The 46996-nt window shown below is 63.3% G+C and carries 24 protein-coding genes; 17 read left to right on the plus strand and 7 right to left on the minus strand.

Translation table 11 applies throughout. The annotated features are described in order from the left end of the window. The 6 genes from RKP46_RS01820 to RKP46_RS01845 all read right to left on the minus strand — a co-directional run. The coding region (locus RKP46_RS01820; protein ID WP_311105049.1) for a CARDB domain-containing protein at nucleotides 1–17840 on the minus strand (17840 nt) is incomplete at its 3' end. A gap of 195 nt (nucleotides 17841–18035) precedes the next feature. Next, on the minus strand, nucleotides 18036–18803 hold the full coding sequence (locus RKP46_RS01825) for a hypothetical protein (protein ID WP_311105050.1): 768 nt from the start codon (nucleotides 18801–18803) through the stop codon (nucleotides 18036–18038). A 249-nt stretch (nucleotides 18804–19052) separates the two neighbouring features. Further along, nucleotides 19053–19322 carry an oxidative damage protection protein gene (locus RKP46_RS01830; RefSeq protein WP_311099012.1) on the minus strand — a complete coding sequence of 90 codons (270 nt, stop codon included), beginning with the start codon at nucleotides 19320–19322 and terminating at the stop codon, nucleotides 19053–19055. 66 nt (nucleotides 19323–19388) lie between these two features. Continuing rightward, nucleotides 19389–20708, minus strand: coding sequence for an amino-acid N-acetyltransferase (argA, locus tag RKP46_RS01835; RefSeq protein WP_311105051.1), 1320 nt, complete (start codon nucleotides 20706–20708; stop codon nucleotides 19389–19391). Nucleotides 20709–20732: 24 nt separating this feature from the next. Continuing rightward, nucleotides 20733–22433 (minus strand): polyphosphate:AMP phosphotransferase, encoded by a 1701-nt coding sequence (pap, locus tag RKP46_RS01840; protein WP_311099009.1) that lies wholly within the window; start codon nucleotides 22431–22433, stop codon nucleotides 20733–20735. Next, the gene (locus tag RKP46_RS01845) at nucleotides 22426–23226 is read right to left on the minus strand and encodes a 16S rRNA (uracil(1498)-N(3))-methyltransferase (protein ID WP_409194089.1); all 801 of its coding nucleotides are present in this window, start codon (nucleotides 23224–23226) and stop codon (nucleotides 22426–22428) included. Before RKP46_RS01845 ends, pap begins: the two co-directional genes overlap by 8 nt. 56 nt (nucleotides 23227–23282) lie before the next feature. Between RKP46_RS01845 and RKP46_RS01850 the strand changes: the two genes are divergently transcribed. The 17 genes from RKP46_RS01850 to RKP46_RS01930 all read left to right on the plus strand — a co-directional run bounded on the left by RKP46_RS01850 (nucleotide 23283) and on the right by RKP46_RS01930 (nucleotide 44320). Continuing rightward, a complete protein-coding gene (locus tag RKP46_RS01850; RefSeq protein ID WP_311099006.1) occupies nucleotides 23283–23849 on the plus strand; it encodes a thioredoxin family protein in 567 nt (188 codons plus the stop codon). Further along, nucleotides 23846–24703: an inositol monophosphatase family protein gene (locus RKP46_RS01855; RefSeq protein ID WP_311099005.1), complete on the plus strand. Its 858-nt coding sequence runs from the start codon at nucleotides 23846–23848 to the stop codon at nucleotides 24701–24703. Before RKP46_RS01850 ends, RKP46_RS01855 begins: the two co-directional genes overlap by 4 nt. 128 nt (nucleotides 24704–24831) lie before the next feature. Further along, on the plus strand, nucleotides 24832–25002 hold the full coding sequence (locus tag RKP46_RS01860) for a hypothetical protein (protein WP_311099003.1): 171 nt from the start codon (nucleotides 24832–24834) through the stop codon (nucleotides 25000–25002). 603 nt (nucleotides 25003–25605) lie between these two features. After that, nucleotides 25606–26988 (plus strand): TIGR03013 family XrtA/PEP-CTERM system glycosyltransferase, encoded by a 1383-nt coding sequence (locus RKP46_RS01865; RefSeq protein WP_311099001.1) that lies wholly within the window; start codon nucleotides 25606–25608, stop codon nucleotides 26986–26988. 63 nt (nucleotides 26989–27051) lie between these two features. Further along, nucleotides 27052–29166 (plus strand): XrtA/PEP-CTERM system histidine kinase PrsK, encoded by a 2115-nt coding sequence (gene prsK / locus RKP46_RS01870; RefSeq protein ID WP_311105065.1) that lies wholly within the window; start codon nucleotides 27052–27054, stop codon nucleotides 29164–29166. Then, nucleotides 29163–30521, plus strand: coding sequence for a PEP-CTERM-box response regulator transcription factor (gene prsR, locus RKP46_RS01875; protein ID WP_311105052.1), 1359 nt, complete (start codon nucleotides 29163–29165; stop codon nucleotides 30519–30521). Before prsK ends, prsR begins: the two co-directional genes overlap by 4 nt. Before the next feature lie 34 nt (nucleotides 30522–30555). Then, on the plus strand, nucleotides 30556–33342 hold the full coding sequence (gene prsT, locus RKP46_RS01880) for an XrtA/PEP-CTERM system TPR-repeat protein PrsT (protein ID WP_311105053.1): 2787 nt from the start codon (nucleotides 30556–30558) through the stop codon (nucleotides 33340–33342). A gap of 69 nt (nucleotides 33343–33411) precedes the next feature. Next, a complete protein-coding gene (locus RKP46_RS01885) occupies nucleotides 33412–34692 on the plus strand; it encodes a nucleotide sugar dehydrogenase (protein ID WP_311105054.1) in 1281 nt (426 codons plus the stop codon). Between the two features lie 62 nt (nucleotides 34693–34754). Beyond that, nucleotides 34755–35669 carry a transglycosylase SLT domain-containing protein gene (locus RKP46_RS01890; RefSeq protein WP_311105055.1) on the plus strand — a complete coding sequence of 305 codons (915 nt, stop codon included), beginning with the start codon at nucleotides 34755–34757 and terminating at the stop codon, nucleotides 35667–35669. A 100-nt stretch (nucleotides 35670–35769) separates the two neighbouring features. Beyond that, nucleotides 35770–36669 carry a serine protease gene (locus RKP46_RS01895; protein WP_311105056.1) on the plus strand — a complete coding sequence of 300 codons (900 nt, stop codon included), beginning with the start codon at nucleotides 35770–35772 and terminating at the stop codon, nucleotides 36667–36669. Nucleotides 36670–36787: 118 nt separating this feature from the next. Then, on the plus strand, nucleotides 36788–38752 hold the full coding sequence (locus RKP46_RS01900; RefSeq protein ID WP_311105057.1) for an ATP-dependent DNA helicase: 1965 nt from the start codon (nucleotides 36788–36790) through the stop codon (nucleotides 38750–38752). Beyond that, the gene (locus tag RKP46_RS01905; protein ID WP_311105058.1) at nucleotides 38749–40095 is read left to right on the plus strand and encodes a hypothetical protein; all 1347 of its coding nucleotides are present in this window, start codon (nucleotides 38749–38751) and stop codon (nucleotides 40093–40095) included. The genes RKP46_RS01900 and RKP46_RS01905 overlap by 4 nt, the downstream gene beginning before the upstream one ends. Next, nucleotides 40092–40619, plus strand: a complete 528-nt coding sequence (gene mobB, locus RKP46_RS01910) for a molybdopterin-guanine dinucleotide biosynthesis protein B (RefSeq protein ID WP_311105059.1) — start codon at nucleotides 40092–40094, stop codon at nucleotides 40617–40619. Before RKP46_RS01905 ends, mobB begins: the two co-directional genes overlap by 4 nt. Before the next feature lie 37 nt (nucleotides 40620–40656). Further along, nucleotides 40657–40908 (plus strand): molybdopterin converting factor subunit 1, encoded by a 252-nt coding sequence (gene moaD, locus RKP46_RS01915; RefSeq protein WP_311105060.1) that lies wholly within the window; start codon nucleotides 40657–40659, stop codon nucleotides 40906–40908. Between the two features lies 1 nt (nucleotide 40909). After that, nucleotides 40910–41362 carry a molybdopterin synthase catalytic subunit MoaE gene (moaE, locus tag RKP46_RS01920; RefSeq protein ID WP_311105061.1) on the plus strand — a complete coding sequence of 151 codons (453 nt, stop codon included), beginning with the start codon at nucleotides 40910–40912 and terminating at the stop codon, nucleotides 41360–41362. 83 nt (nucleotides 41363–41445) lie between these two features. Then, nucleotides 41446–44025 carry an ATP-dependent chaperone ClpB gene (gene clpB / locus RKP46_RS01925; RefSeq protein WP_311105062.1) on the plus strand — a complete coding sequence of 860 codons (2580 nt, stop codon included), beginning with the start codon at nucleotides 41446–41448 and terminating at the stop codon, nucleotides 44023–44025. Nucleotides 44026–44119: 94 nt separating this feature from the next. Beyond that, on the plus strand, nucleotides 44120–44320 hold the full coding sequence (locus tag RKP46_RS01930) for a DUF3460 family protein (protein ID WP_311105063.1): 201 nt from the start codon (nucleotides 44120–44122) through the stop codon (nucleotides 44318–44320). Between the two features lie 9 nt (nucleotides 44321–44329). Here the strand turns inward: RKP46_RS01930 and RKP46_RS01935 are convergent. Then, nucleotides 44330–46996: bifunctional acetate--CoA ligase family protein/GNAT family N-acetyltransferase (locus tag RKP46_RS01935; protein WP_311105064.1), on the minus strand; the 2667-nt coding region annotated here is incomplete at its 5' end.

Raw genomic sequence — 46996 nt, forward strand, 5'->3', positions numbered from 1 at the left:
CGACCGCTGTACTGCAAGCGATTGACCGTCAGCTCCTGGCGGAAATCGCCCCAGCCGAAATCATCCGGCCGGAAGGTGCGCGGATCGAGGTCGGGATCGAGTATCTGCGTGATGACGACCTGTTGCGCCGGTGCGCTGGCATCGGCTGCGTTCTCGAAACGAATCGTGTACGCCTCGGTCGCACTGGCGGTAATCCAGTTCTCATCACCAAAGCCCTGCGGCCCGAGGATGTCGTTCGGGTCCCGCGGACGCACCGCGCAGGGCTGATAGATGATCGTGCGCTCGATGCACTCTTCCGGATCGTACTGCACGTCGGTACCGCCGCCAGGCCGGCAATTCGGTGCGTTCTCGGTCACTTTCTTGATGTCTTCCGGCTTGCACTTGAAGCACTCGTCGGGCGGCGGCCCGAACAGCACGCCAGCCAGCGTCTGCGCCTGCAGCGGGACATCGCTGCCGTTCAGGCTCAAGCCGGTCGTCGCGCTCACTTCGCTGGCACCCAGCGTTGCCGAGAGGAGCACCGGCGAAAAGGCGCTGGCGCTCGACCAGACACCGCCCAGGTAGCGCGCGCTGCGCATGCTGGTCTCGCTCGAATCGCCGGCAGCGCTGACGTCTTCGGTCCAGAACGCGGTCAAGGTGCTGCCGACCAGGCCGAGTTCGAGCTGTCCCAGCGTCGCCGCTGCGGCAATCTCCTGCGCCGCGCTCCAGGTGCTGCCGTTCCAGCTTGCGCTGAGCAGGTGCTGTATGCCTGCGCTGTCGGTACTGATCCAGCCGGCCGTCACCTTGCCCGCGGCATCCTTGCTCAAGGTGATGCCCCCATCCTGACCAGCGGTGGCGGCAAGCACCGCCGGAGCCGACCAACTGCTGCCGTCGAATACCGAATACATCACTTCGTTGGCGGCACGCGCGGCCTGCAGGGTATCGAGGTCGGAGTTGTGGTTCAAACTGCTCGTGTCGGCGCGCGTCCAGATGACCATCCGGCGGCCGCTCGCATCGGTCATCGTGTTGACACTGCCATTCCAGCCGAGGCTGCCGGCGATTGCCTGCGGTGCGCTCCAGGCGCTACCGTCATAGGTTGCGACGCGCACTTCGCTGCCGATGTCGCCCAGATTATGCGTCCACGCCGCGTAAGTGCCGGCCGCATCGTGCGCCAGCGCCGGGCTACCGTCGTCGTACAGGTCGCTGCCGACATCGGCGAGCACGGCGTTGCCATAGTCGGCACCGGTACCGATGAGCAAGGCCGAATTCCACGACTGCCGGTACAAGGGGCGCTGCTGCCCAGTCGCGTCGAGCGGCACGAGATCGGACTTTTCGTAACCGAGGAAGTAGGGCTCGGGACTGAAGTCGATACCCCACAGCGTCAGGGTAATGCCGATCTCGCCGCCAAGCTTGGTCAACTGAACCGACGGATAGACGTCGACCTCGGCCACGATGCCGCCTTCGACCTCGAGCTTCCAGTCGTCATCGTCCTTGATCTGAATCCCGGCGTAGGCCTTGACGCTCGCCTCGACGGCAGCCTCCGCGATGACATTCGGCCAGATCCACTCCGGGAAAGGCTCCGCGATGGTCCACCGCAAACCACTGAAATCAAGGCCAATGCTGCCTTTGATGCCGTTGCTTGCTTCGACCACACCGGTCTTGTTGATCGCTGCCGTCGCCCACTCGATGAAGGTCGCAGCGGCCTTGGTCGCCGGCGTCGGAATCGCGCCCAGCATCTTGAGCAGGCCGTTCTTCCAGTCGAGTTCGCCGCTGATACCGATCTTCGCCGTCGCCTGATGGAAATCCCAGTCGTGCGCCGCCAGATCGACCCCCCATTCAGCCTCCAGGTCGCCATGGCCCTCGAGCGTGATGCCCAGATTGTCGCTTTCCAGGCTAAGCTCAGCACCACCGCCAACCGTCAGGCTGGCTTCACACTCATTCTGCGTCGCTTCCCCGTGCAGGCCGATCGTTGCCTTGACATCCATGCCGAGCGCATTCCACGGGCCGTACTCCTTGTCGTAACTGTAGGCAACGCTGGCCTGCGGACGCAGGACGGTCGGCGTCGCCGTCCACAGCAGGGCGCCCGTCGCGACATCGACGACATAGTAATAGACGTCGGCATCGTCCTGAATCGCGACATTTTCCTTCTTGTCGACGATCAGCACCTGACCGCTGCCGATGACGACGACTTCCAGGCCGCGATCGGCGACCACGTCATTCGTCAGGCGGATCGGCGCCGACCACTGGTAGCCGCCACCGGCGCGCGGACGCGCTACGGCGTAGAAGATCTCGCTGTCGTTGCCACCGAGAGCGTCGTTGCCGCCATTCTGCTGCCAGACGGCGATCAGGCCAGGATCCGATCCGTCGAGCACGTTGCCTGCCGCCACCAGGTTGAGGTCGGAAGCACCATCGGCCGACACGGCGCGCGCGTCACGCCAGTTGCTGCCGTCGAACCAGGCGTGCCACGCCTTGCCGTCGCGCAACCAGAGGATGTTGGGCGTGCCGTCGGGCGCGTTCGCCAGCACCGGAGCCGAATCGTCGGTGTGTACGACGCGCGTCGTGTCAAGCACGTAGACGTCGCCCGCCGCAGTATCGGCGCTGAAGCTGACCGCAAAACTCGGCAAGGCAAGAGGCGCACCGCCAAGGACTTCGCCGCTGTCGTCCAGCCCGTTGCGGTTCATGTCGAATACGCCACTCGCCAGACCCAGGCTGTAGTTGCCGGGCAGCAGGCCGCTCAGCGTGAAACGACCGTTGATATCGGTCGTCGCGTAGCCGCCAAGGGCAAGCCCCTGGCTCGTCGTCCGATACGCGGCAAGCTGCACATTGGCCAGTGCTGCGCCGGTTTCGGCGTCACGCAGCCTACCGCTCAGATTCGAAGCCGGACGCCAGTCGGGGTGTTGCTGGTAGACGGTCGCCATCAGCGTGCGCACGTCGCGTACCGGGCTGCCCTGCTCGGAGACGAGCAGCATCGCCTGGTTGAGCATGCGCACGTAGTCGCCCCAGGTGTTGCCCATGGTCACGCGAATACGTCCCCAGAAGACTTCCCAGGCGGCGTTCCACTCGTTGCTGCTCATTCCTTCCGGTGCCAATGGCTTGATCGACTGCTCGATTTCGGTCCACTTGGCGCTGTCGATGAGCCGGCTGTCGGTCGATTGCAGCGTGGCGACGCGGATATCGAACTGCCCCTCGCTCATCGGCGAACGATAAAGCAACTGCTGCGTGTAGCCAGTGTCCGGACGCAGGATGTCCATCGGTCCATCGATGCTGGCGCCCAGGTAATAGATCGGCTGATCGCGCAGATCGCTGCCGGTGTAGCCGATCGGAACGTGACTGCGGCTTGAAATGATCAGCAGCGGCGCCATCGAGTCGCCATCGCCCTGGTTGGTGTATTGCAGGTTGAAACTGTTGACGCGGCCGATCGTCACCTGTCTTGGACCTTCGATGATGCTGAACAGGTTGGCTCCGCGCGCGTCGTCGATAACCGTCACCGCGTCGTTCAGCACTTCGGTCTGCCCGGTCGCCTGCACGGCGACCACGTCGTAACGCCCTTCGGCGGCGAGCAGCAGATTGAAAGTCGCGTACACGCGGCTGGAGTCTTCGACAAACAGGCGCGTTGCGTCGTACAGTCGACCGTCCGGCGCACGCAGCGCGAAACGGGTCGCCTCGGAGAAGCGGGCACCATCGATGCGCAGCGTCGCTTCGCCGGAGTTGCCGACGGTGTCGGTGCGTACTTCGCTGAGCGAGAAGGGGATGACCGCCGAGTTCAGCGTGTAGGCGGGGGCACCGCTGACGTCGGCGCCGTAGGCGAGAATGTAGTAGGTGCCCGCCTGAGTTTCGGGAATCAGGACGACCGGATCGGCATCGTAGGCTTCGCGCGAAGCGTAATCGAAGCGACCCAGGCTGGGCATCGAACCAAAGCGTACGTAAAGCTCATTGGCGACATTGCTGCCCGCACTGTCAAGCCTGATCTGCACCGTTTCGCCGGCGCCGACTTCGAGCTTGTAGTACGCGGCCTGGCGATAGGCCAGTTCACCGCTCACCGATCCACCCAAAGGCAGAACGACGGCGTCCAGCGCCACCGCTTCGAGGCTGGCCGAAAGGTTGTCGGCGTCGCTCGTTTCATTGACGTAATTCAGGATGTCCGAGCGCACGATGACGTGATACTCGCCCGGGTCGACACCGGGCAGCGCAGCGTGCAAGGTCTGCGTGTATTCTTCGCCGCCGGAGAACGGATCGGCCGCAGCGTAGGTGTTCCACACCGAGCCAATGACGGCGTCACCGATGTCCCAGAGCGTGTCGGTGGACAGATAAAGCGTGTCCTTCCACGATCCGACGACGGCGTTCGCCCCAGCGGCGTTGCTCACCCGATAGGTGATGTCGGCAGCCTGACCCGGCACACCATTGGTCGGCACCGTGATCAGTCCGGCCACCAGGTTGGCCGGCGGCGCCAGGCTGACGTTCACCACGCCGGGTGAGCGCGTTGCATTGTTCGTCTCCACCGACTCGGTCACGCTGCCCGTGACATCGGTAACGACAAAGGCATAGAGCTGACCGGTATAGCCGGCCGGCACAGTGAACGCCTGCGTGACATCGTAGTGCTCGCCGACCGCGAGGTCACGGTACTGCAGCACATGGCCGAGATACAGGTCGCTGCTGCGCTCGAGGAAGAGATCGCGCGACAGGTAGACCGAGTCATACCAGTAGCGGGCACCGGTGTTGTCGGTGGTCGACTGATTGGTCACCGTCCACTGCAGCGTAAACGGCTGACCACTGTAGGCGTCGGCGGGCAGGCTGACCGAGGTCACTGCCAGATCGGGACGCAACTCGGACAACGGCCGTTCGCCGCCTGCCCACGCGGCAATCGCCACGCGAGCCGGCGAACTGGCGATGTTATTCGCCTCGCTCGGCGACTCGACAACCGTATTGTGCTGGTCGGTGCGCACGACGACGTAGTAGCTGCCGGCGGTGATCGTCGTCGACAACGTGAAGCTCGCCTCCGCGTCGTACCACTCGCCGGGCGCGAGCACGTTGCTGTGCCGTACCGAGCCAAGACTGATGTCGCCGGCGCCCAGCTCGGGATCGGCCGAGAGAAAGACATCGTCATACCAGTAATTGACGTTGGTCGGCTGCAGGCCAAGGTTCTGCACACGCCAGCTCAGAGAGAGGCTGCTACCCGCGGTCGCCTCGGCGGGCAAATCGCTCACCGTCACCACCTGCAGGTCGGCCGTCTGGCGCAGTACGCTCAATGAATTCAGGGCACTATTGTTTTCGTTGTCGGACTCGAAGACCTGGTTGCCCGCATCGGTGCGGACGAACAAGCGGTACTCGCCGGTGGCCAGAGTGATTGGCAGCGCTACCGAAACGTTGTTGACGCTGTACCCGGCGCCGGCCGCCAGGACGCCGGAGTGCTGGTGACTGTAGAGCGGCACGTCGTCGCCGTTACCGAGCACGTCGTCGAGCGAGGCGACGAGCTGGTCGATCCAGCCGTTCTCGACCGAGTCGCCGCTGCCGTCGTTGCGCACCGTCCACGACGCGCTGATCGTCCGGCCCGCCTCGGCGCTGGCGCTGCTGACAAAACTGCCGGGGACGATGACGAGATCGGCCGGCCGCGAAACAATCGCCATCACGTCACTGACGATCTGATTGTTGCCTTCCGGATAGTAGTTGTTTGCCGGATTGTCCAGGCCCTCGAAGACATGATTCTGCACGTCGGTTCGCATGATTACGCGATACTCGCCGGCGATACCGTTGGGCAGCGTGTAGGTGAAGCTCGCGCTGTAGGATTGATCGGTATCCAGCGCTCCCCAGTGTCCGCGGTCGCCGAGGTGGAGATCCGAGGCATCGAGCACGTTGTCGGTCGACAACCAGAAGCGATCGTTCCAGTAGGCGTTCGGCGTCAGCGTGCCGAAGTTGGTCACCGCATAGGTGAAGGCGAAGCTGTGCCCGGCCTGTGCCGTTGCTGGCAGGTCGATCGCATCCGGTTCGAGGTCAGGCGGTGGCGTCAGCGACACGATCTCGCTGGCGTAGGAGTTGTCGTTGTTGCCTTCGCTGACATACTCATACACCTGGTTGCCAACATCGGTCACGACGAAGAAATGGTAGGTCGTCGGCACGCCGTCAGCCGGCAACCCGATCGGCAGTACGATCGACTCGCTGCGCGAATACGCTGCGCCAGCCTCCAAGGCTCCGTTGTGCCACCACGTGCCGAGCACGATGTCGTCAGTGCTGAAGCTGTCGTCAACCGACATGTAGACGCAGTCGTACCACAGCGCCGCCGGCGCCGTTGTTCCATCGCCGCGGTTGGTCACCGTCCAGGAAACCGTCGCCGCCTGACCCGACCACAGACCGCCGGGTGCGTTCACGCGTACCGAAGACTCCCACTCGTTGTTGTTCGGGTTTCGCGCCACCACCTGCAGGTCCGGCGGCGGCGTCAGCTCGATGACGACCGCGGCGCTGCCGACGTTGTCGCCCTCGTTCTGGTTCTCGAACATGTGGTTGTAGTAGTCAGTCTTGACCAGGTAGTAGTAGGGCCCGGACCAGCCCTGCGGCACCAGGAAGTGCAGACTGCTGGTATAGCTGTTGCCGACGTTGCCGCTTCCCGCCAGATAGCTCGGGTTGCCGACGACGCCAAGCGACAGGTCGCTGCCGTCGAGAACGTTGTCGGTCGACAGGAAAACCGCGTCATACCAGGTGGGGACGCTGCTCGCGCCGACGCCGGTATTGGTCACCGTCCAGCTGATGACCGTGTCGCCCCCCGAGAACGAGTGGTCAGGCGGCGTAACCGCGGTCACCTGCAGGTTGGGCAGCGCCGGATAACGGACGGTCATCGGCTGTTCGCTGACGCGCGCGTTGTTCGCCTCGCCGGCCGGGTGGCTGGACGGCGTTCCAGGCCGCACCTCATAGTGCTGATTGGCGCCGTCCGTCGTCACGACCACCCAGCGGGCGACGTCGCTGACGTTGCCGACATAGTTGTATGGCAGCGAGATGTATTGCGTGCGGGTCGCCGACTCGCCCGGATTCAGCGTGCCCTCGAAGAGGAAACTACCGTAGTGAACGTCGCTACCGGCGACGTTGTCGCTCGACAGTTGAACCAAGTCGTACCAGCCGGAAGCAGCGGCTGTTCCCTGGTTGGTCACCGTCCACGTGATCGGTACCAGCGTGTTGCCACTCGGGTTGAGCACCAGATCGGCGGGCATGCTTACGTTGCTCACGACCAGATCGGGTCTGGCCGGCAAGCGCAGCGTGATCGCCTGGCCGGCGACCGTGTTGTTGTTCTCGTTCGACTCGGGCTGATGGCCAAACGCGTCGGTGCGCAAGATCAGGTAATAGGTGCCCTCGATGGGATCCCAATCAAGCGGCAAGGCCAGATTGATCGTGCTGGAGTAGTCGTCAACCTCGCCGTCGTCCGCCGGCAACGGATTGCGGCTGGCCCATGCGGCGTACAGACGCCGGTCGTTGCCGTCGAGAAGCGCATCCGACGATAGGTAGATCGCGTCGTACCAGTTGTTGCGCGCCGGATCGCTGCCGACGTTTTCGACGCGCCAGATCAGCTCGATGGTGTCGCCCCACAGTGCCGCGGCCGGGTTGCTCAGCGAGATCGCCTGCAGATCAGGCGACTGCAACTGCACGACAGCCGTGTAGCGGTCGTCCGTCTGGCCGTTGGCACCGTCCTGGTTCTGGTCCATGGCGTTGCCCACCCGATCGCCAATGTGCGGGCCAAGCACCATCGTGTACTGGCCCTGCTGCGTCTGTGCGGCAAAATTGACGGTGAGCACGTTGCCCGCCACGCTGACGCTGTTGACGGTGATCGTATTGCCGCTCGGCCCGGTGAAGCTGGCGATGTCCGCCACACTGACGCTGGCTGGATCGAGGTCTTCGCTGAAGGTGAAACTCATCTGGCCGAACGGCGCCGAAGCCTGAGCTTCCGGGTTCTGGCTGACGACATGCGCGCCCGTGTGGTCGACCGTGAAGTGCCCGGTGTACGCGACGTTGCCCAGCCCCTGCAGATCCTGCACAGCACCGGCGGCCAGCGTGTAGGCAAAACTGCCCGCCACGTTGGGCGCGGAAACGGAGAAGCGCAGCGTGCGTCCATCGACCAACGTGACCCCGGTGACTTGGGCGCCGTTGCTCAGCGTCAGGTCGGTCGCCTCGACCGAAGTCGCGAGCAGTCCCTCGGATAGCGTCAAGGTCAGCGTCGTCGGTGGGTTCAGGAAGTTGGCGCCTTCCACCGGGTTGCTGGCGACAACCGTCGGCACCTGCCCCGAGCTGGGCACGCTGCCATTCACTTTGAGGATGTACTCACCCCGATTGGCTTGCGCGGAACTGGCGGCAATCACCCGCACTTCGTAGCGGCCACTGCTCGCTGCCGTGTATAGAATGTTCGCGTTGCGTTCGTCGCCGTCAGCACCGTTGTCGTCACTCGCAACCAGATTGCCGCTCGGATCATAAAGTTCCAGCCGCGCGTCGAGCGTGTTCACCGGCTCGCCCGGCGCGTCGAACGGTGTCGTCGTGCGGATGTCGAGCGCCTGACCTGCCGTGACCTCGATGCTGTAGCGATCATCGTGATCGCCGGCTGCCCACGCCACCGCTTGCTCGAGCAGTCGATCGGCGTCACCGCTGGCAAGCTGGCCGTAGGCGGAAATCATATAGAGCGGCCCGAGGTACACGCCACGACCGGCACCGACGTCGCCAACGACGACCGCTGGCTGCGTCCCGGCACTACCGACCGAGTTGGCAAGAACGCTTGCGCCGGCATCGACGGTCGACGAATACTCGACGTAATAACCGGGCGCAAAATCGCTGACGCCGGCCGACACCGGATGGTCGCCGACGGTAAGGTCGAGCAGCGAGGCATTCGTCTGGTAAGCGTAGCCGATCGTCGTGTCGACCGGGATGATGGCGTCGATGTCCGCCACCGGCACGCCGGTGGTCGCGCCCGCCGAGTAAATCAGCCAGCCGGTCCCGACGACACCACCGCCGGCTTCGACCCACTGCCGCAAGGCCGGCGCGATCGCCGCGATCTGGCCGTGGCTTGTATTGGAATCGCCCAGCATGACCACGTCGTACGCGGCGAGCTCGGCCACGGTGTCGATCTGCGTGTAGGTAACGCTGGTCGCGATGAAGTTGAACCACGTGTCGTCGTTGAGCTGGTTGACGACCTGATTAGCGGCGCCGCTATTCAATACGGCGACGCGGATGCTCCCCTCGCCGCTCCCGGACGCACCGAGATAACCGACGGCTTGCAGCGTCGGGCCGATGTCCTGTACTTCGCTGACGCCGGGGTTCTCGAGACCAATCTCCGCACCACGCGTGACCAGCAAGCTGTAGGGCAGCGTCGCGGCCGAGGAAACGCGCACGGCGTATTCACCAGCCGCTGGCGCAACAAACTGTGAAATCGCCTGATCGACGTTGCCGGCATCGGCGATTCCCAGGGCCAGCCGCGTCCCAGCGAGATCGTACAACTCCAGGCTGAGGCCGCCGGCACCCGGCTGATCGGTACGCGTCACCGCCAGGCTGGCGACCTGCCCAGCCGCCAGGCTGAAACGGTACCAGTCGGCATTGCCAGCGGTGACGGTGCCTAGCGCTGCGAGACGATCGGCCGCTCCTTGCAGGCCAACCGCCGAAGCATCGAGACTTAGGGCAGCAGCCAGGTCATCATTGGCGGCGCCGCCCCAGGCTTCCGCTTCGAACTGCGCATTGAGCAAGAGCTGGACAACATAGTTGCCTGCCCCAGCCAGCCCGCTGATCCGCAGTGTATGAGTGCCGGCCAGAGTGATCGGCAGATTCGCCAGCAGCAGGGTACCGCTGCCGCTCGTCGTGGCGCCCGGAACAAGGTCGCCGTTCGCGTCGAGCAGTTCGATTCGCGCCGACAGCGCGGGATTCTCCAGGGTCAGACGCAATGATGCGAGTTGACCCGCTTGCAGATCGATGGTGAACAAGTCGACATCGGCGGCGGCGTACAGATTGCTGCCGACCTGCGCATCGTTGACCAGAGAGCCGAGCGGCGCCACGCGGCTGAGCGCGAGCGGGGTCACGCCCAAGGCGTCGACCTTGAAGTCGACGACGAAGTCACCTCCGGCGGCGCCATCACCCGACGGCAGGCTGCCCGCGTACTCTCCGTCGAGCAAGTTGTTGCGCCGGTCGCGCAAGCCATCGGCATCGGCGACCAGCGTCAGCCGGTAGTTGCCCTCGGCCAGGTTGCCCAGACTGGCCGATAGCATTCCGTCGACATAGCTGACCGAGGTGGCAATGGACACGCCGGTGTCGAGATTGACCAGCAGCACGTCGTCGGCGCCGAGCCCGCTGCTCGCCAGTTCCTCGCTGAAGCTCGCGCTGTAGACCACGCTGCCCGGGGCCAGCGTATCGCCGCCGAGCAGGCTGCTGACGGTCACTCGCGGTGGTGTTGCGTCCGTTTCAAAAGTCGCGGTAAAGCTGCTCAGCGCCTGGCCCGACACGCTGCTCAGCGCACCTGCCGCGATGCGCACGGCATACGTGGCGTCGCCGTGCGCGGCCTGGTCGATCGCGAAACGCAAGGTATCCGCGTCGACCACCGTCACGCTGCTCGCCGCGATGCCGTCGATCGTCAGGTCGGCAGCATCGACCGAGGTCAACAACAGCGCCTGCGAAAAGTCTACGGTATAGGTCGCCGGATAAATGGCAAGGAGTGTCTGGTCGGCGGGCGTTGTCGTCGTCACATTGAACGGTAGCGGCGTCGCGCTGCCTCCGCTCGCGCTCAGCACGTAACTGCCTTTCGTCTGATTCTCGGCGCGCACTTCGATGCGATAAAGCGCGCCGGCTAGCGCCGCGCCGGGTACTGTGTATTCGATGCGCGCATTGCGGCCATCCGCAGCGCCGTTCTGATCAAGCGCGACAAGGTTCCCATCTGGAGCATAGAGGAACAGTTGCGGATCAAGCAGGTTGACCGGCTCGCCCGCCCCATCGCCCGGCGTCGCCGTTTCGACGATCAGCACATCGCCCGGGTTGACCGCGTACAGATACTGATCCCGGCTGTCGCCGAAGCTCGGCGTTGGCGTGGTGACCGTAACGATCAACTGGTAGCCGCCGGTTCGGTTGGAATACGAGTCGGCAACGACATAGTAGTCGCCGGTATAGGTCGCCGTATAGCCGATATAGGAATTGAGGCTACCATTGTCATCGTTGTAGGTGATCTGGCTGCCGCTACTGTTGTAGAGATGCAAGAAGGGATCGCTGACCCCAGCGTTGTTCAGATTGATCGCCAGAAAGTCGCCGGCTGCCAGACTGACCTTGAAGAAATCCCAGTCCCAATCGCTGCCGACGCTGATCGTTCCATTGACGGTTGCCCGGTACTGGTTGCCGCCGATCGACGAAAAAGAGCCGTTCAGGTCGTTGGCCAAAGGCAGGTCGGCCGCTGAGCCGCCATTCGCAGCGGTGTCGTTAGGTTCGCTCTCGCTGCTGATCGCGCCGACGAAATTGCCCAGATAGCCGAGGACGCGCCCGTCCCCGGCGCCGTCGAGCGAGAGCGTCATCGCCTGGCTGGCCAAGGTATTCGGCTCGAGGTCAAACTGTGCGTTGCGCAATACCAGCAAGCTGTAGCTGGCCGGATCGCCGCTCACCCGAACGTGGAAGACACCGCCTGCCGCCGGCGTGAAGTTCTTGATCAAACGATCGACATCCACCGAGCCAGCAAGGCTGCTCGCCAGCCAGTGCCCTGCGGCGTCATAGAGATCGAGCGTCAGATTGGCCGCTTGCGTGCGGTTGTCGCGCGCCAGCAGCAGGGTTGCGGAATCGCCGGTCGACAGGCTGAAGCCGTACCAGTCGACATCTCCCGCGCTCAGACTGCCGCGCGCAGCACCGCGTGCTGCGCTGCCGGCCAGTGCGATGAAGCTGCCGTCGAGGTCCTGGACATCCTCGCCGGCTTCAACTTCGAGCCGCGTGTTGAGGAAGGCCTGCACCTGATAGGCACCACCGCCGGCCTGCGAAATCGCCCGGAGGGTATACGTACCTGCGCTGGCCACCGGCGCTGTCTGCACAACGACGTTCTGCCCGTCGAGCAAACCGACCGCCTCGGCAAGCGGGCTGCCATCCGGCGCCAGCACGACGATGCTGCCGCGTACGCCGGCCGCCTGCGGAGAGAGAATAACGCTCAGCGTCTGCCCGGCGTCGAGGTTCAAGGTGTAATCGTCGCTGTCACCCGTTCCGTAGAAAACGCCCGTTGCCAGCGGATCGTAGATCAGCGAGCCGTCCGGCTGGATGCCGACGAGTGGCGTTGGATAGGCCGTTGGGCCGACCCGGTCGGTGGCAAAGCGGAGAACGAAATCGCCACCCGGCACACTGTTGCCGGACGGCAGGCTGCCCGAATGTTCCCCGTCGAGGAGCAGGCCGCCAGTGTCGCGGAACGCGTCGTTCCGACTGAACAGCGTCAGCGTGTAGTTGCCCTCGCTCAGGCCGCTGAAGTCGAGCCGCAGCGTACGGGTCTGGTCGTCGTAAACGAAGCCCGTTGCACTGAGCAACGCACCCGAGGTTTCGTTGCGCAGTTGCACGTCGGACGCGTCAAGGACCGCGGCGAGCAGATCCTCCGAGAACTGGATCTGCACCTGCAGGTCGCCGGGAACGACGACCTGGTCCTGCGCGATGCTGGCGGCGACCACCTTGGGCGACGAATCGTCAAAGAGGAAGGTGGACGCGAAATACTGCACCGCTCGCCCACTCAGGTCGAACGTCGTCTCGCCGCCGAGGATCGCCGTATATTCCCCGACGCCATCGAGCGCATTGGCGATATTGAAAAAGACGGTATCGGCATCGGCCATCCAGACGCTTTGCGCAACCGACTCATCGCCGTTCGGGTCGCGGATCACCAGATCCCAGTTGTTGACATGGTCGACGCGCAAGGGCGCGGAAAAATCGAGCCGCAACCAGTTGGGATAAGCAGCGACGGACAGGCCGTCGGCGGGTGCGACGCTGACCACATGCAAGCCCTCGCCGGCGCCGGTCGCGCCGCTGCTGTAGAGCACGTACTCGCCGCCCGTCTCGCCCGCGTCGCGCACCACGACCCGGTAGTCGACCGGGTCGCTGCCCGGGACGGCAAAACCCAACCAGGCATTGCCGCCGTTCCAGGCGTTGTCGTTGTCGAAATCGAGCGCTACCGGATTCCCGGCGAGGTCGAACACCTCGATACGCGGATCGAGGCCGTTGACGAATTCGCCGTTCGCGTCGCTGCCCGGCGTGCGCGTCCACAACTCGACGACATCGCCGCCATTGAGGTGCAGCAGGAAGCCGTCGGTCTCGCCGCCGACAATCGCCCCGAGCACCCTGCCCGACGGACCGATCGCCTGATCGCCGCCATTTTCCAGGCCGAAGTCGGCGTTGCGCGTCAGGACCAGGTTGTAGTCACCCGGTGCGGCGCCGAAGACGCGGACGTAAAAGGTCCCGCTCGGTCCCAGGCCGGGGTGGGCAACGAAGTTGGCGATGACGCGCGCGACTTCGCCTGCACCGGGAAGATCAGACGCGACGAGGTTGCCGTCGGCGTCGACGATCTCCATACGCACATTACCCGCCGACTGCGGATTCTGGTGATGCAGCGCGAGAGTGGCGCTTTCGTAGTCGTTCAGCGTGAACGAATACCAGTCCTGATCGAGTCCAATACGCTGGCCCGGCGCGCCGAGAACGCGCACCTCGCCGACGGCGTAAGCGTCGTCGCCGCCGCTCGCATAAACACGCAGATAACGCGCCGAAACCGCCCCGGCAAAATCTACCCCGTCAACGTATTCCTCGCTGCCGGCCACTGTGCTGATCGTATCCATCCCGTAGCCGACATCGCCCAGGTCTGCCGCGACCGCCAGCAGGCGGTTCCAGGTCTCCCCGTCGGCCGACCAATCGACTGCGTAATCGTCATTATTATCAACGCTGAGCAAAAGATCTGCGACTTCGCGTGCGGCGCCGAGATCAAGAACGACGGCCAGGCCATTGCCGTTCTGCGGATCAAACGTCTGACCCCACCACCAGAAATTGCCGCTCCTGTTCCAGTCGCTGCCCTGCACCGGAATGATTCCGTCGGCGAGCAGGCTGGGCTGGCTTTCGTAGCCACCGCCCTCACCCTGGACGGATACCGAGGACACTGCCAGCGGGTTCTCGGTGGTAATGACGACATCATCCCACGAGCGGTACTTCAGCGCGGCGGGATCGTCGAAGTACTGGAAGCGTATGCGGAACAAGCCGTCAAGCGACCATCCGGCCGCCGCCGCAGCGGCGTCAAGGTCCACGCTGTAGGTATTCCACAGGTCGCCGTACTCGGCGGCCAACTGAACGAGCGGGAACCAGTTCTCGCCATCGGGGCTGAGCGCGACACCGTCAGCGTTGACGTGCCCGCTGAAGCCAACGAAGCGGCCCGCCTCGTCAGTCGCGAAACGCTCGGCAACGGCGTCGAGACCGATTTCGCGAAAACTCAGCGTGGCCTGCGTCAAACCACTCAGATCGACCGCCCACTCCGCTTCCTGCAGTACGCTGTACTTGTTGCCGGCGCCATCGACGTTCGACGAGGAGTTCATCGTCAATTGCCCACTCCCCCCGAGGTTCCAGTCTATCGAGGGCGGGTTCGGATCGCCGGTGATCGTGCGCAGCGTCCACATCGCCTCCGGGTCGCCGGCGAAGGCTTGTTCGGCGACGACGTTGAGCGTCTGCACGCTCAGATTGCCCAGCACCGCGCCGCGCTGTGCACCGTCGCCCAGGTCGATGACGGTCGCACCCAGGTTCTCTGCCGAGGCCGCATCGTTGTTCGTCCCCCAGCCCGCCCGTTCGAGCTCGACCGCCGAGTTGAGCAATACATCGAGTTTGAAGTGACCGGACGTCCAGTTCCCCTGCGCGGGGTCTTGCAGATTGCTGAGCACGATCCGGTAGCGCCCGGCGCTGTCCACCGGCAGGTTGTTCAGACCAACCGCTTCGCCCGCTCCCGTTGCTTCGTAGGCGCCGAGTTGAGTACCGTCGGGAGCAAAGGCCTCGATCCGCGCGCGCAGATCAGGTGCCACCTCGTACAGACCGACCGACAGCCGCTGGCCAGCGTCAAGATCGAGGAAGTAGGTGTCGTAGTCCTCACCCCAAGGCTCGTAGAGGGCACCTTCGCGCGCGGGTTCTGCGCTGCCATAAACCAGCGACCCCGCAGGAGCCCATCTGACCAGCGGCGTTTGATACGCGGCTTCGTCAATGTCCACGCCAAAAACTAGCGCGCGATCGCCGCCTGCCTGCCCATCGCTATCGCCATCGAGCAGATTTCCCGCCACGTCGCGGAAACCTGTGGACTGGCTGAGCACGCTCAGCCGGTACGCGCCTTCGGCCAGCTCGGGAAACGCGACGTAAACCCGATCGCCTTGAAAATCCAGCAACGAGGCAGCAACCGACCGACCGCTGAGCGTATCGACCAGCCGCACGTCCTCCGGCCCCAGCCCAACTGACGACATCATCTCGCTGAAGCCGATACTGAAACCGAAAGCGCCCGCCAACATGCGGTCGCCATCATTGACGCTTTGCCAGGTAACGGTCGGCGCCTGCAGGTCGACATCGAACTGCCGTGTATCTCCCGCGTTGCCAACACTATTGCTCAGATCGTGAATCACATCGGCCGCCAGAGTCATGCTGTAGTGCATGTGCACCGACTGCGCGGCAAGAACGAAGCGCACCGTGGCCGCATCGACGAGCAACGCATCAAGCACCTCGACCGGGTTGCCGTCGCCATCGCTGACGCTCAGATCGCTGGGCGACAGGCCGTCAATCCGCACCGCCTGCGAAAAAGTGAAGTCGACCGCACTCGGGAAAGCCCCGAGTCGCGCCCCGTCAGCAACGGAAACGCCGACCAGATCCATCGCTTGCACGTCCGCCGTGCCAGTCGCCCCGGCCACGTGCAGCGTGTAATCGCCGCTGCCGGACAACGAGCTGACCCGCAAACGGTATGCTCCACCGGCGTCATCCGGAACAAGGTATTCGATCCGCGCATTACGCCCATCGAAGGCGCCATTGTCATCGCTGGCAACCTCTACGCTGGCCAAGCCAGGGGAATACAGTTGCAGGCGCGGGTCAAGACTGTTCAGCGGCGCGCGCACGTCGGCCGGATCGTCGGCGGCCCCACCGAAGGTGGTCGTCGTAATCACCAAGTGATCGCCGGGGTTGGCCGCGATCAGATACTGGTCGCCGGCGCCGAGCGGGTCGCCCGCAGCCCAGGCCACCGCCTGCTCGAGCATGCGATCGGCATCGCCGCTACGCAGCCCGGAACCCGGCGAAAAACCGAAGGCATACGCCGGACCCAGGTACACCGCGTGACCAAACCCGCGGTTGGCCGCCGCAGCAACGGCTCGCGGAGCTTCCTCGCCGCGCTGGACCGTCGCCAAAACGGTCGCATCAGGATCAACCGGTGGCAACGCCACCGGGTTTTCGACATAGCTGCTGTCGCCAGGTCCGCTACCGACGAAAAAGGCGCCAAGCCCCTCGTTGATCGGATGCAGTGCACCGCTCGGCGTCACCCAGACCTCGCTGGTGTAGCTCTGCCCATTGTCCCATGCCGAGGCATTCACTGGCAGAACGGCATCGATCGCCGCTCGGGCTTCGGCAGACAACGATTGTGCAGCCAGCAGGCTGAAGCCCGTTGCCACCACACCACCGCCATTGAAGACGTAGGGTTCCAGAATGCCGGCATAAAGAGCGAACTCGCTCAGTCCCGAACCGGTGCCGCCGACCACGACGACATCGTAGCTCGACATTTCACCCAGCGTATCGATGTCCAGCGGCGCGACCAGGCTGGCGGCAAACCGGCCCTGCGCATCGTCATTGAGCTGACCGACCATCGCGTTCAGCCCACCGTCGAACCCCGGCTGCATTGAGGAGACGACCGCAATGCGCAGTGCGCTGCTGCCTCCGCCAAGATGACCGATGACATCGGCCAACGGACTCAGCGGCTGCGCCTGTAGGGCGCTGTCGTTCGGCTCAACATCCATCCGCGCCTGGCGCAGCGCCACCAGGCTGTAACGCTCGCCGCCACTACCGCTGACCCGCAGGTAGTAGGTACCGGCAAGTGCCGCGAAACCGTCGACGACCTGATCGCTGGTGGCTGCGCCGCGCCGGCCAGCCGCGACGGAACGGCCTGTCGCATCGATAAGCTGCAGCCCAAGCGCCCCGCCACCCCCGGTATCGAGCGCGGTCAAGGCGAGCGAGAGACGCTCGTCGGCCGGCAGTTCGAGGCGGTAAAAATCGGCCGTCCCCGGTTCGACGCTGCCGACAACCGCCGCCCGCTGCCCACCTTCCGGCAGGTCGAGCCAGGCTGGCGCCAGATCCTGCGCGCCCGTGAGATCGTTGTCGCTGACCCCGCCAAGCAGTTCGCTTTCCAGGCTGGCGTTCAGAAAGACGTCGGCATTGAAGTTGCCGCTGCCGGCCAGGTTCTCGACGCGCAGCAGATAGTCGCCGCTGTCCGCCACCGGGAGTGAATCGAGCAGAAGCTTCTCTCCGGCCTGCTGGGCGACCACCTCGCCGAGCGGATCGCCGCCAGCCGGTCCGAAGATCTGAATCTTGCCTTGCAGCTGCGCATCCGCTTCAAAAAGCACGGAGATGCGCTGCCCGGCGTCGAGTAACAGCGTGTAGTCGGTCGTTCCGAGCTCGGCGAAGTGACCCGCGGTGTCGCCTTGCTCGACGCGCTGAATGAACGACCCCAGCGGCGCCACCGGAGTGAAGTCGGCGGAGAGCAGGATGCGTGGTTCGAGGCTTTCGAAGAGGAAGCGGCTGCCTGCAGGCGCAGTGCCCGCTCGTGTCTTTTCCCGACCGGCAGCGCCGAAAAAACGATCGAGCGTCGATTTCAGCAGAGCTGGAATCACTTTGCGCTGGGAAAACATCTTCGACATTCCGTTCATGGCAACTGCCTCCTCGCCCTGGCGGGCGACCAAAAGGGAAACCGCTTCAAACACCCGGACCAAAAAACAACAGGCCGCTCTCGAACGAGGCAGGCCTGTTTGGGTCACACCACAAATTGTCTGTATCTCGTCGCTGCCGAGCAGTTACGCTCCCAGCGACCAAGGCGCCGACGCCAGTCATCTCTGTTCATCGGCTCACTGCGGAACACCACCCCATCGTCGCCGTGCAGAAACGAGCACGACAGCGAGCGCGCAAACCATCAGACTCAGTCCGCCAGGCTCCGGCACGGTGGGCGAGCGTTCGACCACGACGCGCATCGGATCGCCCGAGGTCACCGAGGCGTACTGAAACTCGCTCAGAACCGCATCGGTCAGCGACGACGGACCGGCCCCTTGCTCGAAGCCGATTTCGTAGCTACCGGGAGCCGCGTTGGCGAGAATGTTGAACGAGGCCGAGAGCAAAACACCTTGCGCCAAGCGGTTGAGGAGCGTTTGCGGATCGAGCCCGGAATTCAGGTCAGCCCAATCAAACCGATAGAAGCCGCCTAAAGCGTCATGGTTAACCGTCAGATCCGGCGGCAAGCTGGCCAGAAAACTGGTCAGTCCGATCGGCGCATCGGCGCCAAACCTCAACGTGGAACTGGCTGGATCAAAGCTCAGCGGGGCAGCGCCCCAGTTCAGCACCAGGTTCCAGCCAATGAGCGAGCCCATGTCCACGCTGGCTGGAGAATCCGGCACGATGCGCATCGTCGTGGTCACGGTACTGCCCGGCAAACCGCTCGCAGAAGTCGCGGTGACGACCGGCGAGGCGACGGCAGCTCCCGAGCAAAGCAGCAACCCGAGAGCGAAACAGGCGGTCAGGGAACGGATTTGGGAAAACATGTGTTGACCTCTTTTCGGCAAAGACAGCAAGCAAACTTCCATGGTTGGATCTGTTAGCAAGATTCGCACCACACAGCCCATTCGATGTTAACTCAATCGTGTCGAATGCACTCGGAGCGCGCCGCCCGGGTCAACTGTAAAAAAACTCGACACACTTTACGGCGGCCACCCATCGCTCTCTGTCTGGATCGCCGCTGGCCGCGATGTACTAAGTCGCATCGCGCTGGGCTCGGCGGTCAGCGCAAATCCGTCGTTTGCGCGTTCGCTGACCGACGCTTGGCGACGACCGACGGCGCAAGACGAGCGGGCGGCAGGCACGCTGGGCCAGGCTCACGCCGGCGGGACGTAACCCTGCACGCGATCTGCCCCGCTACCAAAGAAGTGCTGCTCCATCTGTTCCGCCAGGTACTTCCGGTGCGCGGCGTCCGCCAGATTCAAGCGGTTCTCGTTAATGATCATCGTCTGCATGCGCACCCACTGCTGCCAAGCCTCTTTCGAGACACTGTCATAGATCCGCTTGCCGAGCTGGCCCGGATAGGGCGGCAGGTCCAGTCCTTCTGCCGGACGGCCAAGCTTGACGCAATCAACCATTCTTGTCATGTCACCGACTCCTCATCCCGCTGCAACGGCAACCCGACCGCCTACCGACGGCGGTCACACGCACCGCTACAGCTCTTTCACCAAAACACTCGATCGACGCTGCAGATTGTAGACCAGGCGCTTCTCGACCGGCAGATCATCAACCGAACGAACCGCGAAACCGCGCTCCTTGAACCAATGCGAGGTTACCGTGGTCAGGACGAAAAGGCTTCTGACGCCAGCGGCGCGCGCGCGCGCCTCAATCCGCTTCATCAGGAGCGCGCCATAGCCCCAACGCCGATAGTGAGCATGAACCGCCAGGCAGGCAAGCTCAGCCTGGTCTTCCCCATACGGATAGAGCGCGGCACAACCGACGATCATGCCGTCGTGTTCAACGACGGAAAAGCGATTGATCTCACGCTCGAGCAACTCGCGCGAACGACGTACCAGCGCGCCGATCTCCTCGAGCGGCTCGATCAGGGCGACCAGACCGCCAATGTCGTCGGGCCGCGCTTCGCGCAGTTGCTCGAGCGCTTCGCGCGTGATCACCGTGCCCACGCCGTCGTGCGTGAATAGTTCGCGCAGCAGCGCGCCATCCTCGCCATAGCCGATCAGGTGGACCCGCCCGACTCCAGCCCGACTGGCGCGTACGGCAGGCGGCAGATAGCGTTTCAGATCGGCCGACAACCAGTCGCCAATGCTGATCAGCCGTTGCGCCCCTTCCACCGTCAACTCTTTGAGCAGCACGCGGTCGATATCGCTGGCACCCCGACTGTCGGTAAGAAAGATCAGCTTGTCGGCAAGCAACTCGGTGGCCACGGTTTCAGCCACCTCTTCCATCGGAAGATTGAAAATTTCGCCCGTCCGGCTTGAGGCGATACACGACAGGAGAACGATGTTGCCCAGGGCAAGCTGGGCGCGGATGCCCTCGCCGTCGATCTTCCTCACCTGACCCGAATACTGCAGATCGACCCCGTCGACGACGCCAACCGGCTTCGCCGTAATGAAGTTTCCGCCAACCACCCGAATCGTGCTGTTGGCCATCGGCGTATCAGCCAATCCCTGTGACAGCAGCGCCTCGATTTCGACGTAAATCCTGCCCACGGCATCAATCACGCAGCCGAGCGCGGCGGCGTCGGTAACGCGGTAGTTGCCGTGGTAAACCGATTCCAGTCCGCGCTCGCGCAGCAGCTTCTCGATTTGCGGGCGCGCCCCGTGCACGAGCACGAGGCGTACCCCCAAAGCAGCCAGCAAGTTGACGTCGTAGGCCAGCGTGCGCGCCAGCTGTCCGGCGATTGCCTTGCCGCCGAAGGCGACGAGGAATGTCTTGCCGCGAAACAGGTTGACGTACGGGGCGACCGAGCGAAACCAGACGACAAACGGGTTGGAGCTCAAGTCTTCAGGCATCGCACACCCCGTACGAAGCCATCGCTACTTGCCTTTGTCGGACTTGGCGTGCTTGACCTTGTCGCCCTTCGACTCCTTAACCTTCTCGCCCTTCGCCTCGCGCGTCGCCTCGTGTGCTTCGTCCTTGGCCTTCTCCGCTTCCGGATCGGCTGGTTCTTCGCTTTTCGCCCCCTTGCCCTCATCCGCCTTGGCTGGTTCGACACGGCCGTCTTTGCTGGCGGGCAGCGGCGGCAGCTTCAGCGGATCGACCTTCAGTTCCTTTTCAAGGCGTTCGCACAGGGTACGCAGAACCTTGACACGAGCAAACAGCTTGTCGTTCGCTTCAACCAGAATCCACGGCGCCGTACCGGAACTCGTGCGATCGATCATGTCGCAGACTGCCTCGTGATAGGCGCCCGCCTTCTCCCGGTTGCGCCAGTCCTCCTCCGTGATCTTGAAGCGTTTGTGCTCGACCTTGGCCCGCTCGTCGAAGCGCCGGAGTTGCTCGTCGTCGCTGATCTGCAGCCAGAACTTGACGACGATGCCGCCGGCCCGCCACAAATCGTGCTCGAAATCATTGATCTCGGCATACGCACGCAACCAGTCGGCCTGACTGCAAAAGCCTTCCACGCGCTCGACGAGGACGCGACCGTACCACGTGCGGTCGAAGATGACCACCCGGCCCAGACGCGGCATGTGCCGCCAGAAGCGCCAGAGGTAGGGCTGGGCGCGCTCTTCCTCGGTCGGCGCGGCGATCGGAATGATCTGGTATTGGCGCGCATCCATCGCCGAAATGATTCTCCGGATGGCGCCTCCCTTGCCGGCCGCGTCCGATCCTTCAAAAGCAAGAATGAGCGCCCGCTTGCTGAACTCGGGATGGCGCAGGAGTTCAGCCAGACGCCCTTGCCAGGCCGAGAGCTGGCTCTCGTATTCCTTCTTGACCAGACTTTGCGTCATGTCGAGGGAACTCAGCACATCAAGGCTGTCGATGCGCGGCGACACCGGCGGGGCAACCGGCGAGCTCTGCTCGCGCTTGTCCGCCAGTCGTTTCTGCAGCGATTCGAGGATCGTCTTGCCGATGGTCAGCGAGCGATAACGGTCGTCGGTCCCCTCGACGATAATCCATGGCGCCCATGGAGTGTTCGTCGTGCGCAGCAAATGTCCCGCCACTTCCTGCAGCTTGTCATAGGTCTTCAGGCGATCCCAACTGGCTTTGGTCACTCGCCAACGGGTCAGCGGATTCGCTTCGATCGACTTCAAGCGCTCGCGCTGAGCGTCCTTCGACAGGTGCACCCAGAACTTGAGAACGAGTGCCCCTTCATTGACCAGCATCGCCTCAAAGCGGTTGAGCTGATCCATGCGCTGATCGAAATCGCTGCGCGACACCGTGTTGTTGATGCGTTCGGTAATCGGCTGCGAGTACCACGAGCCAACGAAGATGCCGACCCGGCCCTTGGGCGGCAGGGCGCGCCAGTAGCGCCACATCGAAGGACGCGCACGTTCATCGGCGGTCGGCTCCGAGAAGGCGTGCGCGGACAGATAGCGCGGATCCATCCACTCGTAAAGCGTGTTGATGGTTTCGCCTTTGCCCGATCCGTCGACGCCGGTGATCAGCACGATGACGGGAAAGGTGCCGTTCTCGCGCAAGTGATGCTGTGCCTCAAGCAATGCGGCACGCAGCTTGGGTTCTTCTGCGCGGTAGGTCTCCTTATCGATCTTGTGTCCCAATTCTGCCGATTCAAACATCTGTCGTCTCCTCCTTCAAGTCACCCCACAAAAACTGGATTGCCGCTAGGGCAGCCAGGCCAGCCGTCTCGGTGCGCAGAATCCGCGGCCCCAAGCGCACCGAAATGAAACCGGCAATCTCCGCCAGTTTCGATTCCTCAGGCGCCAGACCACCCTCGGCGCCAACCAGCAACTCAAGCCTGCCACCCGCCCGCGCAAGCGCCGGGCTGGGCAGCATGGCCAGCGAGCAAGTTGCCCGTGGACTGAGAACAAGACGCTGGATATCGCCGTCGACCGGTCGCGCGAGCCAAACGTCGAGGCGCTCCGGGAGCGCCACCTCGGGCACACGATTGCGTCCGCACTGCGCACACGCGGCGAGGACAATAGCCCGCCAATGCTCAACGCGACGCGCCGCACGCTCACCAGCAAGCGCTACCACGCTGCGCTGCGAGACGACGGGGACGATACGCGCCACCCCAAGTTCGACCGCCTTCTGCACCGTCAGATCCATCTTGGCACCAACCTGCAGCGCCTGTATCAGGGTGACCGCCAAAGGTGACTCACGTTCGCGTGGCAGCCATCCGTGCAATTCGACGACAAGCTGCGAACCAGCCACGCCTACAATGCGCGCATCATACTCGCCACCGGTGCCGTCGAACAGCGTCATGCCGTCGCCTCGCCGCAGACGCAAGACCTTCAGCGCATGCTGCGCGACCTGCTGCGGCAACTCGACCTGCGCACCAACGACCAGCGGCGGGGGGCAAAAGAAGCGGGGGCCATTCACCGTGGTATTATAAGAGTTCCGCTGTCCGATGTCGTTTTGATCGTTTTGATGTCGTCTTGATGTCGTTTTCTGGAGGCAGTGCAGTCATGGCGCTCAGCGCACCGGTCTGTAACTTTGGCTGGCAAGCGGTCGATTTCGCTCTCGCCGACACGCGCGGGACGCGCCACACGCTTGCCTCGCTGCGCGGACCGAGTGGGCTGTTGCTGATGTTCATCTGCAACCACTGCCCGTACGTCAAAGCGGTGATCGACCGGATTTGCCGTGATGCTCGCGAAGTGCAGCAGCTTGGTTTCGGTGTTGCTGCCGTGATGAGCAACGACGCCCGCGAGTACCCGGAGGATTCGTTCGCCAACATGCAGCGCCTTGCCAACGAAATGGGCTTTCCGTTCCCTTACCTGCATGACGAAACGCAGGATGTCGCGCGCGCCTATGGCGCCGTGTGCACACCCGACTTCTTCGCCTTCAACGCCGACCTGCAGCTCCAGTACCGAGGCCGCCTCGACGCCAGCGGGCGGCTTCCGGCGGCACCCGGCTGCCGCCGCGAACTCGTCGAGGCGATGCGCCTGATCGCCACAACCGGCAGTGGACCTCGCGAACAGCACGCCAGCATCGGTTGCTCGATCAAGTGGCGGACGGGCAGCGAGCCCGCATGAATACGCTGGACGCCGACCCCCCGGTGGCTGCACGGGTGACTGATGGCGAACTGAAACGGATGCTCGACGCAACCGTCGCGCTGGTGCGCGAAGTGGCACAGCGTGAGATCATGCCGCGTTTTCTGCGCGTCAGTCACGGGCAGCGCAAGGACGATGGTTCGCTGTGTTCGGAGGCCGATCTGGCCGCCGAACAGTTCCTTCACGGACGTCTGCAGGAGGTCTGCCCGTGTCCGGTGATCGGCGAGGAAATGCCACCGGCCGCGCAACAGGCCGGCTGGAACGACGGGAGCAAGGATGAACTCGGCGTCTGGTGTATCGATCCAATCGACGGGACGACCAATTTCATCAACGGGCTGCCCTGCTTTGCCGTCTCCATCGCCTGGATACGAGCGGGGCGGACGCGCTTGGCGGTGACCTTCAACCCGATTACCGACGAGATGTTCTATGCCCGCGAAAGCAATGGCGCCTACCTGAACGGTCGCCGCCTGCCACTGCGTCAGGTAACCAGCGACATCCGGCGCGCCGTCGGCGGTGTCGATTTCAAACGGATCCCGAAACAACTCGCCGACCGGATTGCCGTCAGCCCACCTTTCTTCTCGCAACGCAACTTCGGCAGCTCGACGCTCGACTGGTGCAATCTGGCTGCTGGTCGCCTCGACCTCTACCTGCATGGCGGCCAGATGTTGTGGGATTACGCTGCGGGTAGCCTGATCCTGCGCGAGGCGGGCGGGCAGATGTGTACCCTGGCGGAAGACGATTACGACGCGGAGGACGTCTGGCGTCGCCCGGTTATCGCCGCGCTGAATCCGGCAGTCTTCGCCGCCTGGCGCAACTGGGTCCGGCAGAACACCTGAATGCCGCCGACGAGTTGCCAGCCGCGAGCGGGCGGGCGCAGGCACCGGCCGGCGGATCAAGACATGCAGCAAGGCGCCGCCAATCCCGGGCGGCGCCTGCACGCGCGCCAGCACCTGCGAGGCCCGCAATGACGGCACTCTGGAGCGTTCTTGCCCTCTGTATCGTGTTCGTTCTGGGGGCCGCCATTCCGCTTCTGCGTGATCGTCGTGCCGACCACACACCGCTCCCGGGAAGACCGGAAACGCTGCGCGACTGGCGTCGCCCGGCTTCCGACCAGCCCGACGAACCATCCGCCTGAGCGCATGCGGGCCCGGCATGTGGCGGACCTCGCGCATCGACTTCAGGCGGCATAGATCATCGCACTGATCGGCGCTGCCAAACGCCGGCGGCGACCACCGGCGACTCCCGCCATGGCCCGACTACGGGCAACCGCCGTCTGCGGCCCGCCCCTTGCCGCGCGCGCGCCGAGCAGACCGGCGCAGACGCTCGCGGCAGCGCTGGTTGCCGCGTTGCCGGCCGGGAACCATCGCCGCCCTGCCGCTTACTGACAGTCACCAGGCTTGGCCTGCGAGCTCGGCGACAGGAGTGGCGCCAGTCCCAAAGGCTTGTTGGCCGTAGTAGAATGTTTCGCGGTCGCCGAGAAGCTTCTCAGCCGCTTCCTTCGCCCCGGCCAAGGCCGGTCGACTCCGCATTTCCATGTCGTCCTCCTGTGACACAAACGCGAGCTGCAGGCGGCGCTCGCGCACAGCGTGCATTAGTTCACGGCTTGCCGGCGGTCACGATGATAGCCTTCGTCTCCGACGTTTGCCGTTGCCTTGCCACCGTGGAACATCGTGGGACACATGGTCAAACGCGAGAAATTCGCGAACGGCAGGCCCCGTATGCTTGCGAAAGGTCGATCGTGATTAAGGTGTTCAATCATTGGTTTCACCGGAAGACTGTTGCTCAAGTCGGCATCGATCTGGCCTTTCCGGTTGCCTGCGTACTGCTGGCTGCGCTGTGGATCGAGCACAGCCGCGAGTTCGGACTGGCCAAGGTTGCTTTCTATGCAGTGAGCTTCGCGCTTACAATGACGGCTATCAATGCGTGGTTGGGGTTTTATCAGCGCGTGCACTGCCGCACCCGGACCGAAACACAAGCACGTGCCGTCCTCTCACTCTACCTAGCCATTCCGCTTGCCTACGTCGCATTCTCAATGGTTTCGATGGCCGAAGTCGATCGTGGCTTCATGCTGCTCGCCGGCTTGTCGGCGCTCTTCGCCACCCTCGTGCACCGGGTTTATTCGGCGCACCACCGGACGGGCTCGCTGATGAGCCACCGGGTACTGGTTTTCGGCGTTGGCGAGGAGGCGGAACACGTCAGCCGCGTGCTGCGCGCATCGGACCCGGACATTCAGATCGTCGGGTTTTACCCCTGCCCTTCGGATGCCGAGCCGGCCGTTCCGCCGCGCGAGATACTGCCACGCGAGGTTTCACTGCTCGACACCGCGCATTCGCTCAAGGTGCGCGAGATCATCGTCGCCGTGCGTGAGCGGCGAGGTGGGGCACTCCCCTTGCGCGAGCTCCTGGATTGCAAGTTGTCGGGAGTCAAGGTACTGGACCTGCCCACCTACTTCGAGCGGGCGCTCGGACAGATCAGGCTTGACTCGCTACGCGTCGGCTGGTTGATCTTCGGTGACGGGTTCCGACAGAACTGGCGGCGGAACGTCGTCAAGCGCCTGTTTGACATCATTGTCGCTTCGCTGCTCCTGCTGCTCTCCCTCCCGATCATGCTGATCACCGCCATCATGGTGTTGGTCGAAGATGGTTTTCCGGTCTTCTATCGGCAGGAGCGAGTCGGTCTCGGCGGCCGTCTTTTCAAGGTGGTCAAATTCCGCAGCATGCGCAACGACGCCGAGAGCGACGGAACTCCGCGCTGGGCAACCGCCAACGACGACCGCGTCACACGGGTCGGTCGCATTATCCGCAAAGTTCGCATCGACGAGCTACCGCAGTTGTACAGCGTGCTCACCGGCGACATGAGCTTGGTAGGACCACGCCCGGAGCGTCCCTACTTCGTAGACAAGCTGACGCGCGACATTCCGTTCTACGCCGTTCGCCACAGCGTGAAGCCGGGCGTCACCGGCTGGGCGCAAGTACGCTACCACTATGGATCGACCGTTGATGATTCGATCCAGAAGCTTCAGTACGACTTGTACTATGTCAAGAACCACACTCTATTTCTTGATATAGTTGTGATCTTTCAAACAGTCGGGGTTGTACTCAGCGGCGAGGGCGCCCAATGACGAAGTCTGGCGTAAGCATGACTTATACTGACGAATGAGAATCCCGGAGGTCTGCCCGAGGTGATGGACGGAAAACTGATGGTCATGCATGCGTGGAGCTACGGACTGGCGTCGGCCGCGGCGGCGTTCCTGACGCTCTACCTTGCCTCCACCTGGCGTGCTGGTCGGCGCAGCCGGACGATGTTTGTCGCGGTCGCCATTTCTACCGTCTGGGCCGTCCTCGGACTGGCGTTTTCGCTGACTGGTCAGGCGCTTTTCCTGGCCGGCCATGTCCTGGTCGACCCTTTCCGCTTTGCCGCCTGGTACGTCTTCGTCCTCTTGCTGATCACCCCGGAAACGGCCGAGGAGCGGCGGTTTCCCGAGCGTTTCGCGTGGCTGCGCGGGCTTGCGCTACTGCTCTTCACGGTCGGCTTTGGTGCGCAGGCACTGCACCTGATGAGCGTCCAGTTGATTGTGCCGGCACAGCGCATCGTCCTCTTCTCATCGCTCGCCATGAGCGTGTTCGGACTCGTCCTCATCGAACAACTCTTCCGCAACGTCGCGCCGGAGTCACGCTGGAGCATCAAACCCTTGTGTATCGGACTCGGGGCGGTGTTCGCGTTCGATCTGTACCTCTACTCCGATGCGCTGCTATTCAACCGCATCGACCCGGAAGCTGCCAGTGTACGTGGGTTTGCCCATGCGCTCGGCCTGCCGGTGGCCGTCCTCTCGGCGACGCGCAGTCACTCTTGGAAGAGAAAACTGGTCATGTCGCGCCGCGCCGCGTTGCAGTCGGCAACCCTGGTCATCGTTGGCCTCTATCTGCTTTTCATGGCGTCGGCAGGCTACTACGTCCGCCTTTTCGGTGGCGAATGGGGACGCGCGCTGCAGGCGGCGTTCATCTTTGCCGCTCTGCTCCTTCTCGCCGCCCTGACCGTTTCTGGGTCGATGCGGGCAACGCTCAAGGTTCTGGTGGGCAAGCATTTCTTCAGCTACCGCTACGACTACCGGGAAGAATGGCTGCGCTTCACGCAGACGCTGTCGATTCAGGGCGGTTTTACCGGTCTCGGACAGCATGTCGTGCGTGGGCTGGCGGATATGGTCGAGAGCCCAGGCGGTGCCCTCTGGTTGCAGGATCCAAACGAGCGTTTCTTTGCCCAGACCGCCTGCTGGAACGTCCCCAACCTGTCGGCGACCGAGGATCAGGGAGGCCCACTCTGTCGCTTTCTCGTCGAAAGCGGCTGGGTCATCAACATGGAGGAGTATCGCTCTCTACCACGCCGCTATGACGGTCTGGCCCTTCCCTCGTGGCTGGTCGAGATGCCCGATGCCTGGCTGATCGTCCCGCTGACCGCCGGCGTCGATCTGATCGGATTCGTTGTTCTGACCACATCACGGACACGAATCGATGTGAACTGGGAAGTCAACGACTTGCTGAAGACCGCTGGCCGGCAAGCCGGTGCGTTTCTCGGTCAGATGCAGGCAAGTGAAGCGCTGCTCGAAGCGCGCAAGTTCGATTCCTTCAACCGAATGTCGGCGTTCGTCGTACACGACCTCAAGAATGTCGTCGCGCAGTTGTCACTGATGCTCAAGAATGCCGAACGCCACCGGGGAAATCCCGAGTTTCAGGAGGACATGCTGATGACCGTGCAGCACTCGGTCGAGCGCATGCGTCAGTTGATGATGCAGTTGCGCCAGGAAGCGACGCCGCTCGACGGACCACGCGGGGTCGACCTGGCGGATGTCGTTCGCCGTGTCCAGGCAGCCAAGGCCGGGCAGGGAAGAACGGTCGATCTGGCCATCGAAGACCGTCCGATCGCGCGCGGACACGAGGACAGGATCGAACGTGTCATCGGTCATCTGGTACAGAATGCGCTGGACGCCACCGACGAGAGCGGCGGCCAGGTATGGATCAGATTGGCCCGCGAAGGCGCACACGCACTCGTCGAGGTCGGCGACACCGGTCATGGAATGAGCCCGGACTTCGTCCGCGAGCGTCTCTTCAAACCCTTCCAGACGACCAAGCCAACGGGCATGGGAATAGGTGCGTACGAGAGTTTCCAGTACGTCCATGAACTCGGTGGCAGACTCACTGTAGACAGCGCCGTCAACGTCGGGACGCAGGTGGACCTGCTCCTGCCTCTGGTCGACACAGACGAGGAACTCCAGCCGCACGTATCGCCGCGAGATTCCGCATGAGCGCAGAGAAGCAACCCTACTTGCTGATCGTCGAAGATGATCGTGCTCTACAGAAGCAGCTTCGCTGGGCATTCGACCAGTACGAAACGGTGACTGCCGACGATCGCGAAAGCGCTCTCGTGCAGATGCGCCGCTATCAGCCACCGGTGATCACGATGGACCTCGGGCTCCCGCCCGACCCGGATTCGGTTTCAGAGGGCTTCAAACTGCTTGACGAGATTCTCAGCACGGCGCCCGATACCAAGATCATCGTACTCACCGGACAGAACGACCGCGCGAACGCCTTGCGGGCAGTCGCTCTGGGGGCTTACGACTTCTTCGCCAAGCCCTTCGAGGTCGAAATGCTCGGCCTCACGCTGCAACGCGCCTACCGCCTGCACGAGTTGCAGCAGGAACTGAGGCGACTGCAGGCGATGCAGCAGCCGGACTTCCTTTCCGGGCTGATTACCCGCGACCCCGACTTGTTGCGCGTTTGCCGAACCATCGAACGCGTCGCCGTGACCGACGCAACCGTCCTCCTGCTTGGCGAAAGCGGCACCGGCAAGGAGCTTCTGGCGCGTGGCGTACATGACCTGTCGCCGCGCAGCCGGGAGCGATTCATCGCCATCAATTGCGCGGCAATTCCCGACAACCTCCTGGAAAGCGAACTTTTCGGCTACGAAAAAGGCGCTTTCACCGGCGCCGCGAAGACGACCATCGGCAAGATCGAAACAGCCAACAAGGGAACCTTGATGCTCGACGAGATCGGCGATCTGCCGCACGCTCTACAGGCCAAGCTGTTGCGCTTTCTGCAGGAGCGCGTCATTGAGCGGATCGGCGGGAGACAGGAGATTCCGGTCAACGTCCGCATCGTCTGTGCGACGCACCAGGATCTGAAGTCACTGATCAACAACGGTCGCTTTCGTGAAGACCTGTACTATCGGCTGGCAGAAATCGTTGTTACCATTCCACCTTTGCGCGCGCGCTCTGGTGATGCCGTCTTGTTGGCGCACGCGTTTGTCCGCCGTTTCGCCGAGGAACAGAACCGGGGCGGCCTTTCCCTGCGCGAGGACGCTCTGCATGCGATCGAGGCGCACAAATGGCCCGGCAACGTGCGCGAGCTGGAAAACTGTATCAAGCGCGCCGTGATCATGGCCGATGGAAACCAGATAACGGCGGCAGACCTCGGCTTGACCGGCGGACCGACGAGCGAGAAGGCGGTCCTTGACCTGCGCCATGCGCGCGATGACGCCGAGCGTCGGGTGATCATCACTGCCCTGGCGCGCGCTGACGGCAATGTGGTCAAGGCGGCAGAACTGCTCGGTGTCAGCCGGCCGACGCTCTACGACATGATGCACCGGTTCGGACTGAAGTAATTTTGTGCAAGCTGTTCCCCTTAGTGGAGGTCTAATGATTACTCGTGATGCGCGGCGCAGGCTGCGCCAGACCGGCGTCTCGGCAATTCTGGCGATGCTTCTTGCGGCAGGATGCGGCGGCGATAGCCCGGAAAGCATGCTGGCATCCGCCAAGGACTTCCTGGCGAAGAACGATACCAAGGCGGCCACCATCCAGTTGAAGAATGCCTTGCAGAAGAACCCGGACCTGGCCGAAGCGCGCTTCCTGCTCGGCAAGGCGCTGCTCGACAGTGGCGATCCAACAGGCGCCGAACTGGAGTTTCGCAAGGCGCAAAGCCTCGGTCATCCGGCCGACCAAGTGATCCCGCCGCTTGCGCGTGCGATGCTCGCCCTTGGCCAGGCGGAAAAGGTCACCAAAGATCTGAGCAAGGTCGAGTTGAGCGCGCCAGCCGCCAAGGCTGACCTGCAAGCGGTCATCGGCCATGCTTATCTGGTACAGGGTAAGCCTGACCTGGCCGAAACCGCCTACAGTGCGGCACTCGCCGCGCAGCCCGATCATCCGCCTGCCGTGCTTGGCGAAGCGAGGTTGAAGGCCGGCCGCAACGACATCCAGGGCGCGCTCGCCCTTCTCGACTCTGCCCTGCAAAAGTCGCCCGCACTGTACGAAGCCTGGGTTCTGAAAGGTGATCTGCTGGGTCTGCAAGCGAACCACGATGGCGCCATGCAGGCATTTCGCAAAGCGATCGAAGCCAAACCCGACCTTCTCGTGGCACACGCACGGATTGTCGGACAGCTGCTCGCTACCGGAAATGCTGACGACGCCCGCAAGCAGGTCGAATTGATGAAGCAGGTTGCTCCCAACAACCCGCAGACGCTTTATCAGAGTGCCCTCGTCGCCTACCAGAAGAAGGAACTGACGCAAGCGCGCGAAACCATGCAGTTGATGCTCAGAGCGGTTCCCGAAAGCCCGCTTGGCCTGCAACTCGCTGGCGCGATTGAATATGAGCTGAAGGCCTTTCCACAGGCCGAGGCCTACCTGACGAAGGCATTACCGAGAACACCGGAGACCGGCATTGCCCGCCGCTTGCTCATTGCCAGCTACTTGCGGGCCGGCCAGCCGATGAAGGCGCTGTCTGTTCTGGAGCCCATACTCGACAAGATCGACAAGGATTCCAACATGCTGGCCCTCGCCGGGCAGGTCTTCATGCAGACCGGACAAATTGACAAGGCCGGCAACTACTTTGCCAAGGCGGCAGCGCTCGATCCAAACAATACCGGCAAGCGGACATCACTGGCGCTCGTCAATCTGGCCAAGGGAGACTCCGAGGGAGCATTCCGTGATCTCGAAAACCTAGCCGCAGCCGACACCGGCAACCGGGCAGACCTTGCACTGATCGCGGCTCTCGTCCAGCGGCGCGAGTTCGATGGTGCGCTCAAAGCAATCGCGGCGCTCGAGAAAAAGCAGCCCAGTCAACCATTGACGCACAATCTGCGCGGCGCAGCCTTGCTCGGCAAACGGGATACGCAGAATGCGCGCAAGAGCTTCGAGCAGGCACTGGCACTTGATCCGGCCTATTACCCGGCTGCTGCCAACCTGGCCAGCCTCGATCTGAGCGAGAAGAAGCCTGTAGATGCCCGCAAGCGCTTTGAATCGGTTCTCGCCAAGGATCCAAAGAACCTCTCGGCGCACCTGGCACTCGCCCAGTTGAGCGCCAAGACCGGCGGCACAACGGAGGAGATCACCACTCTGATACGAAAGGCGATTTCCGCCAATCCGAGTGAACCCGCCGCACGTCATGCCCTGATCGGTCACTTCCTGTCGCAGAAGGACCTGAAGAATGCGCTCTCGGCGGCTCAGGATGCCGTCGCCGCGCTCCCGACCGAGCCGCAGATCCTCGACGTCGCCGCCCGCGCACAGCAGGCGGCCGGCGACTACAACCAGGCGTCGGCGACGCTCGCCAAGCTTGCCGCGATCAAACCGGATTCGCCGGTTCCCTACCTCCGGATGGCCGAGGTCGAGGTGGCTGCAAAAAACAGGGATGCGGCAATGCAGAACCTGCAAAAGGCGTTGAAGGTAAAGCCGGACTCGCTTGAAGCACAACGCGGACTGATCATGCTCGAACTCGGCGCCAATCGAACGAAGGAGGCGTTGGCCATCGCGCACGAGGTCCAGCGGCAGAGGCCGAAAGAGGCCGTCGGTTACGTCTTCGAGGGCGATGCACAGGCCTCGAAGAAGGCGTGGCCCGAGGCGATCGCAGCCTATACCAGCGGACTGAAAGCCGTTCCCGGCTCGGCTGACTTGGCGATCAAGCTACACGCCGCACAGCGCTCCAACAACAACCTGGCCGCAGCCGACAAGTTGGCCGAAGCGTGGCTGAAAGAGCATCCTGCGGATGCCGGCTACCGGCTGTATCTGGCCGAGGACGCCAGCCTGCGCAAGGACTACGCAAGCGCCGTGAAGTACTATCGCAACGTGCTTGAGCTGCAGCCCAACGCGCCGGCCGTGCTCAACAACCTGGCCTGGGTGAGTGGTCAGATCAAGGATCCGAAAGCGCTCGAATACGCCGAAAGGGCCAACAAGCTGGCACCCGAGCAACCTGCCTTGATGGACACGCTGGCTGTTCTGCTCGTCGACAAGGGCGAGACGACGCGCGCCACCGACTTGTTCAAGAAAGCACTCGACAAGGCGCCCGACGCCCATCAGATTCGCCTGAACTACGCGCGAGCTCTGCTCAAGGCCGGCCAAAAGGGTGCGGCGAAGAGTGAACTCGACCAACTCGCGAAGCTCGGCGACAAGTTTCCTCAACAGGCCGAGGTGAGCCAGCTCCTGCAAGGGCTGTGAACCGACAAAGCGTAGCGCCGCGGGATGGCTCCACGCAAGAAGCATGAGATATTGAAAGGCAAATGATTCATGACGATAGTCGCTGTAGTGGGTCTGGGTTACGTGGGATTGCCGCTGGCCGTCGAGTTCGGCAAGACGCGTCGCACCATCGGTTTTGACCTTTCTGAAAGCAAGGTTTCGTGCTACCGCCGCAAGTTCGATCCGACTGGCGAAGTCAGCAGTGCCGATCTTACGGCGGCAACCCAGCTCGAGGTCGGGACCGACCCGCAGGCGCTGGCGGAAGCCGATTTTGTCATCGTCGCCGTGCCGACGCCGGTAGACCAGGCGCACCAGCCTGACTTCACGCCGCTCGCCAGTTCGTCCGAAGCCGTCGGCCGGAACCTCAAAAGAGGGGCAACGGTCGTTTTCGAGTCGACCGTCTACCCGGGGGCAACCGAGGAGATCTGCATTCCGATCATCGAGAAGTTTTCTGGAATGAAGTGGAAGCAGGATTTCTTCGTCGGCTACTCGCCGGAAAGGATCAACCCGGGAGACAAGGAGCGGACGCTGACGAAGATCGTCAAGGTGGTTTCGGGGGACACCCCGGAAACGCTCGAACGAGTCCGCGCAATGTACGCCAGCGTCATCACAGCGGGCGTCTATTCGGCCTCAAGCATCAAAGTTGCCGAAGCGGCCAAGGTGATCGAGAACACTCAGCGCGATCTGAACATTGCGTTGATGAACGAACTGGCGATCATCTTCGATCGCATCGGCATTGACACGCTGGAGGTCCTGGAAGCAGCCGGCAGCAAATGGAACTTCCTGCCCTTCCGGCCGGGACTGGTCGGTGGCCACTGCATCGGAGTCGACCCTTACTATCTGACGCACAAGGCCGAGATGCTGGGCTATCACCCGGAGGTCATCAACGCCGGCCGCCGGATCAATGACGGAATGGGCAAGTTCATTGCGGAACGTACCGTCAAGCAGATGATTCGCAACGGCTGGCAGGTCAAGAACGCACCGATCATCGTGCTCGGGCTGACCTTCAAGGAAGACTGTCCCGACCTGCGCAATTCGCGGGTGATCGACGTGATCCGTGAGTTGGAGTCGTACGGCGCCCAGGTCGTCGTACACGAGCCGGTGGCTGATCCTGACGAAGCGCGCCATGAGTACGGCGTAGAACTCGTTGCCTGGGATCAATTGCCCAAGGCAGCAGCGATCGTCGCGGCCGTTGCCCATCGCCAGTTCAAGGAGCGTCCAGTGGCCGATTTTGCCGACAAGCTGCAAGCGAACGGTGTTCTCACCGACGTCAAGAGCATGTTCGATGAAGCGCAGCTCGTCGCCCACGGCATCAGTGTCTGGCGCCTCTAGGACGGCACCAGGCGCTGCTCACCTTTGGCGAAAATTCACCCGCTCGCTGCTTGGCCGTCTCCATGAAGCTTCCCGTTCACTCGTTTTCAACGGCACGCCGCACCCTGCTTGTCGGCGCCATCGCGCTTGCCGCGACGCTGCCCGTCGCGGCTGCTGACGCTGTCCGCAGCGAGGCGGAAGCCGAGCGTCTCGCCGCCCTGCGCAAGGAAGCGCAAAGCTATGAGCACGGCGAAGGCGTGCCCAAGGACTATGCACGAGCGGCCAGACTCTATTGCGACGGCGCCCGCCTGGGGGACGCCGAAGCGCAGTTCAATCTCGGCTGGATGTACGCCAACGGGCGCGGCGTCGAGCGTGACGATGCGCGCGCTGCCTATTTCTTTGCCCTCGCAGCCAAGCAGGGACATCAACACGCCGAGCGGATGAGCCGTTTCGTCGGCAGCCCGGCAACCACTACCCCCGAGTGCATGCGGCCACCGGAGATGCCCGAGATCCCGACTGAACCGGTGCTGCCAAGCAGCGAGGCACAGAAAAAGGTCATCAGCCTGGTCAACCAGTTGGCACCCGAATACGGAGTCAGTCCGCGTCTCGCTTTGGCGGTGATCCAGACCGAATCAAACTTCAACACGCAGGCCTTGTCGAACAAGAACGCGCAAGGCCTGATGCAACTGATTCCCGATACCTCGGCGCGCTTCAACGTGAAGAAGCCCTTCGACCCGGAGCAGAACCTGCGCGGCGGGCTGGCCTACCTGCGTTGGCTGCTGGCCTATTTTGAAGGCGACGTCAGCCTCGTAGCAGCCGCCTACAATGCCGGCGAGGGCGCGGTGAACCGTTACCGTGGCGTGCCGCCATATGCCGAAACGCGTGGCTACGTCAAGCGCATCATCAGCCTTTTCCGGCGCGACGACCACCCCTACGACGCCAGGATTACCAACCCGTCACCAGAACTGCCGCGCATCCGCCTGCTCAAGGGCTCTTGAACCTGCGAACCGCGGCGACCTGGCAAGCCCCGTGCAGAGATTTGGCACCTTCGCCGGCGGCATGGCGTGTGAGCCGATACGCACCCCTTTGAGGATCAGCATGCACCTGCCAACCATCACCCGGCCGGTAGTGAGCCGGCGGCCACCGGAAAGCCCGCGACAACCGGCGATGCCCCGACCAGCCAGGCTGACGCTGATTGAATTCGGCGAGCGATCGCCGCAGCGAGGGCTGCAACGCTTGCTGGGCTTCGCTTGCTGCTTGATCCTCGTCCTCTCCCGATTCGCCCTGGCCGACGCCGATCTGCCACAGATCATCGAACGCAACAAGCCGTCCATCGTCGCCGTCGGCACGTATCAGGCAACGCGCAGCCCGCAGTTTGTCATGCGCGGCACGGGCTTCGTGGTCGGCGACGGCAGGCATGTCGCGACCAACGCGCACGTCGTGGCCGAAATGGCCGATATTGCAGCCGGGCAAAGCCTGGCCATCGTCGCGCCGAATGCAGCGCGCGTGCCACAACAGCGAGCTGCACGCGTCGCCGTGATCGACCAGGCGCACGACCTGGCCCTTTTGCGAATCGACGGCAGCCCACTTCCAGCGCTCGAACTGCACAGCTCGGGTCCGGTGCGTGAAGGCCAGGCAATCGCCTTTACCGGCTTTCCGATCGGCGGGGTGCTCGGCCTGTCGCCCGTCACACATCGCGGAATCATCTCATCGATCACGCCTATTGCCATTCCTGGAGGCAACGCGGGGCAACTCAACGCCAAGCTTGTCCGCCAGATCAGGGATGGGAGCTTCGACGTCTATCAGCTTGACGCAACCGCCTACCCGGGGAACAGCGGCGGCCCACTCTACGAGCTCAGCCGCGGCGAGGTGATCGGCATCATCAACATGGTGTTCATCAAGGAGCGAAAAGAATCGACCCTGAGCAAGCCGTCCGGAATAAGCTTTGCCATTCCGGTACACTTCCTGCGTGAGTTGCTGCGCCAGGCGGGCAACTGAAGTGCAGGCGAGTGTCGGCGGCATTCGCGCGTCTCCCCGACGAGCGACGCGCCGACCGAGCGCATGATTTCCCGCGGCTTGCCTTGGCGGGCAGTCGCGCGCGCCCGCATCTGGTAGCATGCCGGGTGACTTCGACGGACTACAGAACACCACTTTGCTGGCCGACATCTTTTCTGCCGACGGCCCGCTCGCAGCGGGCATCCCCGGCTACCGCCTGCGCAGCCAGCAGATCGAGTTGGCCGAGTGCATCGCTGCGGCGATCGCCGAACACCGCGTGCTGGTAGCCGAAGCTGGAACGGGAACCGGCAAGACTTACGCCTACCTCGTCCCAGCCTTCCTTTCCAGCGGCAAGGTGATCATTTCGACCGGCACCAAGAACCTGCAGGATCAACTCTACGCACGTGACATCCCGACCATCCGCCGGGCGCTGGCGTCGCCGGCCAAGGTAGCGCTGCTAAAAGGCCGCGCCAACTACGTCTGCCACTACCACCTGGCGCGCGCCCTGGCCGACGGTCGCTTCCTTTCGCGCGAAGACGCTGCACATGCGCAAAGCGTCGCCCGTTTCGCCAAACGAACGGTTTCCGGCGACAAGGCGGAATGCCCGGACGTCCCCGAGAACGCCGGCGTATGGGGAATGCTGACCTCGACCCGCGACAACTGCCTCGGGCAGGAGTGCCCCAATCACCAGGAGTGCTTCGTCCTCGCCGCCCGCCGCGAGGCGATGGCGGCCGATCTGGTGGTGGTCAACCATCACCTCTTTTTCGCCGACGTGATGTTGCGCGACGAGGGTTCGGCCGAACTCCTGCCGGCCTGCAATACGGTGATCTTCGATGAAGCGCACCAGCTGCCGGAGGTCGCCAGCCTGTTCTTCGGCGAAAGTGTGTCGACGGCGCAGCTCCTCGATCTGGTGCGCGACACCAGGCTCGAGGTCGCGGCCGCTGCGCGTGACTGCCTCGATCTCCCCGCGCTCTGCACCAGCCTCGACAAGCTCGCCAAGGACTGGCGTCTGAGCCTGCCGGTCGAGCCGGCACGACATGCGTTGGCCCAGCTTGCCGGCCGCCCGGCATTCGCCGCGGCGCTTGCCGCCACATTGGAGGCACTGGAGTCGCTGACGCGTGTGCTAGCCACTCAGGCCGAGCGTAGCGAGGGGCTGATGAATTGCTCGCACCGCGCCGCCGACCTGCTCGTTCGCCTACGCAACTGGCAGGCGGGCGACGGCAGCGACAAGGTGCGCTGGGCAGAAACCTATGCGCACGCGCTGCAGCTCAATGCGACACCGCTGATCATCGCCGACATCATGCAGAAGCAGATGAGCGGACGGCCGCGGGCCTGGGTGTTCACTTCGGCTACGCTCGCCGTACAAAGTGATTTCACCCATTACTGCAGCGAAATGGGCTTGGTCGATGCGCAATCAGCGCGTTGGGAAAGCCCTTTCGACTACCCGCGACAAGCCCTGCTCTACGCACCGACGAATATTCCCGAACCAAACACCGCCGACTACTCTGCGGCCGTCGTTCGCGCGGCATTTCCGCTCGTCGAAGCGAGCCAGGGGCGAGCCTTCTTCCTATGCACCTCGCTGCGGGCCATGCGCCTGGTACACGAGTTGCTGCTCGCCGAGCTGAGTCGCGCCGGGCTCGACCTGCCCTTGCTGCTGCAGGGCGAACAGAGCAAGAACGACTTGCTGGAGCGTTTCCGCCGTCTCGGCAATGCGATCCTGATCGGCAGCCAGAGTTTCTGGGAAGGCGTAGACGTGCGTGGCCAGGCGCTCTCACTGGTGGTCATCGACAAGCTTCCCTTCGCGCCGCCGGACGATCCGGTTCTCTCGGCGCGTATCGACAAGCTTCGGCGTGAGGGGCGCAATCCCTTCCTGGAGTACCAGCTGCCGCGCACAGTGATCAACGTCAAGCAGGGCGCAGGCCGGCTGATACGTGACGAAACCGACCGCGGCGTGTTGATGATTTGTGATCCCCGGATGATCGGCAAGCATTACGGCAAACGCATCTGGCGCAGCCTGCCACCGATGCGCAGGACGCGCGATTTGGCTGAAGCCGTCGCTTTCTTTACCGGCCAGGAAGCACAGTGAAGCGTTTGGACGAGGAAATCTGCCCAGGATGGGGCCTGGCGCACCCGGCGGACGGCCCGGCCAGACCCGCAATCGCACGGCCAGGCCAGCGCCGTGTCGGCGCCGAGCCCGATTTCCTGCGACTTGCGCGGGCAACCGGCCAGCACGCACTGCGCACAGACCCGCGCTACGCGGCGCGCGCCAACCTCTTTGCTGACAGCACGGTGCAGGCCAGCAGCGAATACCTCAGACTGATGGCGCGCACAGTCGCTGCCGTCGAGCGCGTCGCAGCGCTGCCGGCGTTTCGCCAGCGCGTCCTGCAGCATGCCGCGCCGATTGCACAGCATCCGCCGCGTTGTGCTGGAGTGTTCCTTGGTTACGACTTTCATCTGACGACCAGCGGCCCCCGGCTGATCGAAATCAACACGAACGCCGGCGGACCGCTGCTCAACACGCGTTTGCTCGCCAGCCAAGCGTCCGACCAATGCCCGTCTGCCACGGCGCGTGCCGCGGCGGCCTGCATCGAAGCCGATTTCGTGGCCATGTTCCACGACGAATGGCGACTTGCGCTGGGTGCCGGCGAAGCGCGCCCACTCAGTCGCATCGCCATCATCGACCGAGAGCCCGCCAACCAGTATCTGGCGCCGGAGTTCGAACTGTTCCGGCAGGCATTCGAGGCGCAAGGCATCGCTGCGCTCATTGCCGATCCACGCGAGTTGTCTTTCGACGGGCTACGCCTGAACTGCCGCGGCCAGGCCATCGACCTGGTCTACAATCGGCTGACCGACTTCGCCCTGGACGAGCCGCAGCATGCTGCGCTGCGTACGGCCTATCTGGCCAATGCCGTCGTCCTCACGCCGCATCCGCAAAACCATGCCCTGTATGCCGACAAACGGAACCTCGTAGCACTCGCCGACAGCGCCTGGCTGGAACGAATCGGCGTCGACGACGACGATCGCGAGATCCTGGCGGCAAGCATTCCACCGACCGTAGCGGTCCTGACGGGTAACGCGGAAGCCTTTTGGCACAGCCGTCGGCAGTGGTTCTTCAAACCGGCTGCCGGCTTTGGCAGCAAGGCGGCGTATCGCGGCGACAAGCTGACGCGCCGTATTTTCGCCGAAATCGCCGCGCACGGTGGCTACGTCGCACAGCAGGTCGTTGCTCCACCCGAACGCCCGGTGGTCGTCGACGGCGTGACCGAGCATTTCAGGATCGATCTGCGCAACTACGCGTATCAGGGGCGCGTCCAGCTCGTTGCGGCACGCCTCTATCGCGGGCAGACGACCAACTTCCGGACGCCGGGTGGCGGCTTTGCTGCCGTTTTTCCGCTTGCCGGACCAGACGGGAAAGACAGCCGCACATGAAGCTTTTCGGCATCGCCGGCTACTCAGGCTCGGGCAAGACGAGCCTGATTGAAAACATCTTGCCGCTGCTGACCGCGCAAGGACTGCGCGTTTCGGTGCTCAAGCATACCCACCACGACTTCGACATCGACCGACCCGGCAAAGACTCGTACCGTCACCGCCAGGCCGGCGCACACGAGGTCCTGCTGGCGAGCAGCGCGCGCTGGGTCCTGTTGAAAGAACTGCGGAGTGCAGCCGAGCCGACGCTGAGCGACTACGTCGAGCGATTCGCGCCATGCGATCTCGTCCTCGTCGAAGGTTTCAAGAAGGAGGCCATCGCCAGGCTGGAAGTTCATCGGCCGGCGACGGGTCAACCGCCCTTGTGGCCCGACGACCCACAGATCGTCGCGGTCGCCTCCGACCGCCCACCCCCGGATAACCTGCGGCCCGGAGTCGCCTGGCTGGATGTCAACGACGCACCGGCGATCGCCCGCTACATTCTCGCCCGCGCCACGCCGCTGGCGGTGGCAGGCGCCATCGACTGAGATGAGAGCGTAGAAGCGAGCAAGGAAGAAACGATAGATGCTGAGAATTCTCTATTTTGCCGGGCTGCGCGAGCAGCTTGCGACGAATCAGGAAGATCTGCCCCTGCCAACCGGGGTGCACGATGTCGCCGGTCTGCTTGCCTTCCTTGCCGCGCGCGGCGGTGACTGGCAACACCTGCAGCGCACCAGGAACCTGCGCTGCGCGGTAAACCAGGAGATGGCAAGCTTCGATTGTCCATTGCGCGGCGATGAGGAACTTGCCTTCTTCCCCCCGGTAACCGGAGGCTGAAATGCAAGTTCGCGTGCAGGAAAGTGATTTTGAGGTGGCCACAGAACTCGCGGCAATTTGCCGCAACCGGCCGCAGATTGGTGCCGTCGCCTGTTTCGTCGGTCTTGTACGAGACATCAGCGAGCACAGCGAAGTCCGTGAACTGACCCTCGAACACTACCCCGGAATGACCGAAAAGGCGCTCCAGGCGATTGTCGACCAAGCGGCGCAACGCTGGCCGATCATCGACGCGCGGGTCGTGCACCGCGTCGGCCGGCTGCAACCCTGCGATCAGATCGTCCTCGTCGCCGTCGCCAGCGAGCATCGCGGCGACGCTTTCGCCGCCTGCGAGTTCATCATCGATTACCTGAAGACGCACGCCCCATTCTGGAAACGTGAGCTCACGCCGAGCGGCACGCGCTGGGTTGAAGCGCGCCAGGCCGACGAGCAGGCGAGCGAGCGCTGGCGACGCTGAGCGAGCCATCAGCGAGTCGTTGACTTGGCGCAGAACGTCCCCATTTCTGCTCCATCTCACCGACTTCCTGCAAGGACAAAACGATGCGTTTCGACAAGCTGACGAGCAAATTCCAGCAAGCCCTGGCCGACGCCCAAAGCCTGGCCATCGGGCACGACAACCAGATAATCGAGCCGCAGCACCTGCTGCTCGCCTTACTGCAACAGGACGATGCGACGACCGCTTCGTTGCTGGCGCGCGCCGGGGTCAATGTGCCGCCGCTGCGAGCGGCGCTGAGCCAGGCTGTTGGCCGGCTGCCGAAAGTCCAGGGACATGGCGGCGAAGTTCAGATCGGTCGCGATCTGAGCAATCTGCTCAACCTGACCGAGCGCGAAGCCCAGAAGAGGGGCGATCAATTCATCGCCTCCGAGCTCTTCCTGCTCGCGCTGTGCGACGACAAGGGCGAGTGCGCTCGCCTGGCGAAACAGCACGGGCTGGTCAGGCAGTCGCTCGAGCAGGCGATCAGCGCAGTGCGCAGCGGACAGACCGTCGACAACCAGGAGGCCGAAGCGCAGCGCCAGTCGCTCAGCAAGTACTGCATCGACCTCACCGAGCGTGCACGCCTGGGCAAGCTCGACCCGGTCATCGGGCGCGACGACGAAATTCGGCGCACCATCCAGATTCTGCAGCGGCGAACGAAGAACAACCCGGTTCTGATCGGCGAACCGGGAGTGGGCAAGACGGCGATCGTCGAAGGTCTGGCGCAGCGTATCGTCAATGGTGAAGTCCCTGAAACGCTGAAAGGCAAGAAGGTGCTCAGCCTCGACATGGCGGCACTGCTCGCCGGCGCCAAGTATCGCGGCGAGTTCGAAGAGCGGCTGAAAGCCGTGCTCAAGGAAATCGCCCAGGACGAAGGCCGGATCATCGTCTTCATCGACGAACTGCACACCATGGTCGGCGCCGGCAAGGCGGAGGGCGCGATCGACGCCGGCAACATGCTGAAGCCGGCGCTGGCGCGCGGTGATCTGCATTGCGTCGGCGCAACGACGCTCGACGAGTACCGCAAGTACATCGAAAAGGACGCGGCGCTCGAGCGGCGTTTCCAGAAGGTCCTGGTCGACGAACCGACGGTCGAATCGACGATCGCCATCCTGCGCGGTCTGCGCGAGAAGTACGAGCTGCACCACGGGGTCGACATCACCGATCCGGCGATCGTCGCCGCGGCCGAACTATCGCAGCGTTACATCACCGACCGCTTCCTGCCCGACAAAGCGATCGATCTGATCGACGAAGCGGCAGCGCGGATCAAGATGGAGATCGATTCCAAACCAGAGGCGATGGACAGGCTCGACCGGCGAATGATCCAGCTCAAGATCGAGCGCGAAGCAGTGCGCAAGGAGCGCGACGAAGCATCGAAGAAGCGCATGCACCTGATCGAGGAAGAACTGGTCAAGCTCGAGCGCGAATACAGCGACCTGGACGAAATCTGGAAGGCGGAAAAGGCGCAGGTCCAGGGCAGCACGCAGATCAAGGAGGAAATCGACAAGCTCAAGCTGGAGCTTGCCCAACTGCAGCGCGACAACAAGTGGGACAAGGTGGCGGAGATCCAGTACGGCCGCCTGCCGCAGCTCGAAGCGCAACTGAGCGCCGCCGAAAAGCCGGACAGTGGGCAGCGGCCGAACCGTCTCCTGCGTACCGAGGTCGGGACCGAGGAAGTCGCCGAAGTCGTCTCGCGTGCCACCGGGATTCCGGTCGCCAAGATGATGCAGGGCGAGCGTGAGAAGCTCCTGCAGATGGAGGAGCGAATCCACCAGCGGGTCGTCGGACAGGACGAAGCGGTGCGCCTGGTGGCCAACGCGATTCGTCGTTCGCGCGCCGGGCTGGCCGATCCGAACCGACCGTACGGATCTTTCCTCTTTCTCGGACCGACCGGCGTCGGCAAGACCGAACTGTGCAAGGCGCTCGCCGCCTTCCTGTTCGACTCGGACGAACACATGATCCGCGTCGACATGAGCGAGTTCATGGAAAAGCACTCGGTGTCGCGCCTGATCGGCGCACCACCGGGCTATGTCGGTTACGAAGAAGGCGGCTACCTGACCGAAGCGGTGCGCCGCAAGCCCTACTCCGTCGTTCTCCTCGACGAGGTGGAAAAGGCGCACCAGGATGTCTTCAACGTCCTGCTCCAGGTGCTCGACGATGGCCGCATGACCGACGGTCACGGACGGACGGTCGACTTCAAGAACACGGTCATCGTGATGACCTCGAACCTTGGCAGCCAGATGATCCAGCAGATGGCCGGTGACGACTACCAGCTCGTCAAGCTGGCGGTAATGGGCGAGGTGAAGACCAGTTTCAGACCTGAGTTCATCAATCGGATCGACGAAGTGATCGTCTTCCATGCGCTCGACGAGCAGCACATCCGTTCGATCGCTACCATCCAGCTCGCTTACCTGAAGCGGCGTCTGGCCCAGCTCGACCTGTCGCTCGAAATCAGCGACAGCGCTTTGGCCGAAGTCGCGAGCGCCGGTTTCGATCCGGTCTATGGCGCGCGCCCATTGAAGCGAGCGATCCAGGCGCAGATCGAAGACCCCTTGGCGCGCGCAATCCTCGAAGGGCGCTTCGCCGCCGGCGAAACGATACGCATTGCCAGCACCGGCGGCATCATGCGCTTCGAGAAAGCCTGACCCGGGCCGCGCCAGGCTCACCAAACAGTGGGTATAATCAGCCTCGGCGCGGCTGGCACAACGCGCCGCCAATTATTCTCCGGGAGCAGTTGACATGGCCTTGTACGAGTCTGAACACACCAGGTTCATCCGCGAAATGATGCAGAAACACCCCGAATGGCAGGAAGACCAGCGCCGCGGACGAGCCATCTGGTGGGACAGAAAGATTGCAGCACACGACGAGAAGACGCGCCGGGACGCGGTCGAACCGCATCGACCGTATCCCTATGACGTGAATTTCGTGCCTAAACCGTAGGCTTGGGCGCTAGTTATTCAGCGGCTTGACGACCCGTTTGACCGCCGGGTCGTCAGGATGCGGGTGAATCGAAAAGCCGAGCTTGGTCATCAGGCTGAACATCTTGGTGTTCATCGAGAGGACGTCACCGACCACCGTCCGGTAGCCTTTCTGGCGCGCGCAATCGATCAGGGCGCTCATCAGTTTGCGGCCAACGCCGTGCTTCTGCCATTCGTCTGCCACCGCCAAGGCGAATTCGACTGATTCGCCGTCCGGATTGGTGACATAGCGCGAGACGCCAATCTGCACTTCCTTGCCATCGGCGTCGAGAATGGTCGCCACCAGCGCCATTTCGCGGTCGTAATCGATCTGCGTGAAACGCACGAGCATCGCCTGCGTCAACTCGCGGATCGTATCCATGAAGCGATAGTACTTGCTCTCCTCGGACAGACCGATGACGAACTGCTGTTCGCGCTCGGCGTCCTCCGGGCGAATCGGACGAATGGTCACCACGCGACCGTCGGGCAGTTCCCAATCCTGAATCAGATGAATCGGATAGGGGTGAATCGCCATATGCGAGTAGCGATCACCCGACGACGCGGCATAATCGATGATGATCCGGGCATCGGCGGCGATCGCCCCGTTTTCATCGACGATCAGCGGATTCAAGTCGAGTTCCTGCAGCCAGGGAAGCTCGCAGATCATCTGCGAAACGTGCAGCAGCACCTCGATGAGCGCGTCGAGGTTGACCGGCGGCATGTTGCGGAACTCGCCGAGCAGTTTCGAAGCGCGCGTGGAAGCGATCAGGTCACGCGCCAGGAAGCGGTTGAGCGGCGGTAGCGCAACCGCCCGGTCGCTGAACACCTCGACCTCGGTTCCGCCGGCGCCAAAGGTGATGATCGGACCGAAGATGGGATCGCGCGAGACGCCGATCATCAACTCGCGGCCGTGCGAGCGGGCAAGATAAGGTTCGATCGACAGACCGTTGATGCGCACCGTCGGATGCCGCTTCTTCACCGTCTCGATGATGTCGTGGTAGGCGTTGCGTACTGCCGGCGCATTTGGAATGTTCAGGCGAACACCACCAACCTCGCTCTTATGCACGATGTCGGGCGAATCGATCTTCATCGCGATCGGAAAACCGATCTGCTCGGCGAGCAGCAGCGCCTCGGTCGGCGTATGCGCGACCATCGTCTGCGCAACGGGAATCCGGAAAGCACGCAGAATCGCCTTCGACTCCATCTCCGAGAGCAGCTTGCGGCGCTCGTGCAGCACCGCTTCGATCAGCATCTTGGCGCCTTCGGTCTCCGGGCGGGAATGCTTCGACGACGGCGACGGCGTCTGCAGCAGCAGCTTCTGGTTCCAGTAGTAGGTCGAGATGTGGTAGTACAGCTCGACGGCCGTCTCCGGCATGCGGAATGCGGGAATGCCGGCATCCTCGAGCATCGTACGCGCTTGATGGACCTGCTCCTCGCCCATCCAGCAGGTCAGGATGGGCTTCGCAGTCAACAGGTCGACGTCGATCACCGCCTTGGCGACTTCGACCGGCTCGGTCATCGCCTGCGGCGCCAACATGACGAGAACGCCGTCGACGGCTGCATCCTCGGCGACCGCCAGGATTGCATCGTGGTAACGTTTTGGCGTCGCATCACCTTCAATGTCGACCGGGTTGCGCTGCGACCAGGTCGCCGGCATCGCCGCATTGAGCGCCTGAATCGTGCTCGCCGACAGTTCTGCGAGTGGAATGTCGAGGTCACCCGCCCGGTCGGCCGCCATCGCCCCCGGCCCGCCGCCGTTGGTGACGATCGCCAGGCGCTTGCCCTGTGGCCGGAACTTGGACGCCAGCGCCTTGGCAGCGTAGAACAACTGGCCGATGTTCTTCACCCGCACCACACCGGCACGCCGCACGGCGGCCTCGAAGACCACGTCCGAACCGGCCGCCATCCCCGAATGCGTCTCGACGGCGGCCAGGCCCCCGGCGTGCCGACCGGCCTTGAGGAGAACGATCGGCTTGATCCGTGCCGCCGAGCGCAGCGCACTCATGAAGCGGCGTGCATCGCGAATACCCTCGACGTAAAGCAGGATGTAGTGCGTCAGGTTGTCGTAGATCAGATAATCGAGAATCTCGCCGAAATCGACGTCGGCCGTACCGCCCAGCGAAATGACGCTGGAAAAACCGACGCGGTTGCTGCTCGCCCAATCGAGGACGGCCGAGCAGATCGCGCCGGATTGCGAAACCAGCGCCAGATTGCCGACGTTGGCGCGCACCCGGGCAAAGGTCGCGTTCAGCCCGAGACTGGGGCGAATGATCCCCAGGCAGTTGGGCCCGAGCAGACGCACGCCGTAGCTGCTGCGCGCAATCTCCATCATCTTGCGTTCGAGCGCCGCGCCCGCGTGGCCGGCCTCGGCAAAACCCGAGGTGATCACGATCACGTTCTTGACGCCGCTGCGCCCGCATTGTTCGATGATCCGCGGCACCGTCTGCGGCCGGGTGACGACGATCGCCAGCTCAACGCGTGCGCTGATCTCCTCGATCGACCGGTACGCTTGCGCGTCGAGAATCTTCTCGTGCGCCGGGTTGATCGGGTACAAACGCCCCTTGTAGCCTGATTCAAGTATGTTCTTGAAAAGGACGTTGCCGACCGAGTTCTCTTGCTCGGAGGCGCCGATGACGGCGACCGATTTCGGTTCAAACAG

It is taken from the genome of Accumulibacter sp. (genome assembly GCF_031732815.1).
Classification (GTDB): domain Bacteria; phylum Pseudomonadota; class Gammaproteobacteria; order Burkholderiales; family Rhodocyclaceae; genus Accumulibacter.

Coding starts and splice junctions, on each gene's coding strand:
- RKP46_RS01850 (WP_311099006.1), top strand. CDS start 23,283: ATGGCGCTCAGCGCACCGGTCTGTAACTTTGGCTGGCAAGCGGTCGAT.
- pap (WP_311099009.1), bottom strand. CDS start 22,433: ATGTTTGAATCGGCAGAATTGGGACACAAGATCGATAAGGAGACCTAC.
- RKP46_RS01855 (WP_311099005.1), top strand. CDS start 23,846: ATGAATACGCTGGACGCCGACCCCCCGGTGGCTGCACGGGTGACTGAT.
- RKP46_RS01895 (WP_311105056.1), top strand. CDS start 35,770: ATGCACCTGCCAACCATCACCCGGCCGGTAGTGAGCCGGCGGCCACCG.
- mobB (WP_311105059.1), top strand. CDS start 40,092: ATGAAGCTTTTCGGCATCGCCGGCTACTCAGGCTCGGGCAAGACGAGC.
- prsR (WP_311105052.1), top strand. CDS start 29,163: ATGAGCGCAGAGAAGCAACCCTACTTGCTGATCGTCGAAGATGATCGT.
- prsK (WP_311105065.1), top strand. CDS start 27,052: ATGGACGGAAAACTGATGGTCATGCATGCGTGGAGCTACGGACTGGCG.
- RKP46_RS01860 (WP_311099003.1), top strand. CDS start 24,832: ATGACGGCACTCTGGAGCGTTCTTGCCCTCTGTATCGTGTTCGTTCTG.
- RKP46_RS01825 (WP_311105050.1), bottom strand. CDS start 18,803: ATGGGCTGTGTGGTGCGAATCTTGCTAACAGATCCAACCATGGAAGTT.
- RKP46_RS01830 (WP_311099012.1), bottom strand. CDS start 19,322: ATGACAAGAATGGTTGATTGCGTCAAGCTTGGCCGTCCGGCAGAAGGA.
- moaE (WP_311105061.1), top strand. CDS start 40,910: ATGCAAGTTCGCGTGCAGGAAAGTGATTTTGAGGTGGCCACAGAACTC.
- RKP46_RS01900 (WP_311105057.1), top strand. CDS start 36,788: ATGCCGGGTGACTTCGACGGACTACAGAACACCACTTTGCTGGCCGAC.
- argA (WP_311105051.1), bottom strand. CDS start 20,708: ATGCCTGAAGACTTGAGCTCCAACCCGTTTGTCGTCTGGTTTCGCTCG.
- moaD (WP_311105060.1), top strand. CDS start 40,657: ATGCTGAGAATTCTCTATTTTGCCGGGCTGCGCGAGCAGCTTGCGACG.
- clpB (WP_311105062.1), top strand. CDS start 41,446: ATGCGTTTCGACAAGCTGACGAGCAAATTCCAGCAAGCCCTGGCCGAC.
- RKP46_RS01885 (WP_311105054.1), top strand. CDS start 33,412: ATGACGATAGTCGCTGTAGTGGGTCTGGGTTACGTGGGATTGCCGCTG.
- RKP46_RS01890 (WP_311105055.1), top strand. CDS start 34,755: ATGAAGCTTCCCGTTCACTCGTTTTCAACGGCACGCCGCACCCTGCTT.
- RKP46_RS01930 (WP_311105063.1), top strand. CDS start 44,120: ATGGCCTTGTACGAGTCTGAACACACCAGGTTCATCCGCGAAATGATG.
- prsT (WP_311105053.1), top strand. CDS start 30,556: ATGATTACTCGTGATGCGCGGCGCAGGCTGCGCCAGACCGGCGTCTCG.